At 42.1% G+C, this 56105-nt stretch carries 69 protein-coding genes (2 of these 69 running past the window's edge); 37 read left to right on the top strand and 32 right to left on the bottom strand.

Annotation, left to right across the window (positions count from 1 at the left end):
• Positions 1-350: the final stretch of a purine-nucleoside phosphorylase gene (deoD, locus tag VQ048_RS01475; protein WP_327609897.1), read on the top strand. It extends 358 nt beyond the left edge of the window; the window shows 350 of its 708 coding nt (coding positions 359-708); the start codon falls outside the window, past its left edge; the stop codon is at positions 348-350.
• 7 nt (positions 351-357) lie between these two features.
• Here deoD and ribA read toward each other — a convergent pair whose 3' ends face one another.
• The 11 genes from ribA to rimO all read right to left on the bottom strand — a co-directional run bounded on the left by ribA (position 358) and on the right by rimO (position 10725).
• Positions 358-957, bottom strand: coding sequence for a GTP cyclohydrolase II (gene ribA / locus VQ048_RS01470; protein ID WP_327609896.1), 600 nt, complete (start codon positions 955-957; stop codon positions 358-360).
• Between the two features lie 32 nt (positions 958-989).
• The gene (locus VQ048_RS01465) at positions 990-1448 is read right to left on the bottom strand and encodes a hypothetical protein (RefSeq protein WP_327609895.1); all 459 of its coding nucleotides are present in this window, start codon (positions 1446-1448) and stop codon (positions 990-992) included.
• Entirely contained in the window at positions 1448-2062 is a 615-nt protein-coding gene (locus VQ048_RS01460) for a DUF4254 domain-containing protein (RefSeq protein ID WP_327609894.1), read from the bottom strand. Before VQ048_RS01460 ends, VQ048_RS01465 begins: the two co-directional genes overlap by 1 nt.
• Positions 2063-2065: 3 nt before the next feature.
• A complete protein-coding gene (gene tatA / locus VQ048_RS01455) occupies positions 2066-2233 on the bottom strand; it encodes a twin-arginine translocase TatA/TatE family subunit (RefSeq protein WP_327609893.1) in 168 nt (55 codons plus the stop codon).
• Between the two features lie 46 nt (positions 2234-2279).
• Positions 2280-3863 (bottom strand): murein hydrolase activator EnvC family protein, encoded by a 1584-nt coding sequence (locus VQ048_RS01450; RefSeq protein ID WP_327609892.1) that lies wholly within the window; start codon positions 3861-3863, stop codon positions 2280-2282.
• Positions 3864-4655, bottom strand: coding sequence for a lipoprotein insertase outer membrane protein LolB1 (gene lolB1 / locus VQ048_RS01445; RefSeq protein WP_327609891.1), 792 nt, complete (start codon positions 4653-4655; stop codon positions 3864-3866). It abuts the gene before it with no gap.
• 94 nt (positions 4656-4749) lie between these two features.
• Positions 4750-5769, bottom strand: a complete 1020-nt coding sequence (locus tag VQ048_RS01440; protein ID WP_327609890.1) for a sugar phosphate nucleotidyltransferase — start codon at positions 5767-5769, stop codon at positions 4750-4752.
• Between the two features lie 182 nt (positions 5770-5951).
• Complete coding sequence (locus VQ048_RS01435) at positions 5952-7373, bottom strand: lipopolysaccharide biosynthesis protein (RefSeq protein ID WP_327609889.1); 1422 nt, start codon at positions 7371-7373, stop codon at positions 5952-5954.
• 102 nt (positions 7374-7475) lie between these two features.
• Positions 7476-8474, bottom strand: coding sequence for an AI-2E family transporter (locus VQ048_RS01430; RefSeq protein ID WP_327609888.1), 999 nt, complete (start codon positions 8472-8474; stop codon positions 7476-7478).
• A gap of 232 nt (positions 8475-8706) precedes the next feature.
• Positions 8707-9288: a hypothetical protein gene (locus tag VQ048_RS01425; RefSeq protein WP_327609887.1), complete on the bottom strand. Its 582-nt coding sequence runs from the start codon at positions 9286-9288 to the stop codon at positions 8707-8709.
• A 132-nt stretch (positions 9289-9420) separates the two neighbouring features.
• Complete coding sequence (gene rimO / locus VQ048_RS01420) at positions 9421-10725, bottom strand: 30S ribosomal protein S12 methylthiotransferase RimO (RefSeq protein WP_327609886.1); 1305 nt, start codon at positions 10723-10725, stop codon at positions 9421-9423.
• Positions 10726-10882: 157 nt separating this feature from the next.
• On the opposite strand from rimO, the gene VQ048_RS01415 reads away from it, so the two are divergent.
• The gene (locus VQ048_RS01415; RefSeq protein ID WP_327609885.1) at positions 10883-12049 is read left to right on the top strand and encodes an iron-containing alcohol dehydrogenase; all 1167 of its coding nucleotides are present in this window, start codon (positions 10883-10885) and stop codon (positions 12047-12049) included.
• 144 nt (positions 12050-12193) lie between these two features.
• On the top strand, positions 12194-13006 hold the full coding sequence (locus VQ048_RS01410) for a GLPGLI family protein (protein ID WP_327609884.1): 813 nt from the start codon (positions 12194-12196) through the stop codon (positions 13004-13006).
• Positions 13007-13076: 70 nt separating this feature from the next.
• Here the strand turns inward: VQ048_RS01410 and VQ048_RS01405 are convergent, their stop codons facing one another.
• The 12 genes from VQ048_RS01405 to VQ048_RS01350 form a co-directional block, all read right to left on the bottom strand.
• Positions 13077-14432, bottom strand: coding sequence for a DEAD/DEAH box helicase (locus tag VQ048_RS01405; RefSeq protein ID WP_327609924.1), 1356 nt, complete (start codon positions 14430-14432; stop codon positions 13077-13079).
• 118 nt (positions 14433-14550) lie between these two features.
• Positions 14551-16884, bottom strand: coding sequence for a COG1470 family protein (locus VQ048_RS01400; protein ID WP_327609883.1), 2334 nt, complete (start codon positions 16882-16884; stop codon positions 14551-14553).
• A gap of 210 nt (positions 16885-17094) precedes the next feature.
• The gene (locus VQ048_RS01395; protein WP_327609882.1) at positions 17095-17850 is read right to left on the bottom strand and encodes a phage tail-like protein; all 756 of its coding nucleotides are present in this window, start codon (positions 17848-17850) and stop codon (positions 17095-17097) included.
• Positions 17851-17864: 14 nt separating this feature from the next.
• On the bottom strand, positions 17865-18722 hold the full coding sequence (locus tag VQ048_RS01390; protein WP_327609881.1) for a phage tail-like protein: 858 nt from the start codon (positions 18720-18722) through the stop codon (positions 17865-17867).
• A gap of 248 nt (positions 18723-18970) precedes the next feature.
• Positions 18971-19501, bottom strand: a complete 531-nt coding sequence (locus VQ048_RS01385; protein WP_327609880.1) for a hypothetical protein — start codon at positions 19499-19501, stop codon at positions 18971-18973.
• Positions 19498-19986: a hypothetical protein gene (locus VQ048_RS01380; RefSeq protein WP_327609879.1), complete on the bottom strand. Its 489-nt coding sequence runs from the start codon at positions 19984-19986 to the stop codon at positions 19498-19500. The genes VQ048_RS01385 and VQ048_RS01380 overlap by 4 nt, the downstream gene beginning before the upstream one ends.
• Positions 19937-20740: a lysophospholipid acyltransferase family protein gene (locus tag VQ048_RS01375; RefSeq protein WP_327609878.1), complete on the bottom strand. Its 804-nt coding sequence runs from the start codon at positions 20738-20740 to the stop codon at positions 19937-19939. Before VQ048_RS01375 ends, VQ048_RS01380 begins: the two co-directional genes overlap by 50 nt.
• A 34-nt stretch (positions 20741-20774) precedes the next feature.
• Complete coding sequence (locus tag VQ048_RS01370) at positions 20775-21404, bottom strand: NUDIX hydrolase (RefSeq protein ID WP_327609877.1); 630 nt, start codon at positions 21402-21404, stop codon at positions 20775-20777.
• 113 nt (positions 21405-21517) lie between these two features.
• Positions 21518-22852 carry a trigger factor gene (locus tag VQ048_RS01365; protein WP_327609876.1) on the bottom strand — a complete coding sequence of 445 codons (1335 nt, stop codon included), beginning with the start codon at positions 22850-22852 and terminating at the stop codon, positions 21518-21520.
• 149 nt (positions 22853-23001) lie between these two features.
• A complete protein-coding gene (locus tag VQ048_RS01360; protein WP_327609875.1) occupies positions 23002-23559 on the bottom strand; it encodes a hypothetical protein in 558 nt (185 codons plus the stop codon).
• 27 nt (positions 23560-23586) lie between these two features.
• Positions 23587-25971, bottom strand: coding sequence for a TonB-dependent receptor (locus tag VQ048_RS01355; RefSeq protein ID WP_327609874.1), 2385 nt, complete (start codon positions 25969-25971; stop codon positions 23587-23589).
• Between the two features lie 89 nt (positions 25972-26060).
• Entirely contained in the window at positions 26061-26414 is a 354-nt protein-coding gene (locus VQ048_RS01350; protein ID WP_327609873.1) for a hypothetical protein, read from the bottom strand.
• A gap of 107 nt (positions 26415-26521) precedes the next feature.
• Between VQ048_RS01350 and pfkA the strand changes: the two genes are divergently transcribed.
• The 3 genes from pfkA (at position 26522) to VQ048_RS01335 (ending at position 28895) form a co-directional block, all read left to right on the top strand.
• Positions 26522-27508 (top strand): 6-phosphofructokinase, encoded by a 987-nt coding sequence (gene pfkA, locus VQ048_RS01345; protein WP_327609923.1) that lies wholly within the window; start codon positions 26522-26524, stop codon positions 27506-27508.
• A gap of 34 nt (positions 27509-27542) precedes the next feature.
• The gene (gap, locus tag VQ048_RS01340; RefSeq protein ID WP_327609872.1) at positions 27543-28547 is read left to right on the top strand and encodes a type I glyceraldehyde-3-phosphate dehydrogenase; all 1005 of its coding nucleotides are present in this window, start codon (positions 27543-27545) and stop codon (positions 28545-28547) included.
• A 120-nt stretch (positions 28548-28667) separates the two neighbouring features.
• Positions 28668-28895 carry a hypothetical protein gene (locus VQ048_RS01335; RefSeq protein ID WP_327609871.1) on the top strand — a complete coding sequence of 76 codons (228 nt, stop codon included), beginning with the start codon at positions 28668-28670 and terminating at the stop codon, positions 28893-28895.
• A gap of 567 nt (positions 28896-29462) precedes the next feature.
• Here the strand turns inward: VQ048_RS01335 and VQ048_RS01330 are convergent.
• Positions 29463-30152 (bottom strand): LexA family transcriptional regulator, encoded by a 690-nt coding sequence (locus VQ048_RS01330; protein ID WP_064970199.1) that lies wholly within the window; start codon positions 30150-30152, stop codon positions 29463-29465.
• Positions 30153-30253: 101 nt separating this feature from the next.
• On the opposite strand from VQ048_RS01330, the gene VQ048_RS01325 reads away from it, so the two are divergent.
• The 21 genes from VQ048_RS01325 (at position 30254) to VQ048_RS01225 (ending at position 40155) form a co-directional block, all read left to right on the top strand.
• Positions 30254-30457, top strand: coding sequence for a hypothetical protein (locus tag VQ048_RS01325; protein ID WP_064970200.1), 204 nt, complete (start codon positions 30254-30256; stop codon positions 30455-30457).
• A gap of 11 nt (positions 30458-30468) precedes the next feature.
• Entirely contained in the window at positions 30469-30801 is a 333-nt protein-coding gene (locus VQ048_RS01320) for a hypothetical protein (RefSeq protein WP_064970201.1), read from the top strand.
• Between the two features lie 194 nt (positions 30802-30995).
• Positions 30996-31352, top strand: a complete 357-nt coding sequence (locus VQ048_RS01315) for a hypothetical protein (RefSeq protein ID WP_327609870.1) — start codon at positions 30996-30998, stop codon at positions 31350-31352.
• A 228-nt stretch (positions 31353-31580) separates the two neighbouring features.
• Positions 31581-33521: a hypothetical protein gene (locus VQ048_RS01310; protein ID WP_327609869.1), complete on the top strand. Its 1941-nt coding sequence runs from the start codon at positions 31581-31583 to the stop codon at positions 33519-33521.
• Between the two features lie 10 nt (positions 33522-33531).
• The gene (locus tag VQ048_RS01305; protein ID WP_327609868.1) at positions 33532-34413 is read left to right on the top strand and encodes an AAA family ATPase; all 882 of its coding nucleotides are present in this window, start codon (positions 33532-33534) and stop codon (positions 34411-34413) included.
• A complete protein-coding gene (locus VQ048_RS01300) occupies positions 34406-35065 on the top strand; it encodes a P-loop NTPase family protein (protein WP_327609867.1) in 660 nt (219 codons plus the stop codon). Before VQ048_RS01305 ends, VQ048_RS01300 begins: the two co-directional genes overlap by 8 nt.
• Before the next feature lies 1 nt (position 35066).
• Entirely contained in the window at positions 35067-35375 is a 309-nt protein-coding gene (locus tag VQ048_RS01295) for a hypothetical protein (protein ID WP_327609866.1), read from the top strand.
• On the top strand, positions 35362-35493 hold the full coding sequence (locus VQ048_RS01290) for a hypothetical protein (RefSeq protein WP_327609865.1): 132 nt from the start codon (positions 35362-35364) through the stop codon (positions 35491-35493). The genes VQ048_RS01295 and VQ048_RS01290 overlap by 14 nt, the downstream gene beginning before the upstream one ends.
• Positions 35478-35663 (top strand): hypothetical protein, encoded by a 186-nt coding sequence (locus VQ048_RS01285; RefSeq protein WP_327609864.1) that lies wholly within the window; start codon positions 35478-35480, stop codon positions 35661-35663. Before VQ048_RS01290 ends, VQ048_RS01285 begins: the two co-directional genes overlap by 16 nt.
• Positions 35660-36376: a DUF3164 family protein gene (locus VQ048_RS01280; RefSeq protein ID WP_327609863.1), complete on the top strand. Its 717-nt coding sequence runs from the start codon at positions 35660-35662 to the stop codon at positions 36374-36376. The genes VQ048_RS01285 and VQ048_RS01280 overlap by 4 nt, the downstream gene beginning before the upstream one ends.
• Entirely contained in the window at positions 36351-36695 is a 345-nt protein-coding gene (locus tag VQ048_RS01275) for a hypothetical protein (protein WP_327609862.1), read from the top strand. Before VQ048_RS01280 ends, VQ048_RS01275 begins: the two co-directional genes overlap by 26 nt.
• A 74-nt stretch (positions 36696-36769) precedes the next feature.
• On the top strand, positions 36770-36949 hold the full coding sequence (locus VQ048_RS01270) for a hypothetical protein (RefSeq protein WP_064969408.1): 180 nt from the start codon (positions 36770-36772) through the stop codon (positions 36947-36949).
• 1 nt (position 36950) lies between these two features.
• Positions 36951-37148 carry a hypothetical protein gene (locus VQ048_RS01265; protein ID WP_064969409.1) on the top strand — a complete coding sequence of 66 codons (198 nt, stop codon included), beginning with the start codon at positions 36951-36953 and terminating at the stop codon, positions 37146-37148.
• Positions 37149-37156: 8 nt separating this feature from the next.
• Entirely contained in the window at positions 37157-37627 is a 471-nt protein-coding gene (locus tag VQ048_RS01260) for a hypothetical protein (protein WP_327609861.1), read from the top strand.
• Position 37628: 1 nt separating this feature from the next.
• Complete coding sequence (locus VQ048_RS01255) at positions 37629-37955, top strand: hypothetical protein (protein ID WP_327609860.1); 327 nt, start codon at positions 37629-37631, stop codon at positions 37953-37955.
• 1 nt (position 37956) lies between these two features.
• Positions 37957-38394 (top strand): LvrA C-terminal domain-related protein, encoded by a 438-nt coding sequence (locus VQ048_RS01250; RefSeq protein WP_327609859.1) that lies wholly within the window; start codon positions 37957-37959, stop codon positions 38392-38394.
• Between the two features lie 6 nt (positions 38395-38400).
• A complete protein-coding gene (locus VQ048_RS01245; RefSeq protein ID WP_327609858.1) occupies positions 38401-38688 on the top strand; it encodes a hypothetical protein in 288 nt (95 codons plus the stop codon).
• 17 nt (positions 38689-38705) lie between these two features.
• Positions 38706-38918 (top strand): putative dsRNA-binding protein, encoded by a 213-nt coding sequence (locus VQ048_RS01240; protein WP_327609857.1) that lies wholly within the window; start codon positions 38706-38708, stop codon positions 38916-38918.
• Between the two features lie 169 nt (positions 38919-39087).
• Positions 39088-39567, top strand: coding sequence for a hypothetical protein (locus VQ048_RS01235; protein ID WP_264314790.1), 480 nt, complete (start codon positions 39088-39090; stop codon positions 39565-39567).
• Positions 39568-39640: 73 nt separating this feature from the next.
• Positions 39641-39982 (top strand): hypothetical protein, encoded by a 342-nt coding sequence (locus tag VQ048_RS01230; RefSeq protein WP_264314789.1) that lies wholly within the window; start codon positions 39641-39643, stop codon positions 39980-39982.
• The gene (locus VQ048_RS01225; protein ID WP_264314788.1) at positions 39982-40155 is read left to right on the top strand and encodes a hypothetical protein; all 174 of its coding nucleotides are present in this window, start codon (positions 39982-39984) and stop codon (positions 40153-40155) included. Before VQ048_RS01230 ends, VQ048_RS01225 begins: the two co-directional genes overlap by 1 nt.
• A gap of 31 nt (positions 40156-40186) precedes the next feature.
• Here VQ048_RS01225 and VQ048_RS01220 read toward each other — a convergent pair whose 3' ends face one another.
• From VQ048_RS01220 to VQ048_RS01185, 8 genes are all read right to left on the bottom strand, one after another.
• On the bottom strand, positions 40187-40567 hold the full coding sequence (locus VQ048_RS01220) for a hypothetical protein (RefSeq protein ID WP_264314787.1): 381 nt from the start codon (positions 40565-40567) through the stop codon (positions 40187-40189).
• Positions 40568-40879: 312 nt separating this feature from the next.
• Entirely contained in the window at positions 40880-41311 is a 432-nt protein-coding gene (locus VQ048_RS01215) for a hypothetical protein (RefSeq protein WP_327609856.1), read from the bottom strand.
• Entirely contained in the window at positions 41308-41829 is a 522-nt protein-coding gene (locus tag VQ048_RS01210; protein ID WP_327609855.1) for a phage virion morphogenesis family protein, read from the bottom strand. The genes VQ048_RS01215 and VQ048_RS01210 overlap by 4 nt, the downstream gene beginning before the upstream one ends.
• 116 nt (positions 41830-41945) lie before the next feature.
• Positions 41946-43199 carry a phage minor head protein gene (locus tag VQ048_RS01205; protein ID WP_327609854.1) on the bottom strand — a complete coding sequence of 418 codons (1254 nt, stop codon included), beginning with the start codon at positions 43197-43199 and terminating at the stop codon, positions 41946-41948.
• A 62-nt stretch (positions 43200-43261) separates the two neighbouring features.
• The gene (locus tag VQ048_RS01200) at positions 43262-44551 is read right to left on the bottom strand and encodes a phage portal protein family protein (RefSeq protein WP_327609853.1); all 1290 of its coding nucleotides are present in this window, start codon (positions 44549-44551) and stop codon (positions 43262-43264) included.
• Entirely contained in the window at positions 44551-44961 is a 411-nt protein-coding gene (locus tag VQ048_RS01195; protein ID WP_327609852.1) for a phage protein Gp36 family protein, read from the bottom strand. The genes VQ048_RS01200 and VQ048_RS01195 overlap by 1 nt, the downstream gene beginning before the upstream one ends.
• 18 nt (positions 44962-44979) lie before the next feature.
• Positions 44980-46494 carry a hypothetical protein gene (locus tag VQ048_RS01190; RefSeq protein ID WP_327609851.1) on the bottom strand — a complete coding sequence of 505 codons (1515 nt, stop codon included), beginning with the start codon at positions 46492-46494 and terminating at the stop codon, positions 44980-44982.
• A 4-nt stretch (positions 46495-46498) separates the two neighbouring features.
• On the bottom strand, positions 46499-46963 hold the full coding sequence (locus tag VQ048_RS01185; protein WP_015345329.1) for a helix-turn-helix domain-containing protein: 465 nt from the start codon (positions 46961-46963) through the stop codon (positions 46499-46501).
• A gap of 176 nt (positions 46964-47139) precedes the next feature.
• Between VQ048_RS01185 and VQ048_RS01180 the strand changes: the two genes are divergently transcribed.
• The 10 genes from VQ048_RS01180 to VQ048_RS01135 form a co-directional block, all read left to right on the top strand.
• Positions 47140-48066 (top strand): HK97 family phage prohead protease, encoded by a 927-nt coding sequence (locus VQ048_RS01180; RefSeq protein WP_327609850.1) that lies wholly within the window; start codon positions 47140-47142, stop codon positions 48064-48066.
• 30 nt (positions 48067-48096) lie between these two features.
• On the top strand, positions 48097-49038 hold the full coding sequence (locus VQ048_RS01175; RefSeq protein WP_327609849.1) for a hypothetical protein: 942 nt from the start codon (positions 48097-48099) through the stop codon (positions 49036-49038).
• A 63-nt stretch (positions 49039-49101) separates the two neighbouring features.
• On the top strand, positions 49102-49551 hold the full coding sequence (locus VQ048_RS01170; protein ID WP_327609848.1) for an N-acetylmuramoyl-L-alanine amidase: 450 nt from the start codon (positions 49102-49104) through the stop codon (positions 49549-49551).
• A gap of 2 nt (positions 49552-49553) precedes the next feature.
• Positions 49554-49883: a hypothetical protein gene (locus tag VQ048_RS01165; protein WP_049589140.1), complete on the top strand. Its 330-nt coding sequence runs from the start codon at positions 49554-49556 to the stop codon at positions 49881-49883.
• Positions 49873-50562: a DUF6808 domain-containing protein gene (locus VQ048_RS01160; protein WP_327609847.1), complete on the top strand. Its 690-nt coding sequence runs from the start codon at positions 49873-49875 to the stop codon at positions 50560-50562. Before VQ048_RS01165 ends, VQ048_RS01160 begins: the two co-directional genes overlap by 11 nt.
• A gap of 12 nt (positions 50563-50574) precedes the next feature.
• Positions 50575-50958: a hypothetical protein gene (locus VQ048_RS01155; protein ID WP_327609846.1), complete on the top strand. Its 384-nt coding sequence runs from the start codon at positions 50575-50577 to the stop codon at positions 50956-50958.
• 38 nt (positions 50959-50996) lie between these two features.
• Complete coding sequence (locus VQ048_RS01150) at positions 50997-51470, top strand: hypothetical protein (RefSeq protein ID WP_327609845.1); 474 nt, start codon at positions 50997-50999, stop codon at positions 51468-51470.
• Positions 51470-51946 carry a hypothetical protein gene (locus VQ048_RS01145; RefSeq protein ID WP_262988006.1) on the top strand — a complete coding sequence of 159 codons (477 nt, stop codon included), beginning with the start codon at positions 51470-51472 and terminating at the stop codon, positions 51944-51946. Before VQ048_RS01150 ends, VQ048_RS01145 begins: the two co-directional genes overlap by 1 nt.
• A 59-nt stretch (positions 51947-52005) precedes the next feature.
• Positions 52006-52164, top strand: coding sequence for a hypothetical protein (locus VQ048_RS01140; protein ID WP_327609844.1), 159 nt, complete (start codon positions 52006-52008; stop codon positions 52162-52164).
• A gap of 2 nt (positions 52165-52166) precedes the next feature.
• Positions 52167-56105, top strand: partial view of a hypothetical protein gene (locus VQ048_RS01135; protein ID WP_327609843.1) — the 5' portion only. The gene runs 489 nt beyond the window's last position; the window shows 3939 of its 4428 coding nt (coding positions 1-3939); its start codon is at positions 52167-52169; its stop codon lies off the right edge, out of view.

Here is a 56105-nt window from a genome sequence, read left to right as displayed (position 1 = left end):
GGGAAATGGATGAAGAAATCCTAAAACACCAAGGCAAAATTTTCGACACCATCAATGAAGTTGCAGCCTCGGCCAACATCCAAACTGTAAAAACCAATGTCCATACCAGCGACATCTTTTACCGTAAAAGCCAAGAAATCCCCCCGATTGCGCTGAAACACCAATGCGCAGCCGTAGAAATGGAAGCCTTTGCTTTATTCGCCAACGCAAAATACACCGGAAAAAACGCAGCTACCCTACTCACCGTTTCCGATATTATCCCTACGGGTGAACATCTTTCTGCCGATGAAAGACAACGTGCATTAAGAAAAATGATGGAGCTGGCTTTGGACAGCGCATCGAAATTATAATCTCTTTTTACAAAGTATCTCGGTCATCCAAAAGATGACCGAAATATTTTTTCTTAACCTCCAAATACCCCCGGCTTTCCTCTGTAGCCTGAATCTGAATAGGCACACGGTTTCGCAAAACAATCCCGCTGTTCTCAACATAATGAAGTTTTTCGGGGTTATTGGTTAAAAGATTGATTTCCTTCACTTCCAACATTTTCAAAATCTCCACCGCCACTCCAAAATCCCGATCATCCGCAGGAAGTCCCAAATGCAAATTGGCCTCAACCGTATCCATTCCCTTTTCCTGCAAAGCGTAAGCCTTTATTTTATTGATAATCCCGATATTCCGCCCTTCCTGGCGAAGGTACACAATAAGCCCGCCATGTTGCTGAATGTAACGCATGGCCTGCTCTAACTGCTCTCCGCATTCGCACTTTTTGGAATGAAACACCTCTCCCGTAATGCATTCGGAATGAAAACGCACATTTACAGGTTGAGAAAAATCGGTATTTTCTGCTACGAGAACCAAATGAGGCATCCAATCGGAATCCGACTCCGAAAACGCCATCATGCGAAAAGAGCCAAATGCCGTAGGTACATTGGCCTCTGCTTGCTTTTTGAGCATCCTAAAAATTATTCGATAAAATTAAAACCTATTTATTTAAGTGAATCTTGGGCATGCGCCTCCAACTGAGAAAGATTACTCTTCATGCGCACCAAATAACGATTGACTACCTCATCGTCATTCACACTAAGGTACTTGCGGAGTTTTTGTATTTTTTTGTAGCTCTTCTCAATGTTTCGCATGGCTGTCTCCTGCCCCACCAAGTTGTAGGATTCCACAGCGTAAACATATTCTTTGACATGGTACTTCAGAGCTTTAACCTCCTTATTCAAAGCGCTATTCTCAAACTTAGGAAACGAAGATACAAGCGAAGTCAACTCACCGGCATAAAAAACCTGCCCCGTCTTTTCGGTAAAAGCCCTCGGCGTATAACCGGAAGCCGCCCCCTTCGATGAAGCCAAACTCTCATACACCGGAGAAAGCGTAACCTTCTCCGAAGAACAACAAGCCAAAGCCAATACTACAATTATTAAAATACTTATGCCCCTCATTATGCTTTTCCCTTACCGTAGAGAATCGGGTTCAGACTCTCGTCGTTGTACATCTTCATCTGTTTATACACCTTCATCTTAACCGTTCCGTTCTCTATCTCCTCCAAAAGCCGGTCTATGGCCTCGCCTAAATCCACTTTTTGCTCCTGCAACACTTTTAGCTTTTCCCCGCACTTAACACGGTGCGATTCTTCCGCCGATTCCCGACCAGCTTCCAAAGCCATATGGTAAATCTTAAGCGCCAAAATAGACAAACGATCCACCGCCCAAGCAGGCGTCTCGGTATTAATCCTCGCATCCTCCGAAGGAACCACCGCCTCATAACGCTGCAAAAACCAACTGTCAATATATTCTACCAAATCGGTACGCTTTTGGTTGCTGGAATCGATTCGTCTTTTGATAAGCAAAGCTTCCGAAGGATCAATATTTTCATCACGAATAATATCCTCCAAATGCCATTGAACGGTATCAATCCAGTTTTTGGAGTACAAAAGATATTCCAAACTTCCTGAAGGGTACGGATTACACTCTACCGCATCCACATCGTCCGTCTTGTGATAGTCCTCAATAGCCGCATTAAAAACCGACCAAGCCGATTGTGAAAAAGATTCCATTTTTTATTGCTTTGTTTCGCCTTCCCCTTCTTTTTTGTCTTCCTCCTTTACAGCATCTTTAAATTCTTTGATACCAGATCCTACACCTTTCATTAGTTCAGGAATCTTCTTCGCCCCAAACAAAACGATAATAATCAATAGAATAATCAGTATCTCTTTAAATCCTAACATGTCCTTTATTTTTATATATGATTGTACAAAGTTACTTCTTTTTTATTTATCTCACCCATCCTTGAGGATCTACCGGCGTCGTACCATTCCAAATCTGAAAATCCAAAGTATAGGAACCGTCAAAATCCGCTCCAACTGTACCAATAGGCGTCCCAGCCACCACATTCTGATTAAGCGAAACCGACGTGCTCTCCAAATTCGCATAAATGGTAAAATACCCGCCATGCCGTACAATCACCGTCTTACTTCCCCCATCCACTATAATACGGGAAACCGTCCCCGGATAAATGCATTTGGCCACCGTTCCCCGAGCCACTGCAATTTTAATCCCGTTATTTTCCTCCACGATATTTTTAAAAACCGGGTGAGGCTGTCGACCAAAACGATGGGTGATAGTCCCATAAGCCGGCATGGAAAGATTCCCCCGATTGCTGGCAAAATTACCGCTGGCTGATGCACCAACCCCATAAGCCGACATCACCTTAGCCTCCACAACTTTTTTCTCATCCTCCTTCTTCTTGGTCAGTTCGGCTTCCGCCGCCCTGGCCACCGCCGCCTTCTCAGCCGCCTTAGCGGCCTTTTCAGCCGCTTCGGCCGCTTCCTTGGCTGCCGCCAAACGTCGGGCCTCGGCTTTCTCAGCCTCCGCTGCTTTCCGCGCATCTTCTTCTCGTCTCGCCTCGGCCGCAGCCGCCATTCTCGCTTTTTCAGCTTCTTCTGCCGCTTTTCTATCGGCTATTTCTTTCAGCTTTCGCGCGTCTTCCTCTGCCTTTTTCTTAGCCGCTTCCGCCGCCGCTATACGAGCTTTATTTTCCGCTTCGATTCGAGCCTTTTCCCGCTCCGCAGCAATCCTCGCTTGTCTTTCTTTTTCTTCACGAACTTTTCGTTCCGCTTCCTCCTTCGCCTTCGCCAAACGCATTTCCTCAGCAATAATTGCCCGTATACGAGCTTCCAATGCCTTAGACTCCGCTTGCTTCTGGCTCAGCTCCGCCGTAAGCTTTTGCTCGTTCTTTTTAAATTCCGCCAAAAGAACCTCCTTCTGTTTGCGCTCCGCTTCAATGGTAACCAAATCTTTTTTCTGAGACAACAAAATCGTCTCCTTCTCCTTAACGCTCTTCTGTCTGGATTCTATATTTTTTTGAATTTTCTCGGCAACCCCCATAATCTCGGCCGCCTTTTTATCCTGATAATCCGAATAATTTTTAAGGTACTGCACTCGACGCAAAGCCTCCCCCAAATTTCGGGACGAAAGGATAAACGTCACCTTATTCTGTACCCCCTTATTCTTGTAAGCCTTAACCAAAACCTCCGCATAATTTTTCCGCAAAACCGCCAACTCTTTCTTCTGACGATTAATCTCCAACTGTTTAAGATAAATATCGTCCTCTATGAGCCTTTTTTCCTTTTGGGTATTGTTATAAACCTTCTCCCGAAGGGCGATTTTTTTGTTCACTTCATTAAGGTAAGCCACCGAAAGCTTGGCTTCGTTTTTGGTTTTCGCCAAGTTCGCATTGATGGCCGCAATCTGCTTCTTAAGCTCGTTATTCTGTTGCTGCAATTGCGTCTTGGTTTGTGAAAAAACCACTCCGAAAGAAAGCACCGCTAAAGCGACATAGACTCTTTTCTTTATCATTTAAATCTTTGCTTTTGTATAGTTACTCGGCACAGCATAAGGCGTCTGCATCCTAGAAAAGTCAAATTTCGTATTTTCAATCAAGACCTGGCCGTTTTTGTCGCCTTTTATAATTATTTTAACACTTTTTGGGAAACGCTCGCCCCCAAACAAACCCCAGTCCTCGTACCAAACCTCCAGCGACGACGACGACCGATCTTCCTTCAAAACCACCTTGCTCAAATCCAAACCCGAGGTATATTCCATCGAAACGGTATACCCCATTGTCTTCCCATCCACCGTAATTTTTTGAGGATTAACCGAGTTCAACCGATACCCCGACCCCTGCGTTGTCCACTGAAAATCAGATTCATTCACCGGAACAAACACCCGCCCCGTCAAAAGGTTCTGAAGCGAAGAATAATCAATAAAGTTAACATTCAACAAGCGGTTAAGGTACGCATAATCCGAATCCAAATAAGTTCTGTTCCATTTTTCATACCCCTGAATACCCTGAGGCGTAGCCACTCCCCGAGCCACATTAATAAAAACCGCCGCCATATTCATCCAAATCTTTTCCCCGTTCTCGATATAAACCGTCGCCTCAATAGGCGGAACAAAACGCCCCATCTGAACGTCGATCTTGCTATTAATCTTCACCTGTTCAAACGTCGCCTTCCTTGTGATTTTCTTTATAAAATCAGCCTTCTCGTTCGTCTTAGGCTTCACCAAAGGCTCCGAAATAACCGCAGTTTTGGTTTTACAAGACCACAAAAAAAACACCGAAAACAGAATAAACACTAATTTTTTCACGTCCTTTAACTTTTAAAACAACACTGCAATATCAAAGCCAAACCACACAAAATCATTTGTGTGGCTCGGCAATAGTTCTTAACAACGTTCGGAATCAGCTCTTGGAGAAAAAATCCAAAACCGAAAAATCCCCCAAAGAAATCTCCCTAGAAACCCCATAATACTGCGCATTATTCCCTATCATCGAATTACTAAGATTCCCATGGTTAATCACCGTTTTCTCCTGAATCAAAGAGTGGTCAATATTAGAATTCACCACCTTCGTCCCGTTCCCAATGGAAACAAAAGGACCGATTTTAGAATTTTTAATCTCCACATTTTCCCCAATATAACAAGGCGGAATAATCAATGAGTTTTCAATTTTGGCCGAAACCGGAAAAGCCTCAAAAGCATCTTGCTCGTACTGCAAAATCTTCCCGTTGGTTTCTACCGTAGCATTTTTGTTGCCACAATCCATCCAATCGTCCACTTTGCCCAAAGAAAACTTAGCCCCTTTGGCTCGAAGATTCTCAAGCGCCGTAGTCAACTGGTATTCGCTGCCCTCACGGATATCATTCTCCATGATATAGTTGATTTCCGCCATCAAAGTCTCTGCCGATTTGAAGTAGTAAATCCCGATAATCGCCAAATCCGAAACAAACGTTTTAGGCTTCTCCACAAAATCGGTGATAAACCCATATTCATCAAGCTTAACCACACCAAACGCCGAAGGATCTTCCACCTTCTTCACCCAAATCACCCCATCGGAGTTCTTATCCAAATGGAAGTCCGCACGGAACAAAGTATCGGCAAAAGCCACCACCACGTCCCCCTGCATCGAAGCCTCGGCACATTTAATCGCATGCGCCGTCCCCAAAGGTTCGTCCTGTTTATATATGCTCCCTTTTGCCCCCAATTTTTCGGCAATCCGAATCAATGAAGCTTCAATCTCAGCCCCAAAATCCCCGATAATAAAAGCCACCTCCTCAATCGGCTCGCCTGCCACTTTCGCAATATCTTCCACCAACCGCTGCACAATCGGCTTCCCCGCAATAGGAATAAGAGGTTTAGGAACCGTTAATGTATGAGGCCTCAACCGAGAACCTCTTCCTGCCATAGGGACAATAATCTTCATGTTGTATTTTTCTTTTGTGTTTTTAAAATTATTTTTTCTACTAAAGTCTTTTTAAACCAAAAATCTCCGTCGCTTTTCAGCCTTCTATTTAACGAAGATCAAAACCTTACGTCTCCGTAACGGTATTGGACAAATTTAATAAAAATTTCACTCCCATACCCTCCGTCCAAAGCTCATTTTTGTCATTTTTTCCTGATTTTACTCCAAATCATCGCCTTTTCGGAGTAAAAAATCCAACCTGAAAACAACAAAAACAAAAGGTTGCCCACCCAAACATTAGCCTCAAAGCAATAATAAGACAACCAACTAAACAAACAAAGCCCCAACAGCACAAGCCCCATCTTGCCCACCCGATAAGGAATAGGGTAATACCTCTGCCCCAAAACATACGACAACATCATCATCACAAAATAAGTAACCAGCGTTATCCAAGCCGACACCATAAACCCGTATTTCCCCAAAAGTAATAGATTAGCCCCAATCGTAATGAAAGCCCCCACCCAAGAGATTAACGTCCCCACAAACGTACGATCCGTAACCTTGTACCAAGTCGAAAGGTTGTAATAAATCCCAAAGCACATATTGGCCACCACAATAATAGGAACAATGTCGGTCGCTATCCAGTAACTTTTATTCGGAACAAAAATCCCCTTCAACCAAGAAACATTTGCAATAATCCCCATCGCCACGACCGCCGAAAAAAACGTAAAATATTCCGTCACCCGGGCGTACGTCTGACGAGCATTTTTTTGATTCATCTGACGGAAGAAAAAAGGTTCAATCCCCATACGGTACGCCGTAACAAAAAGCGTCATAAGCACCGCCAATTTATACACCCCGCCGTAAGCCCCCGCATCCCCCTTAGGAATAAGGTAATACTGAATAAATTTGTCAAAATTTTCATTAAACATGAACGCCAATCCCGCCACCATGACCGGCCAGGAATAACCAATCATCCGACGAAAGAGCTCCTTATCGAAAACCCACCTCACCTTACCGATTATCGGCGCCAGCAAGAGCACTCCAAAGACGCTGCCCGCTAAATTACTGCAAAACGTATAAGATACCTTTTCGTGCATTCCCAAACGAGAGGAAACCTCCGAAGGAACCCATAAAAACAAAGCCACCACCGTCACTGTTTGAAGTAAAGACTGCGCCACCCGCACCGCAGAATACCTTATCGGACGGTTATTAAACCTAAGCCAAGCAAAGGGAATCACACAAACCGCATCGAAAAACGCAATCCAAGCAAACCAACGGACATATTCCGGGGAAGCCCCATACCCCAAGAACGAAGCAATAGGACGGAGAAAAACCAAAGTCCCCAATAAAAACAAAGCCGAAAAACCAAGCAAAAACCAAAACGAAGTATAAAACGTTTTCTGCTCGTTTCCCTTCTCCGCCGAATACCTGAAAAAAGCCGTTTCAAAGCCAAAAGTCAAAATCACGTTGACAAACGACACAAAAGCGTAAAGATTGGTAAACTGGGCAAACTCGTCGTTGTCAATAAAATGAACATAAAGCGGATGAAGAATAAAAATAATGATACGAGGCATAATGGCTCCCGCACCATAAATCAGCGTTTCGTTGAGTAACTTTTTCAAACGGTTTTATTTTTGCGCAAAGGTAAAAATAGATTTAGGACTAAAAAATCTCCTCTTCATATTTCGACAAAAAAAGAAACTCCTCCTTCAAACTTTCCCATGCTAAATCTCATCTTTCGAGCGGCCAAGGTAAAGCTTCTGAACCAAAACAATAATCACCACCAGCAGCGGCGTGGCAAGCAATACCCCGATCATCCCGCAAGTCGCCCCCAAAACAAGCTGCACAAAAAGCACCAAAGCCGGAGGAAGGCTCAACATTTTCTTCCGTATGTAAGGTCCAATAAAACCCGTTTCCAATAACTGAACCCCCATGAAAGCCAAAAACACCCATAAAGCCATCATCGGCTCCTGAAGAAGCCCCACCGCCACCATAGGCACCAAAGCGATCATCGGACCAATATTGGGGATAAAACAAAACAAAGCCGTAATAAGTGCTAAAACCAACCAATAATCCAAACCAACCAACAACAAAGCTACTGCGGTAAGACCAAACATAATAAGCATCTCCAACAACTGGGACTTCAACCATGTCTTCAGGTTGATATAAAGCGCCATAAGCACTTGTTCTCCTTTTTTCTTTGCTTCTTCCGGAAGCAAAATAACCGCTCCTTTAAAATATTCTTTCGGCGAAACCGCAAAAAACAACCCGATAAAAATAACCGCATACAAATCCCCAAAAACACCAAATGTAGACGAAAAAAACTTAGTAAAATAACGAGTTCCCGCCTGCGAATCCGAAGCTCCCTCTTCCACCTGATCCTTTACCCAACCATAAACCGTCGTTCCCTCCAATCGGGATTCCACATTCGCTTTGATTTCCGGAATCTTTTTCACAAAGTCATCTACCTCGGAATGCAACGTATCCCCCACAAGATAAAACAATCCGCCAATAAACGAAAAATAAGCCAAAACTGAAATCGTAAGCGCCAAGAGATAAGGCATCCGCACCAAACGCTGTATTTTTTTAGCCAAAGCAATAAAGAGAACCCCAACCAAAAGCCCAGCAAAAACCATCAACAAAAGATTAAACACTTCCACAAAAAGATAAGCCAACAACGAAACCGACACAAAAACTACACTAAATACCAACGACTTTTGCATCTGAGAAGAAGGTTTTCGACCCCCACTAATAAATCGACCCAACATAACTGTTCTAAAATTTTAAATCAAAATTATACAATTAACACTTATAAATCATTATTATTGAATAATTTACAAATATATTAAAAAAACAGTTTTCTTATCAACCTCTCGATTCTACCACAACGCACTCACTTTTTTTCACCTCTCTGATAAAAGCAAAATATTTCTTAAAAAAATAATCCTTCAAAAACTAATCTTTCCACCCCCAAGGTTTTTGCTCTATCCCTTCCAAAGGCACAGACAAATCGAAACTAACCGTAAAAACCCTATCGCTCCCCACCCTCCTAAGGTTATAGGTAAAAACGTTATCATCCAAAGTCATCCACCAAATATTGGTTGATGCATAAGGAATGCGTTGGGCTGTTTCGCCATCCGCCGGAAACATCTGAAGGTTTTCAAATCCCGGATTAGGATTCTCCCCGCCATACCAAGTTACTTTATCTTCTTTACCGTCTTCATGGCGATGGTCGTGCTTCAATTGGATTTGTTGTTCCTTATTTTTGGTCAATACCCAAGTTCTCGAACGGTCTTCCCCTACATAAAAAGGAATTCTTATACGATCCGTTTCGCAAGACAGCACCTGCATCACCAACCGCTTCCCCGTAAAACCATCCCCCGGCTTTCCTCCCGCCGTCAGCTTCCCCTCATAGGCCTTTCCGCAATGCTTTTCCAATTTCGACCAAAATTTTTGACTCCCCAAAAGTTCACTTTGCGCCCACACTCCAGAAGTTAAAAAGAACGCTACTAAACCAAAAAACCGATTGCTTTTCATTTTTTTGTTTTTTTCGTTTTCTCCAAAGATAACGATTTTAACCCAACCATTGCCCGCCAAAAACACTTCTGCCGTTCCCTCAATAAACAAGAAAACGGCAGAAGAACCACTCGATCAATAATCTAAAAATTTCTAAACGAGCTCTCCGTACAAATCGAATTCTTCAGCCGAAGTAATTCGAACATCTGCAAATTCGCCCACGGATAAATACGTATTTTCAGCCGAAACCAAAACCGTGTTGTCCACGTCCGGAGAATCGAACTCGGTACGCCCTACAAAGTAATTCCCTTCCTTCCGATCGAAAATACAGCGGAAAACCCTACCTATCTTCGCTTGGTTCTTCTCCCAAGAAATCTGAGACTGCAACGCCATGATTTCTTCCACACGGGCTTCCTTCACCTCCTGCGGTACATCATCCTGCAAAGCATAAGCCGTCGTATTCTCTTCGTGCGAGTACGTAAAACACCCCAAACGGTCAAAACGCTGCTCAGCCACCCAGTCTTTCAATTCCTCGAAACGCTCCTGCGTTTCACCAGGATACCCGACAATCAAGGTCGTACGCACCGCCATTTCCGGAACCTTAGCTCTGAATTTAGCCAACAAAGCATCCGTTTTTTCATGCGTTGTCCCCCGCTTCATAGACTTAAGCAACTCGGTGTTGATGTGTTGGAGCGGAATATCAATATAATTACACAACTTAGGTTCCCTCTTAATTAAATCCAAAACCTCCTCCGGAAACCCCGTAGGAAAAGCATAATGCAATCGGATCCATTCGATTCCCTCCACCTTCACCAACGCCTCCAGCAAATCTCCCAAAGCCCGTTTCTTATAAAGATCCAAACCATAGTAAGTGAGATCTTGGGCGATTAATATCAACTCTTTTGTTCCTTTTTTAGCCAATTTTTGAGCCTCCTCCACAAGTTTTTCAATCGGAGTGGACACATGCCCCCCGCGCATCAAAGGAATCGCACAAAACGAACAAGGCCGGTCGCAACCTTCCGAAATTTTAAGGTACGCATAATGCTTCGGTGTTGTTGTCAGGCGTTCGCCTACCAGCTCGTGTTTATAATCAGCGCCCAAATGCTTGAGCAACACCGGCAAATCCCTTGTTCCGAAATACTGATCCACATCAGGGATTTCTTTCAACAAATCAGGCTTATACCGCTCCGACAAACACCCCGTTACAAACACTTTCTCTACTTCGCCACGGTTTTTGGCCTCCACATAATCCAAAATGGTATTAATCGACTCCTCTTTGGCATTATCGATAAACCCACAGGTGTTAATCACCACAATATCGCCACGCTCTTGCTCGTGCACCACGTCTTTCCCGTTGGCCTTAAGCTGCCCCATCAGCACTTCGGAGTCGTAAAGATTCTTGGAACAGCCGAGCGTAACCACATTGATTTTTTTCTTTCCCGTCGATTTTGTTCTCATAACGCTAAATTTAAAAAAGAAGATTAAAAACCCGCAAATTTAGCGATAAAATCCTTGCCTCCCTTTCTTTCTTGCATTAAAAAGCATTACCCTCCGCAAATAAAACCCCTGTTTTTCAAAACCGTTTCTTTACCTTTGAATAAAAATATAAAACATCATGTTAAATTTTGAATTTAAAAATCCTACTAAAATCCTTTTTGGTAAAGGGGAAATAGAAAAAATATCAAAAGAAATTCCTCAAAATGCTAAAGTGTTGATGCTCTACGGAGGCGGAAGTATCAAGTCTAATGGAGTGTATGAGCAAGTTAAAAATGCGTTGAAAGGCTTTAATGTTTTGGAATTTGGAGGAATACCAGCCAATCCAGAATATGAGGTTTTAATGGAGGCGTTGAAAGTCATCAAATCAGAAAATATTGATTTTCTATTGGCTGTAGGTGGAGGTTCTGTTATTGATGGAACTAAATTCTTAGCTGTCGCAGCTAAATATGCAGGTGAGCCTTGGGATATTTTAACTAAAGCCATTCGTCCTGAGGAAGGCGAAGCTTTAAGTTTTGGTTCAGTGCTTACTCTACCAGCTACAGGCTCCGAAATGAACTCGGGCTATGTAATTTCTAGAAGAGAAACCGAACAAAAACTCGGTGGTGGTGGCAACGGTCTGTTCCCAAAGTTTTCGGTATTAGACCCAGAAGTGATAAGAAGTATTCCTAAAAATCAAATCGCTAATGGTATAGCAGATGCTTACACGCATGTTTTGGAGCAATATATGACTTTTCCTACCGTTGCAACGCTTCAAGAACGAATGGCAGAAAGTATCTTGGTAACGCTTCAGGAGATGGCTCCTAAGGTGCTTCAAGAGGATTTTGATTATGATTCTGCGGCTAACTATATGTGGTGTTGCACAATGGCTCTTAATGGACTGTTGCGTTTAGGTGTGGCTACCGATTGGGCGGTACACGCTATGGGACACGAGCTTACGGCTTATTTCGGTATCGACCATGCGAGAACTTTAGCGATTATAGCACCGTCTCATTACCGTTATAATTTTGAAACTAAGAAGCAAAAATTGGCTCAATATGCAGAACGGGTTTGGGGTATTTCTTCTGAAATGAACTTGGAAGAAAAAGCCCAAAAAGGGATTGAAAAAATGGAGCATTTCTTCCATTCTATAGGGATTAAAACCAAGTTGTCAGAATATACTTCGCAGTTTGAAGGCACCGCCGAGAAAGTGGAAAAAGCATTTACAGATAGAAATTGGTTAGGTTTAGGAGAACACCGCAAACTCACGCCCGAAGATGCTAAAAATATCGTAAAGATGAGTTATTGAGATAAATATGATTTTGATAAAGTATGTTATAAGGAGTAGATAATATTGCTAAGGTAGTTATGATAATAACGAAAAATCTTTATTAAACAACAAAATGGATATGTAAGATATAGTTTACTATCTTTTTCTTATAAAGAATATTGTATGAAAATAATATTTAGATTTATCGGTTTATTTTGTTTTATAATTTACGGTTTTGGACAGAATTATAAGATGGTCTATTCTTTTGAGATGAAATATAATAGTAAGCACGAGGGAATTAGGGAGTATATGGTATTATTACAGAAAGGTCAGGAATCGGAGTTTTTAAATCAGAAATACTATGTTATTGATTCTATCAACCGTCAAAATCCAAAACAAAAGCAGTATATCACCCCGCGTTATTCGGATATTGTGAAAAATTCTTCAGAGCTAAGGAAGTCTTTATTTTATAAGCATCTTGACGGTTTTATTTATGAATATCCGAAGTTTGTTCAGTTGAAATGGAATATTCGTAAAGAAAAGAAGGACATTTTGGGCTACCATTGCCAAAGAGCAACCGTAGATTATGGAGGTAGGCATTGGGAGGCTTGGTTTTCTAATGAAATTCCAATCCAGTCTGGACCTTATGTATTTCGAGGGTTGCCTGGACTTATTTTAGAAATAAAGGATACTGAGGAGTATTTTAAATATCAAATGATTTCAATAGAGAAACAACACGAAATTAAGTGGGTAGAGCCTTCTGCAGTAATGGATGGGAAGCTAGAAAGGCTTAAGGAAGATCGTTGGTTAGCCATTGTCCAAAGCTATTATAATAACCCAATCGCTAATTATAAACTTCATAATTGGAAAATGTATAAACAGGACGGCTCGGAGTTTACGGAGCAAGACTACAAAGAGATGGGTCGGCAAATACAAAATGAATTGAAAAGAAAAAATAATCCAATAGAAAAAGAATATCAACTTATCGTAGAGTAAGCTATTAGGAGGTGATTTATTAAAAAAGCAAAACGCCCTTGAGAACACTAATCTCAAGGGCGTTTTTATATTATTTCTTTCGCTTAGCTTTGGATTTGGCTTTCGCTTGCGCGCGATTACCGCCGGGCTTTGATTTGGGTTTGTACCTCGCTTTTGGGCCGCCTAAATTGACTTTTTTGTTTTTGGCTTTTTTTTCGTGGAAAGCACCGCCACCTTCTGCCAGCTTCACCTGAACGGGATTTTTCATCTTTACCTCGTCTTTTTCCGAAGCAATTTTCTGAGGGTTAATTTTCACTTCTTCAGGAAACGGCAGCTCCTGGATTTCGCGGTTCATAAGGAGTTCGATTTCCAAAAGCGGCACTTCTTCTTTCTTGGTGGCAAACGTTACCGCCTTACCGTCCTTATCCGCCCGTCCGGTACGACCGATACGGTGAATGTACTGTTCCGGCACTTCCGGCACCTCAAAATTAACCACGTGCGTAATGTCCGAAATATCCAACCCCCGAGCCATTACATCCGTCGTAATCAACCCCCGAAGGTTTTCGTCCTCGAAACGTCGCATCGCCCTCAAACGGTAATTTTGGGATTTATTGGAATGAATGACGTCGAACGCGCCAGGAAACCACTCGTCGATTTTGGTAAAGAGCAAATCCGCATGGCGTTTGTTATTGGTAAAAATCAAAACCTTAGCCATAGCCTCTTCGGTTTCCAACAGGTGCTTAAGCAAATTCATTTTGGTATTAAAATTCTCCACCTTATAAACCGTCTGTTCTATTTTTTCCAGCGGTGTCCCTGATTTAGCCAACGAAATTTCCACAGGCGCGGCAAAATACTCCTCCAACATTTCGTCCACCGCTTCGGTCATGGTCGCCGAAAACAAAATATTCTGACGCCTTTCGCGCATCATCTCAAAAATATGCGTTAACTGAGGGCGAAAGCCCAAATTAAGCATCTCGTCAAACTCGTCGATAACAAGCTTCTGCACCTCCTTGAGCGATATTGCATTGTCTATAGCCAAATCCATTACCCTTCCCGGCGTTCCCACCAAGATGTCGCATCCGTCGTCAAACAAAAGCTTCTGCGTATTGATGTTTTTCCCACCATAAACCCCTACGATTCTCGTCGTCATTTCGCGGGTCAGCGTCTGCAAAATTTCCGTCACCTGAACCACCAGTTCGCGGGTCGGTACCAAAACCAGTACCGTAGGATTTCCGCTCTTATTATACTTCCACGTCTTAAGCACGGGAAGAAGATAGGCCAAGGTTTTTCCCGTTCCCGTCTGCGCTATCCCCATAATGTCCCGCCCCGAGAGCACCGGCTTAAAACTCTTCTCCTGAATAGGCGTCGGTTCGAAGAGTTCCAAATCGGCCAAAACATCCAGCAGTTTTACGGGTAAATCAAAGTCGGCAAAAGTGGTCTTGCTCATCATATTTTGCTATTTCCTGCAAAGATAGCCTTTTTGAAATTTGTCAAAAAACAGCTCCTCCTAAAAAACGATAGTGCTACCTCTAGAGGTAGCACTATTGTCTAAAAAAAGAAATACATTACTGTCTCCATCCGGCATCGCCCGATAAATCCGGCGTATCCTCATCATAACCGTCGGCACAGATGATAGGAGTAGCAGCTATAGATCCTGCAAAAGGATTTTCAGAAGACTCACGCAAACTTCTATCAGCTTGGTAAGACAATATAACCGTCGAGAAAGAATTCTCTTTTCTATTTACAAAAGCAGATTTATAATAGGTATTATGTCTATCAGTATCAGAACCTTGAGAAGAAGAATAAATAGAAGAAAAAGATAATTCTGTTTGAGTATAAGATGCCATTGTCGTATAAAAAAACAAAAGGCTTTGAGTGGACGTTTTAACAATCCGAGGATAGACAGTAGGATTCATATTTGACCCTCCAAGCATGAGACTCCAGCTACCAGGTAAAAATGTATAATCGGTAAAATCATCCTCACCCGGTCGAACATCCACTTGCTTTTGGAATAACCCCTTTTCGAAACTTTGAGTACTATTCCATATTTTGTACCCGTTATCCGCATGCAGCGGTGGCGTTGCCGGACATTTATAAGCCTTTGGATTTTGCATGATAGTAATCGGAGACGATACATACCCTTCTCCGTAAGCAAAACGAAGGGTTCCTAAAAGAACTAACCCAGGCTCCGTCCTTTCCTTAGGCGTAATCACAATTTCATTGCCTTTAAACTCTATGCTTTTGATAAAACTTGGCAATTCTCCATGGACTTTTAGATTGGACTGGTTAACCTTCAATGTAGAAGTATTATTTTCGTGAATCGATAAATAATATTTATATCTATCATATTCATAAGCCGGCTCAATTTTTTTTGCCGTGCTGGAAAAACCCGTTATTTGAAAATAATCTGTAGGCTCCTGATTAATTGCAAGTATCAATTCGGCACCGTCACTCGGGCGACTAACTTTAATATAGCCTATTTGCGAATAATCAGACGTCTTAGATCTGGTCGAAATAGACAACGTCCCGTTCCCGGAAGTTCCTGTTGTACCGGTTACCGTAATCCATCCCGAGGCATTCCCCTGCAATTCGTACACCCAAGGTTCTGCCGAGTGAATTTCAAACGTATACTGACCGCCCGATTGACCAATCGTTGTCACATTCGGCGTCGCATAAAAACTGATATCTCCCTGAACTTTTTTGGTTGCAGAAAGGCTAGGAAATGGAATCCTAGTAAACGTAGCCTCTAAATCTCCTCCAGAAGCCTCCATCGAAACTCCCGATAACGTATAAGAGAGCGTTTTACTCTGTCCTGCAGGAAGATCCACGGTGTTGTTTTGCCCCGCCAACAGGATTAAATTACTCCTAGCTCCCGCCAAAGCAACAGCATTATTAAAATCAACCTGAAGCAAATCGTAACTATTATTATTCGTAACCACAACTTCCACATTATTCTCTCCCGTCAGGTATTGGTTATACGCATAAATTCCATTTATCTGAAGCGAGCTAGCCGATACGTTAGTAAACAAACTTACCTCTTGTGTTGCTAATACCCCTCCCGATACGGTAGAAGTAGGAATCACCCTTGCTACAAGCGTTACAGGTTGCAAAGCAATCCCCTGAAGACTATAATACAACGTGATTTCACTATTAGGATCAATACTAACCGAAGTATTCTGCCCCTGAAGCAAGCTCACACCAGAATCGCCCGACAGACTAACCAAACCGCTCAAATCCGCATTGGTTAAACTAGCCGTAGAACTATTATTCTTCAAAACTACCTTTAGGCGGTATTGTGCCGCATCATAAGTTTTGTTTGAAACATATTCTCCTTCGAAAGCAATTGACATCGCTCTCACATCACCTTCCCTTTCTACCATGACGTCCGCTGATGTACTAAACCCTGGCATTACATTAAGGGTAACATCAATTGTTCCTACATTAGCCGGTGTCCCCAAAATCTTATAAGTAAGAATTTTACTTTCTCCAGCAGCCAACGTAACATTAGAATAATCTTCTGCCCCATAATAAGAAAGCCCCTGTGCCACGCCGCCCAAAACCAAAGCCTGGGCAAGATTAAGTGACGAAAACGTTACCGATGATTGGTTAGTGACTTTAAAACGTAAAGTATTTTCTTCTGCAGAAATATTCTGCATCCACACTCCCGTCGCTCCTAAATACTCCACTTTTAGGTATTTGTTCTGATCCCCTTGAAGACAGGTCCACACGTTTTGGGTATATATCTGAATGCAGTCCATGGTTTTATTATACACCATAAGCCCTTTTTGGGCTTCCGACAAGGGCATATTTTTGATTTGATCGTCCGTCAGGGAAGGCATAAGCAATCCTTCAGCCTGAGAACTCCCATCCGTAAGAGCCTTCACGTGAAGTGTGGCCATGGGTGCATCGGGTATTAATCCCTGTTTTTTGTGCGTATAGAACGCTCCAAAACATCCCTAAGGTCATTAAAATAGTCAAAAATCGATTCATTATCTATATTATTTATAAGTCAAAGATTTTTTTCATTAAAAAAAAATGCTCTTAGTGATGCAAACATCAAAAAGAACATTTTTAATTTCGTGCGATACTTTTAGTACCGCTCTATTCGATCATTTTGTATAGTACTCTACGATAAGATTGTAAGTCCCGTTAAGCGTAGTATAGATATTACCATACGCCGCGAAAATGTAATTCCCCAAAACGCCGTTAACCGTCTCGTTAGGGCGATACTCCGTAGAGTTAAGTACCACTTTTCCGGTTGCAGGGTCTACCAAAGTAGTCTTAATGAATACCGTATTAGCCGTAAACTCCGATGCATTCAGTTTTGCATACGTGGCACTATTGAACGTTACCGGCACCATTTGGCGGTATACCGGCTTAGCCGTACTGGCATCTGTATAAAAATTCTCGCCTGTAAGCACCGCAGTACTTGTATAGTCGGCGGCTTTTAGGGTAGAAGCTGCAGCCTCTCCAATACGAACCCACTTACCTGCAGTAACATTTCTAGTAGTAGCACCAGTTGGATTATAAAAATAGTAAAATCCCGGTGATACAGTTGTTTGAATTCCCGCAGTAGCAGGAGTATCAAGAGTAGACCCCGTGCCTGTGTTATAAACCACCATACCATCATACGCTGTCCTGAATTTAGCTGGTGTAGTAGTGGTAGTGACAAACGTAAAAGTAGTTAAATCCACTCTCGGAAAAACAAGCCCCTTACCCACATTATTTGGAAAACTCACATATCCCGAGGCATCCAAAAATGCACTTTCTCCTGGAATTGTTTGATTCGGAGTTGTCTGAATATTAATTTGGGAAAATAACACCACAGATACAACTGATGACAGAACACATAATATTTTTTTCATATACATATCTTTTTTTAATATCCTCCTATAACATACCAACTCCAAACGTCAGTATTATTCTGTTCATCCCCACTTACTTGAACACTAACAACAATAAATCCCTTACCAATCTCTATTGTTGAATTATTCACAGGTGGATTTGATATAATATTTACAGTTGATGTGGTCGACTGATTGCTAAATGCTATAACCCTTCTTTTATTAACTTTCGGATCAGGCAAAGCTAAAGTTGCCGCTCCGCCACCAGCAAGCACAACAGCATAGTCCGAACTGGTCCAATCTGAAGAGGCCATCGGCAAATTTGCCAACCTTGCATTAGCATAAACAGCTCCTTTCGTTTGGAATGTCCCGTTAACTATAGTTCGTCCCGTTCCTGTGGTAAAAGTCATGTCATTGTTATTCTGGGTAACTGTTGTTGCCTTGGTCAGCGTTCCGCCAAGTTCCACGGTTCCGCCGTTTGCAGTCAAACCGTTAGCCGCCGATACCGACGCACTGCTCGCCACATCCGCGCCTAACTTAACCCACTTGGAGTCGCTTCCATTCCAATAGTAAAATCCTTTTCCTGTACCGATAAAGGCAGTATCTCCCGCACCTACATCTTCCTTAACGTAAACCAAAGTTCCGTCCACTTTATTGGAAATTCTCATAGCCCTGGCCTTTGTAAGCTGAGGAATCAAAACCCCCTCATTGGTTCTTTCATTATCGCCTAAACCACTTGTTTCGTAATCAACACCGGCAGTGCTCGGTCTAATTTCCAAAGTCGCCCGGGGTCCCGTTGTATTAATCCCCATTTTTCCGTTGGTCGTCTCTTGCCCGTAAGCAAAAACTCCCAAACCTAAAAAAGCCAACAGACCTAACTTAGTAGTCTTCATAACCATATTTGTATTTTTAATTTTTTAACCTTTATAAAAACGCGAAAAATCGCCTAACTCACCTCAAACGCCTTCCCGCTCCGCCAACAACCGTATCGTTATTCCATACACGTCATCAGTCTACAAAAAGAAGTTTGACAAGGCAAATGTATAAACCTTTTCCGAAGTACGCAAGGTTTTTCTTTCTTATCATCGAAAAAAATCACTTCACAAAAGCCATTGTTTTTCAAAAACTTATCACCAAGTCGCTAAGCCAGCACCGCTTCGTAAAATTCGTCCGGCATCACCCCCAAATGACGACATAACTCTACCACTCCCCAAAACGATTCCATCGCCGCACGATGCCCCGAAGGGAGTGCCAAATGCCCCCAATCCGTCTCGACCGCTAATCCTCCGTCCTGCAAAGCCACCCGAGGGTAAGCCTCCCTACGAAAAAACCGCATCCCCTCAGCTTCCTCCAAAAGCTCCGTCTCCCCCTCAGGGTAAACCACAATCCCCCCATCCGCCACCGCACGAAGCAAAGCCTCCGCCAAAGCCCCCTCGGGCACTTCCCGCAAAAAAACCACATTCGGCTCCAAAGCCAACCCCCGATCCCAATCCGAAGAAGAAAGAATAAAAAAATCGCCATCCCCTTCCTGCATCCTCTCCCCCAAAGCCCCTTCATAAGAAGCCCCACGGCCAAAATAACGCAGCACCTCCTGCACCACTCCCACCACACGAGCCTCATCCTCCACAATCCAAACCCGGGTCGCCCGCCCCACCAAATTCTCTTTTATCATGGTTTTCTAATGTTTTTCGATTCAATAAGCCCCTCAAAAGCCGCCACCACATTTTCCCAACGCGCCGCATCCTCCACACGGATGCCGCTGCCATTATCCCGAAACACCGTCCGATCTGCCATCCTAACCTTTATCGAAGTCGTCAAATGATTGTAAAATTTCTTATGATCTTCCCGAACGCCCGCCAAACGATTGCGCTCCACCGCCTCGTACAAAGCCCGCTTTTCCTCCGCAGATACCGTCGCTTTACGCCGATAGCGTTCTTTCCCTTTCTGATAAAAATAATAAAGCGTCTCGCCCTTAACAAATACATTTTCGTAAAAAGGCGATTCGCCACCGCTACGGCTATAACTCAACTCGTAATCCCTAAAAACCTTATGCTGCCCTCCACAAGCCCCCAAAACCAACCCAAGCAGCAGCAAAAGCCCCGACGCCCTAAGCCTCGGAAGAAGAATCCAACGTTTTGTTTTTTCTCTGTTCGTCATAATCATGCAAAAGGTTAAAATCCTGCGTTTGTTCTATCGCTATCATAATTTTTTCGAGTATCGCCTGCGCACTTTCGTCGTCATAATCAATCTCCAAAGGTTTCTTAAACTCCATGGTCGGCCTCACTCCCGTTACCTTTATCTTCAGCCCCTTTTTGTCAAAAGCACGCCGAAATCCGTTAATCTTAATGGGAACCACCACCGGACGCTGCTGCTTCACCAACTTCGCCGTCCCCTTGCGCCCCTGCGCAAAAGCCGAAGTCGTCCCCTGAGGAAACGTAATCACCCAACCGTTATCCAAAGCCTTCATTATATTATCCACCTCGCTCATGTCCACCATGCGGTTCACATTTTTGCCCTCCGCACGCCAAGTCCTTTTCACCGTAACCGCCCCCGCAATCTTAAAAATCTTAGGCAAAAGCCCCTTGTTCATGGTCTCTTCCGCCGCCACATAATAAAAATCCACCTTAGGATTAAGCAAGTAAACCGGATTCTTTATCGTATTATGATAACCGTTATTAATGGCGCAAAACGCATGGTACATCGCCGCCACATCCGCAAAATAAGTCTGATGGTTCGACACAAAAAGCACATTGGTATCCGGCAAGTCCACCAAATGCTCCGTCCCGGAAATTTCCAACTTATTAAACCCATTGAAACGACGGTAAGACACCATCCCCAAAATGAAAATAACCAAACGCTTCAACACATAAGGTGTCCCAAACGCATCCCTAAAGATATTCTTCTTCGCCATGATTCTATTACGCAAACACTAACAAGCCGCGAATTTACAATTTTTTCAGCAAGTGGCTGAATTCACTCAAAATCATGGCGGTCGCCCCCCAAATCACATGCCCCTCCAAAACAATCACCGGTACCGCCTGCCCACGGGACGAAGGCAAAACCCGCCGCTCCGGCGTCAAAGGCATCGAAAGCAACAGCCGCACAGGAAACTCAATAAGCTCCACCGCCTCCGAAGCCTGCAACCGAAACAAAGGCTCCCGCCCCGTATAAGAAACAAAAGGATAAACGTAAAAATTACTCGGCGGAATATACAAAGGCGTCAGCCCCCGAACCATCCGCATACGCCAAACAGGCACCCCAATCTCTTCCGAAGTCTCCCGAAGCGCCGTGCAAGAAAAATCATCGTCCCAGGCTTCCCGACGCCCTCCCGGCAGCGAAATCTGCCCGCTATGACGATCGTTCTCATTATGCGAGCGCACCATCAAAGGAAAATACCACTCGCCCCCCTTACGGTACAAAAGAATATTAACCGCCGCCAGCCCCGGGTTTTTAGCCAAAATCGCCTCACGAGTATACCCCTCACGGTACGGCGGAGCATAAAAAGCATGCGCCCGCTCCCCCTCCAAAGAAGCCCGCCGAAGCCGATCCAATAAATCCCAACCCAACTGTTTCATCCCACAAATGTAGCCATAAGAACCGAAGACACAGTTTAAAAAAAAGTTAAAAAATAAAAATCCCCCGCCAAAAGCAAGGGATTTTTTAATCTTATCAAAAAAAATATCAACGCTTATTTTTTCAATTCTTCCAAAAATTCGTCGTGGGAAATTTTCGTTTCCTTCTTTTTGGATTTTTCCAAAATAACGTCTTTAAGCTTGCCCATGGCTACTTCAGAAGAAATCTGTCTCACTTGCTCCTGATCCTTAAGCATCTCCACCGCATACTTCTGAATCTCCTCATCCGACAAATGGTGAATGCCGTACATCGCCAACTGATTGCGAACCATCTGCTCCGCCTGAGCCAAAACATCCGCATAGTCAATCTTCACCTCGTTGTCGTTAAGAAGTTTTCCTTCAATAATCTGACCTTTCACCTGGTTCTTTTCCGCCTCCAAAATTTCTTTCGCCTGCGCCTCGGTTTGGATATTCGGATTACTGAACATCAACCACTTAACAAGGAATGTCTCCGGAAGTTTTACCTCCTCCTTCTCGTTCACCTGCTCCAAAATCTTGTTCACAAAGTGAACGTCCGCATTTTGTTGGAAATATTCATCCAATTCGGATTTTACTCTTTCCTTCAACTCCTCCTCGGATTTAATGTTGCCTTCGCCGTAAACCTTATCGAAAAGCTCTTGGTTCAACTCGTGAAGGTTCAATTTATAGATGTCTTTCACCGCCACCTCAAGTTCGTCGTGGTGCAAATGCTCCACTTCCTCCTTACGGAAGCCCAGCTGCTTAGCCAACTCTTCATTACCCGACAACTCCTCTTTGGTAACTTTCAGTGTTTCGTCTTTTTTCAACTTCTTCACCAATTCGTAAGCCTCTTTGGTGTCTTTGTTTACCGTCGCAAATTTCGGCTGGTGGTTATGCTCGCCTTCGGCTCCTTCTTCCACCACTTGGCTGATCTGAAGCGCCACGTAAGAATCCTTAGTAATCTTATCCTGCTCTTCTCTCTCCGCAAAACGCTTCTGCATGTTTTCTATGCTCTGACCAATTTCTTTATCGGAAGCCTCCACCACAAAATGAGGCGCCTCGTATTTAGCCAAATCAATCGTGAAGCTAGGCTCGTATCCTACCTCAAACGCTACGGAAAGCTGCTCTGCACGGAAATCCAAATCATCCACAGGTACCGGCACCGGCTGCCCCACCAAACGAAGATTATTCTCCGTTACATACTGGTTAAGCGCTTCCGATACTTTCTTGTTGATTTCCTCAAAAGACACGGATGCCTCAAACTGTCTTCTCACCATCCCCATAGGCACTTTCCCTTTTCTAAAACCAGGAACCTGCGCATTTTTGGCATAGTTATGAAGTTGTTTTTCCACATTGTCCTTGTAGTCTGCACGATCGACTGTTACCGTAAGTAAGGCACTGACCTCATCGTGATTTTGTGCTGTAACCTTCATTATCTTAAAATATTGATTTTTTGAGTTTAAAAAATTTTAGTTCGCAAAAATAGGAAATTTTATTAAAACATCTTTTATATCCCCCAAAGTAATTCAAACAAAAAAACCGGGCAGAAAATCCACCCGGTTACGCTTCAAACAGAAGCCTTCTATTTTACCGTGATTTTGGCATCCACATCCGCTTCACCTCCCGTTACACGTCCCAACTGATTCCCCTGAGAAGGGTAATTTTGGTCAACCGAAGTGGGCCCGTGATACAGCTTCACATCCACCCGGGCATTGGACGGCGCCGAAGTTATCGTCCAACGGGTTCTAAGCCCCAAACGATGCCCATCCGTCCTTACCACATCATCCTCGGCCCTAACGACCTGAGCCGTAAATCCAGCCACTTCAAAGGTTACAAAATGTTCATCCTTTTCTGCTATGATTTCATCCAGCATGCTGTGGTAATGGTCATCATGACGATGGTAAAAATCCACCGAAACATCATAAACCTTACCGCTTTCCAAAACCAAATCCCGATCCGCCACACCACCAACATAACTAATGGTCTGAACCTCCGAGCTTCCCTGCAACGAAACGGTAAGCGTCATTTTTTCAATTTCCTCATGGTCATGCACATCCTCAGGAACTTCCGCCGTATTATGGCAAGACAAAATCAAAAGAGAAAAAGAAAAAAGCGTAAAAATTTTAATTAAGTTTTTCATTGTAATCAAAAATTAAAGGTTAAAAAGTTAAAACGTATATTTGAGTGTAAGAACGCTATTGCGCCCCAACTCCGGAGCGAAATACCTCATCCGATTGAGGTAATCGCGGTATTCGGTATTAAAAATATTACTCACCCTAAACTGAAAAGAAAACCCTCGAAACAGCTCCGCCCCAAGCGACGCATGAAACAGAACATACCCCGCAGGCGGCGTACTCACATCCAACACACGGTTAACCAACTGGCCCTGCTCAATTCGGGAGAGCGAAACGTTATAAACAGGATAGCGTCCCTGTCTGAAAACACTCTCGTTTTCCAAACGGAAAAACCAAGACCGAAGCCTCTGCGGTTTCCATTCCAAAGCGTTTCTGAGATTGGAAGGCATCATCATAATCAACGGCTCGCCCAAGGAAACATCCTCTCCGCGAAGTCCGCTAAACTGCCCCGTCCACACCAATCCCGGACGCAACACCCATCGAAAATCCGCATCCAAACCGTAAAGTCGCGCCTTGGTCTGACGGTAATCCCAAATCATAAACACCCCTCTATTGGAATTCTGAATCCCCGTAGGCACCTGATTAATGAAATTATCCGAAAGCATCAGGTAAGGACTAAGCTCTACAGACAAACCGCCCAATACCTCCCATTGCCCCTTTACGGAAGCATTAGCTTGGTATATTTCCTCGTTTTTGATTTTCAAACTCCCGATTTCGACAATCGCCGCCGAATGATGCAAGCCGTCCGCAAAAAGTTCCGCCGCATTAGGCACCCTTCCGCTGCGAGACAAATTGAACTTCACCGTCCAAACCCGTCCCGAAGAATACCCCAGCCCGACATTAGCCGAGAAATTGTGAAAATCCAACACAGGACGAGCCAGCACCCGACTGCCACTGGACGCCACCTCAAACGAAGAATACAACGATGCAAATCGCTGATCCCAATCGCTACGGTTATAATACTTATAAGCATCATAACGGCTGAAATCATACCTCACCCCCGATTCCATCCGCCAGCGCGCTCCCAACGAATGCTGCCAAACGGAGAAAAAACCAAAATCATAGCGGTAATAATCGGGAATGATGCGCTTCGCCTGTGTGGCAGGATTAGGGTAATTATCCTGTAAGCTGCCATACACTCCGCTTTCCAACTGCCAACGCTCTCGTTCCAGCAAATGTTCCAATTTCAAATGATGAGTCACCAAACGCAAATCCATGGAGGGCACTCCGCTAAGCGTCCCCCGACGAATATCGTATTCTTTCCGAGCATTAGACTGGAAGTCATACTGAAACGTTAGTTTCCCCAAAGTCAAAAACCGTTTATAGGCTTCCAACTTTGCCAAATGATGACTCACCTCCTGCCGAGGATGGCCCACCCGATAGGAAAAACCTCCATAATAATCGTAAGCGCCTCCAGCCGAAAGGACTTTGTAAAAATCATCCGGGCCACCCAAATGCGACCCTCTGAAAATGCCAAAATCCTGATAAATTCCGCTGTAGCTTACCTCAAAACCTTGTTCAAAACGACGTTGCCCAAAAGCCAAATGATAAGATTGCTCCTGAGCTCCCGTATTCTGAAGCGTGGTTGTCGGAAGCGAAAGGTCGCCCAATTTTTTAGAGGTTCCTCCCGTGCGCACAAACCAACGGTTAGCCCAAGAGCGGATTAAATTAGCCGTCAGTTTGCCTCCGCGCCCGTTACTGATGCCCGAAAGCGACACCTCACCAAAAAGACTGTCTTTGGCAGGCACCTGAAGCGGCTGTAAAACCACAACTCCACCCGAAGCATCTCCTCCATACTTCAAAACACCGGCTCCCTTAATCACATTAATTTTTTGGAATGCCGTTGTTTCTACACTCGGAGCGTGTTCCACTCCCCATTCCTGCTCCGCCATGCGGACGCCACCATTAATGACCGCTATCCGACTACCGTAAAGCCCATGAATCACGGGTTTCACGATATTATTTCCCGTTTTCAAAGCCGAAACTCCCGAGAGCCCCGAAAGCAGGTTCCCCAAATTTTCGGAAGACTTACTGCCTATGACTTCCCGACCGACCGCAGCGACCATCGCCGTGCGCCCCTCCGATTTGAATCCGGAAACCTGAACCGCCTCAAGAACTTCGGCATGATGCTCCATAGGAACAACCATCTGTCTATCGCTCTCCAAACGGAACGCCAAGCTATAATTTTCACAATCGTGGTGTTCGGCCGCTAAAACATAATCGCCCGCCTCCAACTGATTGATACGAAAACGCCCCTGACGGTCCGAATACGCCACTTTACCGCCAACGGTAATTTTGGCACCTGCCAACGGAGCCCGGTTATGAAAATCCGTAACCGTCCCGTAAATGCTGAACCGTTGTTGAGCAGACACCAAAACCGCCGCCAACAAAAGCACAAGCTGAAAAAGTAATTTCATTTTTAGATTAAAATGGATTGTAATAGTGTAATACCAAAAGCTTCCTCTTCCCAAGCTCGTAACCCGAAAAGAAAAGCAAAAAAGACAAACTATATCAAATCCACGGGAGGCCCACGAAGAGGCTGGGTATAGAAGTCGGAAGTCTCCCATCGGCAAACGTCCTCGTAAAATTCCGATCCCAACCATTTTGTTTCAGCAAAATCGAACTCGAAAACCAAAGGCTGCATCCACTTGGTTTTGGTCATAAAATGGCAGGCAATACAATCCTTTGCCTCGCCTCCCTTGAGGAAAACCGCCGGGTTATCGCCCGCTTTACCAAAACCCAATGCGCCCTCGCCCAAATGAGAGTGCTGGTGAGTCTGAACAGAAACCAAAACCACAAAAGCGTAAAGCACCGCCATAAGCGAAGCCACCCCTTGTTTTATGATTCGATTTCTGAACATCCGACAAATTTAATGATTTTTTAAAAAACGATATGCCATAAATCAGTAAAAAACTTACCCGATTTTTTGTAAATTTGCTACTCACATTAGATATACACAAAACTATGATGGTGAATTCAAGAGTAAAGAAGATTGGCGTTTTGACGTCGGGAGGCGACGCCCCCGGAATGAACGCGGCAATACGTGCCGTTGTGAGAACCTGCATCTACCACGGACTCGAAGTTGTAGGCATAAGGGAAGGGTATAACGGATTGATCGAAGGTCATTTTACCAAAATGGGGCCACGATCGGTAAGCAATATCATCAATCTGGGAGGAACAATTCTAAAATCGGCACGATCGGAAGCCTTCCGCACACCCGAAGGAAGAAAAAAAGCCTTTGAAAATTGTCAGGCCCAAGGCGTTGATGCCTTAGTATGCATCGGTGGAGACGGAACCTTTACCGGAGCTCAAATTTTCAGCGAAGAACACGGCGTAAAAGTCATCGGCGTCCCAGGAACCATTGACAATGATATTTTCGGAACCGACTTTACCATCGGGTACGACACCGCACTGAATACCGCCATGGAAGCCATCGACAAAATACGCGACACCGCTACCTCGCACAGCCGCGTATTCTTTGTGGAAGTAATGGGACGCGACGCGGGATTCATCGCCCTCAATTCCGGAATTGCCACCGGAGCCGTGGACATCCTCATCCCCGAGCAGCACGACAGCTTGGAAGAAATGTTCGACACTTTCAAAAAAGCTCAAAAAAGAGGTAAAAATTCCAGTATTGTTGTCGTAGCCGAAGGCGAAAAACTAGGCAACATCTACGATTTGGCCCAAAGCACTAAAAAAGAATTCCCCAGCTACGATATAAGAATTACCGTTTTGGGGCACATCCAAAGAGGAGGATCCCCAAGCTGCGCCGACCGCGTATTAGCTTCCCGTTTGGGCTATGGCGCCGTAATTGGACTAATGAAAGGCTTAACCAATGTAATGGCCGGTATAAGATCCAACCAATTGGTCTACACCCCAATCGAGGACGCCATTAAAAAACACAACGAAATCAACCAAGATCTTCTCCAAATTTCGGAAATCTTGGCCCTTTAAGAAATATAGAAAAAACAATTAAATTTTAAACATTATGTCAACAATCAAAGTAGGTATCAACGGGTTCGGAAGAATCGGAGGTTTAGTATTCAACGCGATGCTCGAGAGAGACAACATCGAGATCGTGGGGATCAACGACCTTATCAACGCAGAATACATGGCGTACATGATGAAGTACGATTCCGTACACGGAAGATTTAACGGAGAAATCCAAGTTGAAGGTAACGACCTTATCGTAAACGGTAAAAAAATAAGAGTTACTTCCGAAAAAGACCCTAACAACCTAAAATGGAACGAAGTTGGCGCAGAATACATCGTGGAATCCACAGGGCTTTTCCTTACCAAAGAAACCGCACAAGCCCACCTGAATGCCGGAGCTAAAAAAGTGGTTCTTTCCGCTCCTTCCAAAGACGACACCCCAATGTACGTTATGGGCGTAAACCACAAAGATCTTGCGGCCGATACCGCTATTTTCTCCAACGCTTCTTGCACCACCAACTGTCTTGCGCCTTTGGCTAAAGTGCTTCACGACAACTTCGGTATCGTTGAAGGTCTTATGACCACCGTTCACGCAACCACCGCAACCCAAAGAACCGTGGACGGTCCGTCCATGAAAGACTGGAGAGGCGGTCGTTCAGCGCTTCTGAACATCATCCCTTCATCCACTGGTGCAGCAAAAGCCGTAGGAAAAGTAATCCCTTCCCTTAACGGAAAACTTACGGGGATGTCCTTCCGGGTGCCAACTGCCGATGTTTCTGTAGTAGACCTTACCGCAAGATTGGAAAAAGAAACCTCTTACGAAGAAATTGCCAAAGCAATGAAAGCCGCTTCCGAAGGCGAATTGAAAGGCATCCTAGGGTACACCGAAGACGCGGTTGTTTCTCAGGACTTCATCGGAGACAAGCGAACTTCCATCTTCGACAAAGATGCCGGTATCATGCTTTCGCCAACTTTCGTGAAAGTAGTATCTTGGTACGATAACGAAACCGGTTATTCCAACAAACTAACCGATCTTTTGGTTTACTCTGCTTCTTTGTAACCCCAATCGGTTTTTAACCCTAAAAAACTTCCGAAAAAATTCGGAAGTTTTTTTTATTTAAGCCCGCGCTTCAAATCCATAAAAAAGTTTAATCCTTATTTTTGCCCAAATTTCAAACCAATGAACAGTCGTTTTCTCCTTGCTTTGCTAATCGTATTTCTTTCTTGTTCGGGAATCCTTTCCTGCCAAACCGAAACCAAAGACGATAAAAAAGTAGAACGTAATGCGGCAGTAGATTCTGCAATCACGGCCTTTCAAAAAAACCTTCTGAAAAATCAACTGGACGCATTGATTAGCGAAAAAAAATTCAATGGAATCCTCTCAATAAAAATATCCCCCTTAAAATAAAATATACAAATTAGAATAGAATAAAAAAGCCCGAAAAAGCCCAAAAATAAAGGCGTTAAGGCGAAAAAAGCCCCTGAAAAGCAAACTAAACGAAATATACACTTAATTGAAGATAATTGAGTTTTAATTGAGTTTTTGAGGCCCTGAAAAATGCATTAAAATGAAACATTTTAAGATTAATATAAGGATTACCTGAAAAACCCCCAAAATACCGCAAAAACGCCCCTTTTGGGGCTTTTTTTACGCCCTATAATGAGTAAACGATGATCCTTTTAGATGGCATTAACAGAAGAGGGCACTATACCCCGCAAAAGATGTATTTTTTATGTTAGGGAGACATTTAGGGAGATACTTAGGGAGACAAAAATATTGTTTTTTTTTAACTTTATAAGAGGGTGTTTATACATTTTTACTGCAACTTAACGCCTTTTTTTTAGTTATAATGTGGGTGTTTAACACTTTTAATGCAAGTTTAAATAAATGTAAAATATTGTTTATCAGTTATTTAAAACGAAAAACCTATCTTTTATACCTATTTTCGCTATTGTTTCTTACAGCTTTACCGTACTACCCTACAAATACAGGGTCAGAGCTGTACTCTTTTACCACCCTACCCAAGACTAAGAAAATTCTTCTGATATTTTCTTTTCTTATTTTAAATGGCTCGTGGACTAGCTGTCCGTCGGGATAAGTTTCTGTATTGGTGCTGTACGCCATAATGCACTCATCATCCATTTTACAGGTTTGCATTCGCTTGGTTACTCTTATTTCGTCTGTTTCTATAACATAATTTCTACCCCAAACAATGCTATTAGTGTCGTAGATACGCTTTAAGGCTAGTATGCAGCCGTTAGGATATTCCACCATACTGGTGCCGTAGTGTCTAATAGCAGCTGTGGCACTCGGGAACCAATCTCCTGCGTCTATATAGTCTGTGGCCACGGATACTGCGTTGTAGGTATCTGCGACCAAATCTGTTCCTCCAATGGTTGCTACATCGTCATAGAAAGGGATTAAATTTTTAGATTTTTCTACTTCGCCACCTTGTTTACTTTTTAGCATCTCTCCCTTACCTGTCAATAGCCATTCTGGATTCAATTCGGTGCATTTTGTATATAATAACTCTATATCATATGTGTTTCTTGCCCTCCATTTTGATATATTTTGAGCAGGTATGCCTAAAAAACGAGCGAATTCAGCATCAGAGGAAAATTTTTTATACTCTTTTATTTTATTTAAAATCAATGATTTATCCATTTTTTAAACTATTTTATGTAAAAAATGTACTCAAATATTTGTTATTAAGTACAAAATGTATTTATATTTGCCCTGTAAAACAATTGTAAACAATTTGAACAATGGACAAAAGTACGAAAAAAACAAAGCACTATAATATCTACAATAAAGATATTATCCGAAAATTAAGGAAGAAATACGGCACTTCGCCACACTTCATCTACGCCAGCCTGCGCGGCGACCGCACCAGCGAAACCTCCATCAAAATATGCGAGGATTACAGAAAAGCCGAAGTAGAAATTAATAAAACATTAGCTAAGATATAAACCAAAAAATTATGAAATCACAAAAAATTACAAAAAAAGGAGACTTAGAAATAGGTAAATGCTACAGGGACGGCGATAGCTTTTATTATGTAACAGGTCGCGTGGAATGTTATGAACGCTCTTTTCTAGAGGCTATAAGTTTTGATTTTGATGAAATGGAAGTAGACCTATCCACTCCATATATAGAAGATATAGTAGAAGAAGGAGATTTTGAGGAGATTTCTCTCAAAATGTTTTTAGACTCATTTAAAACCTTTAAAAAAGAGAAAGAAGAATACCTACTACTAGAAACGGATACACTAGCCTTAGCAGATTTAGAATTAAGAAAAATACCAAATCAATGAAAAACCCTATCCACCGCATTTTTTGCACACGCACGAAAGTTATTCGCAATTACGAAGACCTTTCAAAATCTACAAAGCAGGAAAAATACCTTCTATTTGGTAAGCCACTAAAAACGATTACTCGCAGGGCAACCCGAGCGGAAATATTAAAGTCTTTCAACTCTTTATAAAACGGATACTTAAAAATAATAATTATGAAAGGTACAAATCTTAACAAAATGTTGAATAAAAACATCACTTCTCGGAAAATTTCCATTGAGACATCTCGCAAGATATGTGAAAGTCTGGCAACTCGTACTCCAGAAGCCTTAAAAGACCTTGGTACACTAACCACAATTGCTCAATTTTCTTCTTCCCCAAACAGAGGGAAGAGACCAAGCGGAGCGACCAGAGTTCAGATTCAGGTTTATTATGTTGAAAAGTTGGAGGATAATAGACTACGCTGCATTCTGACCGACCGTATCCTACCGCAAACGAACGAAGGTAGATTAGATGTGACTCAATTACATCGCGAAGTTCCTCCTCAGAGTTTATGTACTTGGGAGCAATAATATCAACATTAATTATATACAAAGGCACCATCACTATAATTTTTGATTAGACACCACAAATATAGTGATTTATCCCGAGCCAATGCGATTGGTTAAGCGGAGCGAAACCGCCTCGGGAGCAACTTATAAACCTAAAAATAAGTGTACGACTATCAAAAAAACATATTATCCATACCTGCAAAACTTCTCTACGAAGACTGGGCATTGATTAGTTATGATTACTATAAGATGCTTTGTCGCAGAGGTAAGTTGGTTCGCACCAATGAAGGTAAAGGACTTGGAAATCAAGCGTGGGTGTCGTTTCACGATTTGCCTGTAGTAAAAGGAGTGGATATTAAAGAGTTTTGTTTGCGTACGCTCGGAAAACCCGAAGATGTTTTAGTAAAAAATTTGCTAGAGGGCGAAATTGTTCCAGACCCAAAGGCGATTGACTTTTATGCACAACACAGAAAGCCAAACGGCAAACCACTTACTTTCGATAAGCAACGCGAGAAGGCAACCAATGCGATGATTTTAAATGCCATTGAAACCATAATGAAAGACCGTGTAAAAAGCAATAAAATATTCGGCAAGAAGAAAACCCAAATATGGCAAAACATCAGCGATGCGGTTAATGCAATTAACACAGATAAATGGCTTTACAATCTACCGAGCAATCCAAGAAGTCTGCAAAGAAAATACAACGAATATTTAAAGGATAGATATATGGCATTCATCCATAAGGGCGAAGGCTCAGACAATGCAAGAAAGGTAAATGAGGATATAGAAATGCTCATCATTAGCCTGTATTGTTTGCCTAATAAGCCTTATATGAAAAGCACTCACGATATGTATTTGCAGTTTATGGGTGGAGCTTTGGAAGTGTACGACCTGCAAACAGGTGAGCTTTACGAGCGTGAAAACTTTTTTGATGAAAAAGGTAAAATGGTAGAAATATCCGAAAGCACTATCAATAACTATATCAATAAGCCCGAAAACCAAATCATTATAGCGAAGTTCAGAAATGGCGACTATGATTATAGCCACAAAGTGCGTCCGCATGTACACCGCCACGCACCAATGTTCTCGATGAGTAAAATATCACTTGATGACCGTGATATTATGCACCATAAGTTGCTCGATGGCTCTAAAGTGATGGCCTACTATGCCTTTGACGATTTGAGCGGTGCGATGATAGGGATTGCCCACAGCAAGAGCAAAAACCACGAGTTATTTTTGGACTGTCTCCGCAATATGTTTCAGTTTACTGCCTCTCACGGCTTAGGTATTCCGATGCAAATGGAGGTAGAAAAACACTTGGTAAGCGATTTTTCGGAGGGACTAATGAAGGCGGGTAATGTATTTCCTTTCGTTCGTTGGTGTAATCCTACTAACTCGCAAGAGAAGTATGCAGAAAACCGCATTAGAGCCAAGAAATATGGAACCGAAAAAGATAGACACCAGAATGTTGGTCGCCACTATGCAAGGCTGGAAAGTAACCGAGTAACAAGGCAAAAGATATTTGACGAGCAAAACGACAACTACAAGTTTGCCAAAGCTAATTACGAGCAAATAGTGGCGTGGGAACTGGAAGAGCAACGCCTATTTAATAATGAGCTACACCACGACCAAGAGCGTTTCCCTGGGAAAACTCGCTTAGAGGTGTTTTTGGAAAATGTGAATCCAAACCTGCCAAAGCTCAACAAAGCACTCTTGTCTCAGTTCATTGGCGAACATACGGAAACAAGCATTCTAAGAAATCAGTATGTAAAGGTGCAGTACGGCAAGTACCAATTACCAAATCCGCAAGTGATTACTATGCTGGCACCAAACAATTACAAGGTAGATGCTTACTATATGCCTGTGGAAGGAGAAGTAACAGAAGTTTACCTCTACCAAAATGGCGAATATATCTGTAAGTGTGAACCTGTACCAACCTTCAACCGTTCAAACGCAGAGTGGACAGATACAGACGCCGAAAAGTACAAACAAGCAATGGATTATATCCGCAAGTTTGATGCTTTTGAAAAAGAAATAAGAGCCAAAAAGCTCAGCAAATTAGGAACAATGCAAAGCACCAATAGTTTTATAGATGTAGAGTGCGAAGTGGTGGAAACGAAAGAGAAAGAAGAATATGTCCATATAGAAAATCATCAAGACCAAAGAAGCAGAGCTATTAACGATTTGTAAAAAATAATTTATGATAACCAAAGAATTTAAACAACGGATTGCAGAAGCAGTAATTATGAATCTTCATAATTACAAGAATGCAGAAAAACACGCTCAATCTTTAGGAGTAAGTTCCAGCCAATATTCTAAAATCTTCACGGGCGGAGACTTGGATTATTCGCTGGCGGATGCCAAGTGGATAAACATTGCTAGGAGATTGGGGGTGCAATTAAAAGAGGATATTCCTTGGGTAACGGTAAAGACGGAAACCTATGAGTATGTGTATAGCCAATTAAAGGCTTGCCAAACAAGAAGTATCTCCGCCATTCTTTGTGATATTGCAGGCATTGGAAAAACACACACGGCAAAACAATATGTAAAAGAGAACCGAAATGCGGTCTATATTGATTGTTCGCAGGTAAAATCTAGGCAAAAATTGATTAGAAAAATCGCCCAAGAATTTGGGATAACCCACACAGGGCGTTATGCAGATGTGTATGAGGATTTGGTATTTTATCTTAAACAGCTAGACTGTCCTATTATAATTTTAGACGAAGCAGGAGACTTAGATTACACCGCATTTTTAGAACTAAAAGCTCTATGGAATGCCACCGAATATGCTTGCGGTTGGTATATGATGGGAGCTGATGGATTGCGAGAGAAAATCAATCGCCAAAAGAACCTTAACAAAGTGGGTTATACCGAGATATTCGACCGCTATGGAAACGATTTTAAAAAGGTAAGTCCAGAGGGTAAAGAAGCATTGGAAGATTTTTACCTAAAACAAATTGCACAGGTATCCCAAGCTAATCAATCAAGCCTTACCCCCAAACAAATGTACGCCAAAACAAAGGGCAGTTTGAGAAAAGTCAGAATTGAAATTGAAAAACAAAGATTATTAAGCAATGGCTAAGAGTGAATTAGAAATACCAAGATATTATACTCACAACGATATTGAGAATGCAAAATTCAATGAGTTAGAGTTTACAGGCGAATGGTTACGGCATTTAGGAACTCCCGAGCGTGCAAGTAGTATTTTGATATACGGAGCTTCGGGACACGGAAAGACTTCCTATGCACTGCAATTTATGAAGTATTTATGTGGCTTTGGAAAAGTATTTTACAACACCGTTGAAGAAGGCATGAGGGCAAGTTTTAGACGCTCTCTGCGTCTAAATAACCTAAAAATGGTGAGCAGTAAATATGTTTTTCAAAGTGAGCGATATGACGATTTGGTAAAACGATTAGACCGAAAGCGACAGCCTAAGATAGTGTTTGTGGATAGCGTGCAGTACTGCTTTCGTGGTAAAAAGGACAGGGACTATTTCAACCTAGTAGAAAAGTTTCCGACTACACTTTTTGTTTTCATTTCACAAATGAGTAAAGGAATGCCAAAAGGAGCCGTTGCCGATGCCATTATGTGGGATTCACAAGCGGTAATAAAGGTAGAGGATTTTAAGGCGTATGTAGAAAAAAGCCGATGCGGTGGCGATGAGTTGACGCCCTATATCATTAACCAACAACAAGCAGAAAAACGCGAAATAAAACTATTAAAAAAAGGATGACATGAAAAACGAAACCGCACAAATTGCACACGAAATACTCGCCTTTGACACGCTGTACGGAGTACTGACATGGGGAGACAGGTTGATACTTCATGGCTACATATCGGGCCGCGGAATGGAAGTCGAGCCAACGGCTCGAATAAATAAAATATCCGAATTCATCCGGATCAACCGCTGGGAGGCGCCGGAAATGAAATACATGAAAGACGAGGTTCTTCTTTATGTGGAGTGTCCTGTGAAACTCCGATACATGCCTATTTCTCAGTATGTTAAAAAAAATCCCAACCCATTAGAAAATGAAGACATTTAACAACTATCAGTTTGAATTCAGGGCTTACGATCGGAAAAAAGCCGCTAAAGAAGCCTTGAAAAAAGCCAAAGAGTTAGAAAACCAACGAAAAAAACAACAGCAATGCAAGAAAGTATAGGAAATGTGTTTTTTCCTCCAACGGAGGAGGAACTCAACGAAATCATCGCCGAACTTAAACGAAGGATTGAAGATGAAAGCTACGAGGAGGAGTGGGTAAAAATCCACGAAGAACTCCTGTTTCGCGAAAAACAATTAAAAGAATTAATCATAAAAAATAATACGATATGAACCTATCAAAACTGCCAGCGGAGGAACTCCAAGCGGAGCTAGACCGCAGAAACCAAGAAAAAGCGGAAGACAGAAAGGCTTACAAAGAGTTAGTAAACAATGAACTAACACAAATAATTGAACCTTTGAAAGTAGTAGAAATGCATCTTAGTGAATCGAAACTATATGTGTTTGAAAGCCTAAACACCCTATTAGACCTCAAATCTAAGGTCTATGGTGTGAAAGACACACAGCAGTCGCACACATTTACCGACGATAAGGGGAACACCATTACTTATGGCTTCAGGATAATTGACGGTTGGGACGATACTGTTACCGCCGGAATAGAAAAAGTAAGGGAGTTTCTGCAATCTTTAGCAAAAGATGAAGATTCTTCAAAATTAGTACAAGGAATTAACCGCCTCCTTAAAAAAGATGCAAAAGGCAACCTAAAAGCAAGCCGCGTAATAGAATTAACGAAGTGGGCAGAGGAGATTAACAACCCCACTTTTACTGATGCCGTAAACATCATCAGACAATCCTACAAGCCGCAACGCTCGGCGTTCTTTATTGACGCCAGCTATACCGATGCCCAAGGTAAAAAGGTTAATATTCCGCTGTCCATATCGGCGGTGGACTTCCCCGAGGGGACGGATATAGAGGCATTGTTTCCAGTACATGAGGACTATAACCAAAAAACAAATAAACATGAGATATCAACCGATAAAAAATAATTACACGCCTAAAAGTATATCCTTTTTAGACGGTTTTAATTGTACAAAACAAAGTGTAGGTTTTTTCATGGAGGTGGACGAGGCGAAAGCTACCAAAATAATCGTACACCTAATAGATAATGGGAGAGAAATAAAAATGGCTAAACTCGGATTAGACGGCGATTTCAGAGAAAACAATACCGTGATATTTGACGGAAAAACCTTCTTTAGTTATGATGCTTATAGGATTTCTGATTGGGCGAAACCTATCCTCATGGTTTATTATGAAGACGGGACAAACGAGTGTTACGAGTGTTGGTATAGAGAAATAGAGGTTTAGCCTTAATAGACACTTCACCTTCCGCACTGGCAGGCTTCGGGGTTCAAGCCCCCGAGCGGAACAAAAAAGAAAGTATGGCGAAAAAAATAACAAAAAAAGCTATCAACATCATGAAGATTGATGTTATAAGCCAAAAATTAGAAATTTTGGAGCACAGACTGACTATGAGAATGACGAAAGGAAACAAAGCCTCTATGTTTTTGCATATAAAAAGCTTAAAGGAAAATTTAGAAGAGCTAAAAAATAGGTTATAATATGCTAAACATTTTACTTGGAATAATATCCACCGTGTTTATTTTCAGAGCAATGGCTAATAGAGAAAAATTAGACCGCTGTTATAGAATGGATATAAATATTGAACAAGAGGAATTTTTAGAAATTTTAAACACGATAGTGGCAATTATTTTTGGATTAGCCGCCTTCATAGATTGGAATTATTATTTGAACCAATAAAAAATACTATGGCAACAATAAAGAAACTCCAAACTCTCTTCTCTAAAAAGGGCTTCACGATAGATGAAAGACACGAGGTCATCTACACCTTTACAGGCGGACGAACCCAAAGCAGTAAAGAGCTATCTCCGCAGGAAATAGAAGACCTCTGCAATGCCTTAGAGGGTATCAAAAAGAGTAAAACCAAGCTGATAAGCACCTGCCTCTCCATTTTGGAAACAGAGGGCATACACCGCCCCAACGAGCCTATTTTAGAGTTTACAGAAAAAGGAGCAAAGCCCAATCCTTTCGGGCATCTGAACCGCTGGATGTTGGAACGGAGTGTTTACAAAAAACCTTTGGCTTTTCATTCAGCCGAGGAGCTGGAGGTGCTTCTCCGCCAGCTTCACAAGTTGGCAGAAAACAACCGAAAAGCCTCCAAAAAATTTGGCAATAAGGCTTATTGGCATAAGGCTAACAAACTTAAAAATTTGAATTAAGATGAAAATCCAAATAAAAATAGATCAGGAAACGCTCCTACTACTCAATAAACTAATGGGAGATTATGGTTTGTTGGCTAAATCTCTGCCGAAAAGTAAAACGGGACAATCTATAATGATAGAACTTCGAGATATTCTGTTCAAAAAAGGTATTTCTTCTTTCGCCAATGACACAAAAAAAGCATCTAAAATAACAATGAGATACCACACCGTTGAGTGCCTTTATTTGTGGATAAAATATATACAGGAGAGTACCCAACTGGGAGCCTATGAAAATAACAAGTTGGAAATTTTAAAAAATCAAATCCACCCCTCAATAATTCAATAATATGAGAGAATATATCGCTTTACACAAGAAAAGCTCCCGAAAAATTTATTTCAAGTACAGCTTTTTAGGTGTTTTAGAAGAACTAAAACTGTACGGCGAAAAATACACAGAGGAACAAGTGAAATGGGTATTACAAAGTACAAGAATGCCATTTACAGAATCTCAAATGTTGTTTTTATGCTCTAATAAAAAGTTAGATTTCGACTATATGCCAATGCCTACAGATTTGAGTTTTGAGTTTTTCTGGAACCTCTACGGCTACAAAAAGGGCAAAATAGCTACCACCCAAAAAGCGTGGAATGCATTGTCCGATGCAGAGAAAATAGAAGTGTTGCTTTATATTCCAAAATTTAAGACAACAAAGCAAATGGATAAAACGGCAATGCCGTATCCTTCAACCTTCCTCAACCAAAAATACTGGTTGGCGGATAAAATATAAATAGTTATGGTAAAAATATATAAGCGTTCATATACAGATCCATGGTTTGTGGAAATAGGAATTTCTATAAATGTACCACAAACAAAAATAATAGATTTTTTAGAAAAACGAGGCTATGAAATTAAGCCTTATATCTACAGAGAGCCTGCGGAGCAAGGCTTTTTAATAGATGAACCACCCTTTGAGGAGCAAACCTTAACCGCTACCAAAAAGGGCGAAAAGCAAAGCAAAGACAATTTATATTTAAAAGTCTTTGAAAAAGAGTTTAAAAAGCATTTAAAAGAATTTTATTAACTAAATATTAAATTATTATGACAAATCCAATTGTGAAATTGGCAGAAAAATGCCAAAAAATTTTCAGAGAAAACATCGAAACTCGAGTTGTATCGAAAAGAGGGCCGGATCATTGCCCGACCATTACAGTGGAGATAGAACTCCCCGACGGGAGGGTATATACAGCCTCCGCAGAAAACCAAAAGGTAGCAAAACAAAAAGCTGCTAAAAAAGCCCTCTTGGAAATATAAAAAAACACCCGCAAAATTGCGGGTGTTTTTTTTGTATTGATTACCAGTTTTTTAAGTCAAAAAATAAGGTATTTGCATAAAAAAAATGAAAAAAAATTTGGATAATATAAGGCATATACCTATATTCGCATAAGAAAATTAAAGGTAACAACAATTAAAAATTAAAGTTATGAACAACACAGTAGAAATTTCAGGCAGAGAGGTAATTTTAGAATCAGCAATCGCTAAATTCAAAAATCACGGTTGCTATCAAATAAAGATAGAACTCCTTTATAATGAAGAAAAAAAGAGTTTTTCAGAAATTACAACTAGTATGTCTGACCTTGATGAAATCAGAGAAATTGAAGACTTAAAAGAGAGAGAATTAGCTCTATACGAGTTAATTCAGTACAAATTAGAAAGCAAATTAGAAGAATGGATTAGAGAAGCGGATTCTTTCTTTTATATAGAAGGCTGGAGAAATGGAAACGTTGTGGGTGTCATCAATACCGATGGAAAACTTAATTCCTTAGAAAATATGGATTTATCAAATTATATGAGTTTTGAATCAGAAGAAGATGCTGAGTGGTACATCACTAATGTGTTAAAAAGAGATGTTGATGTTGAAGATGAAAATGGTTTCTGCTATTCGATAGCAGAATCTTACTAAAAAAGCCCCTTTTCAGGGGCTTAATAGAAAATTAAAGTGTGCAGCAGTTGCACAACAATTAAAGCACAAAGATATGAGTTATTTATTTGACTACAAAACGCCAGAATTTCTACTGGCGGAGCTGCCAATAAAAGATGGCTCGCCAAATGACGATAGACTTTGGGTCTATTGCGTGAAAGCTATATCGCTGATTGAGGTTATAAACCTCAATCAAATTAAAGCCCACAGCTTGAGATTAGCTGATGAGAAAACATATAAGAATGAAAGATGGGGCATTGCTTTTGTTCAGAATAATTGCGAATATCTAGGGCTTGACGAATCAGAAGTAATTAAGAATGCTTGGAAATTTCTAACCGATTACTTTGATTGGGAGGATAAAAATATAGCCGAAAGTTCAACATCGACACTCAACTAATGAAAAACATCAAACAAATCAAAAAAGAACTCGGTCTAAAAGATGCCGACATATCTGAAATTTTTGGATATAAAACACCGGCAGCCTATTCGACTTCTTCGGCTAAGCCGAGAATAGAAAAAGGGATAGAGGCTATCTATCGCCTCATAAAAAAGGCCGAGGAGAAAAAATAAAAAACCGCTGGGAACTTCCGAGCGTTTTTTTTTATTCTTTCATCAGAATATTGTAATTAAAAATCTTGCCATTTTCAATTAAATACTCTATGTCCACAATATAATCACCGCTATTTTTTTCTTCTAAAAAATTAGAAAGTATTTCCCTTACATATTGACAACTATGATAATTATTTTTTTTATTGGGGAACAAAAGAATTAGACCGCTGTATTTTTTAACTTTATATGTAATAATATCAGTCTTTAGGTCAAATTTTTGTTTAATTCTAAAGTTTTTTAAAAACTCATCAGCCAAAAATGATACGAGCCCATCTGTATCAACTTCTTCATGATTTTTAAAATTAAATTTGGTTTTGGCTTTATTTAGCATTTTTTTTGCCAATTTATCAGCCCAATCATTATTATTTTCCATTTGCCAAATATAGTAAAAACCCCGGCTTGCAATAAGGCCGGGGTTTTTGTATTTTTGCGAGTATGAGAGGTTTAGCAAATAAGGGTAGAAATACGGAACTTATCCGCTATCGCAACGAGAAGTTGGCGGCACGGTTCTACTATTATTCCTATTTGTTAGGGTTGAAATTCTCTCGTTGCCTAGAAAACTTAATCCCCGAGTTTGACCTTTCGGAAAGCCGTATTTGCGATCTTATTTCGGAATACTCCGCGTATATTAACCGCTTAGAATTGCAAGGCGTGGGCATTGCGGAATTAAAGCAAGCTTACCCATTTATGACTTGGTCGCCTCTTGTTTCCACCCACAAGAGTAACGCAAAGCAACTGTCTTTAGACCTTTTCTCAAATTTTGCTCCGTAGCACTTTGAAAAGTAAACGCATCAAAATGGTTATCTTCATAGCCTTGCAGTTTGTTGTAAATTTTCTCCGACAAATCCAAATAAGCCATTGCTTGCTCTCTCCTGTTCTCTTCGGTAAGCGAGCTGGTATCACCTGCTTTGACTACCAGTGTGAGCGTGAATTCGGCGTTGATTTGTTGGAATATATCTTGGAAAGTATCTGTACTAACTATGTTAATACCAATAAGCACGGCAGGGTATGCCAAAGGCGGTTTTTCTTCCATTATTTGCCCGAAGTTCAAGTCTATATATTTGATTTCGGGAATTTCTTTAAGAAGCTCCAGGAGCTTGTTGTAAAGTCGTTTCATTTTTTAAATATTTTTTTAAGTTCAATGATTACCGTGTTTTGTATTCTCTGCCTTAGCTCGGCAGAGCTTTCCTCATCGCCTATAAATTGGCGTTTGGGTATGTTTTGATAAATGGTTCGGGTATGCCCTTTTACAGCGATAGGTTCGCCTTTCTTACCTCGTCTTAGAAAGGGATTAACTTTTTGTTCTACTACTCCCGAAAATCCATCGTTATGAGCCTTAGCATAAGGAACATCAGCCCCACCTGCGACTACCCTTACTTTATCTTCCCACACTTGTCCAATCCGAATACTCCGCCTTAGTTTTGCGGTTTTGACGAGCAATGCTCGTCCCTCTTCGTCTCGTTTTCCCCATTTGGTGGGATTTTTTCGTTTTTGCCACGCCTCGCCATTGTAGCTTTGTCGGTCGAAATTATCCTGTGCAAAATGCACCACCTCCTCGCCGATAATCGGTGGAAGTTCTCGCATAAACTGGGATGTTTTTTGTTCAATATTTTTAAATAATTCTTCAGCGGTCATCTTTTAAAATGGTTTTAAAGTTGTTTTTAATAAAACTTTTCGTATATTTGCATTGTCGGGGCGTAAAACCTCTGACACGCCTTTTATAAGGTCACCGGCCATAGTTCGTTTTAGAATTATGGCCGGTCTTTTTTATATCGGTAAATAACCCTGCCCTCTTTAGAAACAATTACAATTTGTTCGGCTAAAAAATTAAAATCTTCATTGAGATCTAATTCGTTGAGCTGTTTTATTACTCTTTCTAAATGGACTTTGTGGTTCAATTTGATGACAACATTCTTGGCTTGCTCTTGCCCGTGTTTGATCATGGATCCAATTTTTCCAATTTTGAATTTACCCTCGTAGCTTTCCATTTCCCAGAAATCATTATCAATATTGAAATCGGGTACTTTTCCATAGTAAGGGGTGGCTTCGAAATGAAAATCGTAAGACCAATGCTCAGCTTTTATTTCGGGCAATACCTTTACTCTTGCTTCAAAATATTCTTTCAGGGCTTTGGCGGTTGTGATTCTATTCTCATACTCACGCTCCACCCTTGTCCGTTCTGTTTCGGAGGTTGTGTGTTTTTTTGCCAAAGTAGAAACTTCCACTCCGTCTATTTCTATGTATCTCAAAGCATCAGTTGTCAATTGGGGCGTATTCGCAATGTATCTATTATCTTCTGTGAAAATTTCGCCCGTAGCCCCCACATTATTCAAAAAGGCTTTTGGAATATCAATGTAAGGCAATAAACGCTGTGGCGTTGGCTCGGCATTTCTTAGCTTAATTACATCGGTTCGGCAGTTGAAATGATTCGGCGGAAAATAGTGCTGTAAAAAAGGGTCGTCCACAGAAACCACAATGCCATGTAACGGGGAGCATATTTCGGAAGTGCGGTCGTCCATAGTTACCATAAATTTCACGAACGGAAAAATGTATTTATCCCGTTGGATTTCCTGCCATTTACGGCTCATCATCGCCCCTGCAACAATCGTGTCGTATTCTGTTTTTAGATAGCGATTAGACATTCCGACTATCCTCATCGCCTCTCGCTTGAATTCATGCCATGGGCGTATGCTTCCGTCGGGACGAAGCAATAAATTATTAAGACGAATGCAGTCGTTATAATTTTTCGCAACGGAGAATTTCCAAACATTTCGTTTTAGCACCTCTCGGGCGATAAAATCGGGCGTGCCATAGTCTATACCGTCCAAGATGTAGCCTTTATCTACTGCTTTGGATAGTTCTTTTCCTGTCTTCTTCACTATCGCCGTAGAAAAGCCGCCTTTTGGAGGTGTTTTTTCTTTGTAAATACCTCTAATGGTGTCCAGCCAATCCTTAGCCAACAAATCCGCCCAGTCGGGCTGGTCGTTGTTGTGCGACAAATGCACGCAGCAGTTTTGATACTCCAGTTCTAATGCTTCCCAATCCAGCTCCTCGTATAGATAGAAAACTACCGAGGAGCGTGGGCGAAAAAATCCTTTAGCTTTTCAAAAAGGCTTAACTCTTTGGCTTGTACTTTTTTCTTTTTAGGTGTTTTTTCTTTTGGATTTTGGTCTTTGTTTTTCTCTTTGGTTTCTTCTGTTTCCTTGCTTTCTTCGTCCTCTTCGGTGTTGGGTTCTTGGGCTTCGGCTTGTATTTTCTTGCCTCTTGGCAAACCAAATTCTTCGTAAAAGTAGTCATCGTCCACGCCGTCGGTAGTCAGATTGTGTACTTTCTCGGCAATTTCCATTTTTTCCTTTGCCGTCATTTCCCTTTTTTCCTCTATGAAATTGAAGAAACCGCCCGCCACGGGATAACCTCGTTTTTCAAGTCTTGGCTTTAACTCTTGATTGAGAAATCTGCGAACAAATATTTTATCCGCTCTCTGTAAATCGTCTTCGGTGTCGCCGTGTACTTTGGCTTGGGCTAACGAAGTACCGTCGGTTGTGGTCATTGTTTGCCCTTGGGTACTTATGAGTATCTGTTTATCCCAATGGTCTAGAAATTCTTTGTGTACGGCTCCGTTGGATTGGCTGGTGTTAATCGTATCAACTTCGGAATTTTTGGACATGGTCATACTTCCTGCGGAGCCTCTTTTTTGGAAGGCTTCCTCCATTTCTCTTTGTCCGTTCTCATCATCGGGGTCGTATTTTCCGATGAGTTGAGGAATGCCAAACAGCTCACAAAATTGGGCGTAATCTGCTCCGCCGTTTCGTTTGAAAATAGCGTAAGGAGCGGTGCGAGCGAAAATCCCCAAATCTCTATCGTTCCCAACATTCAAAAGGAAGTCGTCGTTTTCGTATGGAAAGCCCTCATCGCTCGAAGTATCTTTTAGAATCTTTTTATTTAAAGTGTCTAAATGCCTGCGGTCTATACTGTTTATTTTGAAGCCGTTGGAAAAATCCAACTCAATTACAGACTTTCCGTAAAATTTAGACAATAGAATCTCACGCAAAAGGTTTTCAAATTCGGGCGTGTCCATAAAGTCCCACATTTCCTCTACTTCCTTTCCGTCTTTTTGGAAAGTGAGGTTGGCATTGGTAATGGCTCGTAATCGTTTGTCCATCGCCTCATAAAGCACGCCGTCCAGCAATAAGTTATTGTATAGCTCAACAAGGCGTTGTCGCTTTCCTCTATATGCCTGTGAAAGTGCAGATGTCCAATTTTGAATGTCAAGCGGACTGTGTCGTTCGGGTTTTACGACCAGTACTTGGCTAATTTTTAGCCCTTGATTTTGGTTATTCGTTTTTTCGTTTTTCATTAGTAGTGGTTTTGTCTTGGTGGATTAGAATGATAGCTGAATGCTTTTACTTTGTCTTCGGTTTCTTCCAGTTTTGGGAGATTGGCAGGCATACCTTTATAGACGGCATTCAGCCAATTAACCGCTTGTTCGTAGCGGAATTTTTTATCCGAATATTCTATGTTTGGGTTGGAAAGTCCCATGATTTCCCAAACAGCAATGTCCTTGATTATCTTCACTAACAGCGGATTGCGTTCTGTCCCTGTTTTAGCGAAAATTTCACTGACATTATAGTCTTTCATTAGCTTAGTAGTGGCAAACTCAATCGCCATATCTATACACGCTAAGGCGATAGTTTCGTCGTCGTGGATAATCGCTCGGAGTTCTGTCTCGTGGCAATGCGTTTTTAATTCTTCTATTTCTATGTACATAGTCTTTGCGTTTAGGGGTTAGTATCGTTTTTTATTGGTCGGCTTCTCGTGCGCTTTCGGGCGGTGGTCGCCGTCTATATTTTTATGGTTAATTATCCAAATCGCACCCTCGCAGGCATCGGGAGCGTCGTCGTGAGCTCTACTCTTTGGCGATAGTGCCAAAAATTGAAACTCGGCTTCTTTCATGTCCTCTCGCCCTTTTAACTCTTCGTTAAAAATGAATTTTCCGTTTCGGTTGAGAGGTTCGAGATTGCTCTCTATTCGGTAGAACTTCTCGGGCTTTTTGCGTTCGTCCGCTTTGAGTGGTAGCGTAATGTTATAGCGTTTATTCGCCTTTTTTATCTCCCTTTTCAGAGTGTCATCTATCCACGGATATTCTATGTAATAATAGACTGAAACGCCCGAATTTGCCGTTTTTTTGTCCGTTTCGTATAGATGCTCCAGCATCTTTGCGGTGGAAGTTTTTTGGCAAAACATATCTATTATATGATATTCGTCTTTGTATTTTCCAACCAAAGCCGTCGCCTTGTAGTCGCCGTTTTTCTTATAGGAAGGGTCGGTGTAGGAAACAAGAAATTTATACTTTTTAAGCGGTTGAATTTTGCCATATTTCAGCTCCTTGAATACTTTTCCAAGATTGATAGGATTGTTAAAATATTCGCCTTGCACCGCTTGGGCTGAAATCTTAGACAACACACGGTCGATATGTTCCTCGCTGTTTTTCGCTGGCCAGGTAGATTTTCCGTTTTCATCTCTAATATTGATAATATCGGCATGGTCTGCCATTTCGATGGCTTTTTTGATACAACAGTAGTCGGCGATGATGTTTCCGTTGAACAAGACCGTCAAAGGCTCGGAAACCGAGCGTGTCGCATACAATGCTTTTTCAAACCAAGCCCATTTTTTATCTACGGTATCGGGGTTTCGGCAGTCTTCGTCCGTGTCGAAGTCGTCCACGATAATTGCATCGGGGCGTATATCCTCGTTTCTCGCTCCACGGGGTGCGTTACCCGCCCCAACGGCGATGAACATCGCCCCCTTTTTGATTGTGAACTGGTCTTCTCGCCAGTGTCCGTGGTTCTGCTGTACGCCATAATCGTGGATAATTCTGCTGTTGTTTTCAAAAGCACTTTTAAAAGGTTTTAAAAGACGAACGGCAGATTCATTGGTAGCTGATGCGATGATGATAAACTTCTTTTTCCCCGTGAGGGCTAAATAGGTAAACTCCATCATGGCTCTTGCCGACTTGGCAAGTTCCCGCGACCACGCACGCACTTCGTACCACTCCATGTTTTCTGTGATACGCTTGGTACTGGCTTTGTGAAATTCCGCAGGTTCGCATTTGTAATACTTATGGAAATAGTATTTGAACCACTCTTCGGGATTGGCTTCTAAACGTTTTTTTCGCCTCTCGATGTCGCTGGCGGTTTCGGATAAGTCCACGCTGGCTTTTTGGCGAAGATTGGTATAGTACTGTTGCCAAAATTCTAACGCTTTTCTATCCTCTGGAGTTAATCTTTTGGTTGTTAGCATAGCGTTAGAGTTTTGATTTTATAAATGTATCGGTGTAATCTGCTAACAACTGGGCATCTTCGAGGTTCTCGGCTCTCACAAAGTCTAGAAATTGGGTTAAGGCATTGATTATTTCGGGCAAAAGTGCCTTAGTCTCTAAATCCTTAATATTTTTAATGAGTTGGTTTCGGATTTGAGCCGTTTTGAAGTCGGCGAAACGAAATCCCTCGTCTTGCTTTTTTATAAAAGCGTTGAGTTCTGCCAGCTCATCTTGCATTTGTACGAGTTGCTCTTGTCGGGTAAGCAAAATATTTCTTCTCAGCCCTTCCCATTTCTCGGCTTTTATCCATTCGGAGAGCGTATTGACGGACACTCCTACACGCTCGGCGAGGTCTTTTATGGTGATGTTCTTTTCTTGTAGAAACAAGATTTTAGCGTATTCCTTTTTTTGCTCTCTTTCCTTATTAGAGAGCCTCCCTTTCTTTGCCATAGCGATTAGTTTTATGGCAAAATTCCTCCATTAAAGGTAGTTTCTAAAGCTGTTAATTTATGATACCCTAATTTTTAGGGTATGATACCCCGAATTTAACAGTACCATAAAACGCCAGCTTTTCAGAGCCTTTTTCTTACTCCAATTTTGCCCCGAAAACTAAAAGAAACAGGCAGATGAAATTCATACTAAATGACGAAACGAAAATCAACTCCAAAGGTTTTAGAGTGCTTAATAGTGGTATCAGCCTATCGAGGTTCTTGGATAACCCTGTGTGCCTAAATAACCACTCGAATAATACCAAAGATGTTCTAGGAACTTGGGGAAATGTAAGCATAGACGGTAATTTTCTAACCGCCTCGCCTGAATTTGACACCGAAGACCCCGACGGAAAAGAGGTTGTGAGGAAAGTAAATGCTGGAAAAATAAAAGCCTGCTCCATAGGCATTTTTATTGAGCCTAACGGTATGGAATTGATTAACGACGAATTAGTCGTTACGAAGTGTGAACTTTTTGAGGCATCTATTGTGGCTGTGCCTTCCAATGCCAACGCTATCGCCTTGTATAATGAAAAAGGCGAAATCTTATCGGACAAAGAAGTTACCAGTCTTTGTTTATCCGCAAAAAATAATCATTCAAAACTAAATACAATGAAACAAGTAATAGCCTATCTGCAATTAGATGCAAATGCAGATGAAACGGCAATCATTGGTGCCGTGAAAGCAATTGAGGCAAAACTCACCGCCTCAGAAAACGAAAAAGCAGCGCTAAAAGCCGAAAATGAAACGCTAAAAACGGCAGAGCAAAACCGGCTAAAAGCCCTACTTACCGCAGAGGTAGAGCAAGCGGTAAAGGACGGAAGATTGGACGAGGCGGGCAAAGCCCCGATTTTGGAAATGGCTCACGACTCTGCTATAACATTACTTAAAGCCTTACCAAAACGAAAATCGGTTTCAGAACAACTACAAGGCGATGAGGAAAAACTCGCTGCATTTGATAAGATGACTTGGGACGAGCTGGACAAAGGCAACCATTTAGCTTCACTAAAAGCCGATTATCCTGACTATTTCGCTGAACGCAAAAAGAGGCAATTCGGCAAGTAACTAAAACAATAACCATTAAAACAAATAACCATGGGACTAGAAAAAGAAATTTGGAAATCAACCATTGAGGAGAAGTTAAAGCAGGATAATAGCTTCCTCAATCATATATCCGATGTTTCGGATAGTAATATTATTAACGGAAAGATAGTACACATACCACAAGCGGGAGCTCCATCTAAGGTAGTTAAAAACAGGACCACTCTCCCAGCAGAAGTGAAAAAAAGAACGGACGGAGAAGTTCTTTATAAAATAGACGAATATACTACCGACCCAATTTACATTCCACACGCGGAGACGGTGGAGCTATCTTACGATAAGAGACGCTCAATATTAGACCAAGATATTGCGAACTTATCGGAAGAAGTCGCAGAGGGTATGCTGACGAATATGGTAGTGTCTCCTGTTGGAGATAATAAAACGCTACCGACAAAAAATATTTTAGAAACCACAGGTACGGCAACCACTGTACTTTTAGAAGGAGCAACGGGTAATCGTAAAAAGTGGACATTATCGGATTTGCAAAGAATGCAAAATCTTATCCGCTTTCAAAAAGCGTGGCAAGAGGGACAAATGTACGCTCTATTACCAGCAAATGCCATTTTGGATTTATTCCCTGCGGATAGCCAACTTACCGCAACCTATATGCAATCTGTAACGGAAGAAGAACGCAGGTTAGGTGTAATGTTTAAGGTACAAGGGTTTAATATTATGCTTCGCTCTTCTGTATTTACAATGACTGCCAGCAAAGAGTTTAAAGCCTTTGGTGCCGTGGTAGATAATACAGACTCCGAGGCTGGAATCTTCTGGAACAAATTTATGGTAGAGAAAGCCTTTGGAGATTTGGAGACTTTTGAGAGAGAGAAAGACCCACAATACTACGGGGATATTTACTCTTTCTTAGTTCGTATGGGAGGAAGAGCCAAGAGAAAGGATTTTGAAGGCATTGCGGTACTAAAACAAGCTAACGCATAAAACTAACCAAAACCAATTGCAGGGATTATTCCCTTAGTCCCTGCATTTAAAAACTAATAACCTATGAGAACTATTAAGTATATCGTTTTGCATTGTACGGCAACGCCTCAAAACACCACCATTGAAAGCATTAAACGCTTTTGGAGAGAAAAACTTGGATGGAAAAATGTCGGGTACCACTACATTATTAAGCCCGACGGGGAAATCGTCCAGCTTGCGGATTTAAACACCATTACTAATGGGGTAAAAGGGCGTAACAAAAATGCTATTAATGCTGCTTACATTGGAGGAGTAGAAAAAGGCAAGGCGGTTGATAACAGAACCGTTCAGCAAAAAGCCTCACAAGTAAAACTTTTGAGAGAGCTACAAGCGAAATATCCAACCGCAGAAATTCTCGGACATCGGGATTTATCGCCCGATTTGAATGGCGACGGGATTATCTCCCCTCACGAGTGGACGAAAGAATGCCCCAGTTTTGACACAAGAAAGTGGCTTAAAGAAATCAATTTTTAATTATGAAAACGCACCTACCACAACCTTTTGAACAAGAAGACATAAGGAAAGATCCTAAAGCGGTTGTGATAGGACTTTTAATAGGCTTGCTTCTAATGTTCGGTAGTGTGATAGGTGTATTATTCAATCGGCGAGAAGAGGTAGATGAAAATTGTAAAGACAGGATATTCAAACTATACGACACTATTCTAGTTGAAAGAAATAAACGAATATACTTCTATGAACGGATGATTTTCTACCAAAAAGAAAACAAACGACTGCAAAAACAGGACAGCCTAATAAAAAGCAATACAGAACCGCTAATCAACAAAATTTATAAATATGAAAAGTAAAATTTTTATCATCATTTTATCTCTACTGCTTGGTTTTAGTGTGTTTTTACACATAAAGAGAGAATGGGAGCTTGGCAAAAAAGAGCAACAAATTTCGGAGCTTATAGAGCATTCGGGGAAAAATGAAATTATAAATCATTATTACCGAGACAGCATCAAGCACACGGTCTTCAAAGAGAAAGTAGTGGAGACCACGAATGAGAAGCAACTCGCTATCGGCAAAACCTACGCAGATAGCCTAGAGCAAGCACTTAAAATGTCCATCAAAAAGATAGACCAAGTAAGTAAGATAAATGCCGAGCTAATAGCTCGCCTCCAATTACGCGAGTTTACTCAGCCTAATGGAGATAAGGTATTATCCCACAAAGATAAATACCTAAATCTAAACTATTATCCGCAGACGGATAGCGTGGAATTTAGATACAATATTAGGTTAAACGAAGCTCGCTATAAGGATAAAAAGTGGCTTTTCGGAAAGACAAACCATTACATAGATGTATGGTCTGACGACCCAAGGGTGCAAATTAACGGGCTGAAAAGCTACCGCATTAGGGGACAGCCCCTGCCTCGCTGGGGGCTAGGCGTACACGCAGGATATGGTATATCCCTTAACAACGGAATACTACAAACCACCCCCGTCATAGGGCTAGGTATCAATTATAATTTAATCAACTTTTAAAAAATAAACATCGTGAGCAATTTAGAGAATACGACAACTGCATTAAGCCTTTTAGAACTAGCAACAGCAGAGGCTAAAAAGATTTTTGAAAACTACCCCGAACTGGAAGAGGTTTACATCACTTCCGACATGCAAGGGTTTAAGGAATTGGAAAAAGCGGAAAATCAAGCCGCTTATCTGAAAAATAAAAAAGTGCATCACTTTAAGAGAAAAGATTTCAGACAGAAAATCTTTGTTTCAGAAGCGGACATACAAACCGAAGACCAAGCGGGCGAAGAAACTAAAGCCGAAGATGATGAGAGAGCCGAGCTAATGGCTAAATATGAAGCCAAGCACGGAAAGAAAGCCCCGCATAATATCGGGCTTGGAAAATTAAGAGCTTCGGTTGAAGACTAATTTAAAAATCATTTAAAAAACCATTAAAAACTAATAACATGGCAGAAAAAGCATTATACAGTCTTAAAACTATCAAAATTGGGGAGGTCGTAAACAAAACAACAATGCCACAGGACAATGCCCTTACGGCGTTTAAAACTTACAGGGATAGTTTTGAGATGACAGAAGAAGAAGGTTCTTTGTCTGAAGAATTTTGCGACCAAAGCGATGAGCCTATCGTTGTATTTCAAGAAAAAGGAAAGCGAGATATAAAAGTAAGTACCTACGATTATACGGCTGAATTTATCAAATCTGTAAAGGGCGGTACTGTATTATCAGGCGAGTGGAAAGAGGGCGACAATACGCCAATATTTAAGGCTTTACAGATAGAAGCGGACACTGGACATTTAATTAAATGCCCTAAAGTGCAAGTATTTGCAAGGCTTAATATTAAACTTAAGAAAAAAGAGCTGGCTTTATTGGAAATTACCTTTAGACCGCTTGCAAAAATAAGTATAAAAGAGCCTGCATAATGGAGCAACTAACAGAAATAAAAGCAGCTAAACTATTATTAAAAAGGGGCGTGGAGTTAATGCTCCCCGCTCCTTTTTTTCTTAGGCTGTTTGGCAAAAAGCAAATCAAACTAACGCTAAAAACGCCCACTTTGCAAAGTCAGTTGGCTATATCAGAAGCGTTTTTGCAAACAGGTATTTTCCTCAAAGAAGACGAAATTTCTATGCAAAAAGCGTTGGAAATTCTATCCAATCACGGCGTACGCATCACGGAAATCGTGGCAATGGCTATCCGAAACGAAACCAAAATAAACTGGAAAGTTCGCTGGCTGGCTAAGCGATTAAGAAAAAACATAAACACAGAGGAAATGTCCTATTTATTTAGTCTTTTGGTGGCATTTAGCGGTGTGCAGGATTTTACAAATACTATCAGGTTGATACAGGAGACGAGGATAACGAAACCCATGAACCTGAGTCCGACGGAGAAAACGAGTTAAAAAGCGATAGCTTTCATAGCGTTTTTGGGTTTGTAGGCTATTGTTGCCACAAACTACACATGAGTAAAAAGGAAGTCCTGCAAAGCACTTTTGCCGAATTAAATATGATGCTGACTGATGCTCCAAAAGTCCAATACAAAAAGAAAGAGCCTAAGAAATTGAATAACATTAACGAACTCGCCGAGTGGCTGGGAGCGGAAGAAATAGAAACAGAATAACTATGAGCGATTTAGAACCTATCAAGTTAGATTTTACCGTGAATAATAGTACCGTCTTTGAAGAATTTGCAAAGATGGTTAAGGCGGCTCAGGAGCAAACGAAAAGTGTGGACAATGCTCAAGCTAAATTCAAGGAGTATATCAATACTCAACTATCCGCTTCTGGGGCATTATCAAAAAATGCAGAGCTCACAGATGCTCAAACGAAAGCCCTCCAACGCCACGCTGAAACGATAGTCTATTTGAGAGGTGAAGTCGCTAATACTTTTGACCCTACGCGGTTAGGTATTTATTATTATGAACTGCAACAAGCCCAGCAGGCGATTAAAGGCATTTTAGAATCGGCAAATAATAAAGCGGCGTTGATAGACACTGCCGAAATGGAAAAAGCTAACCAAAAACTCCAAGAAGCAGGTCGATTATTAGACCAAATTTCGGATAAAACATTCACGCCCTCATTTGCTTCTCCCGAAGAGTTGGAAGTGCTTAGTACGGAAATCAACAACGCTAACGACGAGTTGGAAAAATTGGGCGTGGTCATTGACTTTATTTCAGCGAAAATGGGAACCATGGACAGCGGTTCTCAGGCGTTCAAAGATTTAGAGAAAGACATCCAAACAGCAAACCAAATGCTGGGTAGACTGCCACCGTTTTACGACACAGCAGGCAACAGCATCGACCAAATGACCGATTCTCTCAAAGAGTTTCAAAATCAACTCAACGGCGAAACTGACCCCGAAAAAATAAAAATTCTCAATCAAAATATTGAAAATTTAGAAACCAGCATCAAAAAACTGAAAAATGCAGGAAAAGAGGGCTTTGATGACTTCGGTAACAAGTTAGAGGAAAACAAAGAAAAGACGGTCAATCTCCAAACGGAGCTGGCAAACTTGGTGCAGTCTATGGCTCGCCTCCGCATGGCCGGACAGCAGAATTCGGCGGAATATGCGACCTTAAGAAACAGAGCTGTAGAAGTCCGAGCTGCCATTGCCTCGACAAACCAAGAAATCAATGCCTCAGCCTCTTCGACAAGTGGTTTAGACACTTTGATAAGGGCAACCTCCGCCGTGGCATCGGGATACTCCTTAGCCCAAAGCGCCTCCGCATTGTTCGGCGCCGAAAACGATGCCGTGGAACAAAGCATCATGAAAATCACGGCCGCCATGTCTGCTTTGCAGGCGTTGCAGCAGATCCAGTCGGAAATGAAAAAAGCCGACAGCATTGCGACCATGGCGCAAACGAAAGCCCAAGGGCTTTATGCCGCCGTTGTAGGGACAAGCTCCGGCGCGCTCAAATTATTCCGAATAGCCCTTGCTTCTACCGGCATCGGCCTTATCGTCATTCTTTTGGCCTCTTTGATCGCCAACTGGGACAAAGTGACGGCGAGCATCAAAAATTCTTTTCCGGCGTTGGATGGCTTTGGCGATAAAATAGACAAGATGAAATCCTACCTATTTGGCTTTCTGCGGGCTTATTTGTCGCTTTACGAAACGGTATTCAACACCTTAATGAAGCTCTTAAACGCAGACTTCAAAGGCGCGTTCAAAGAAGCGACGAATGTGGGTAATAATTTCATCAATGCCGGGAAAAAGGGCTTCGATGAATCCGAAAGAGCTAATGCCGAAAACAAAAGAAACGAACAACTGGAAAAAGAAAATGCCAAACTGGAAAAACGCATCGAAATTTTAGAGGCGGCCGGAAACAAAAAAGCAGCGAACAAGCTGCAAGAAAAAATTTTCGCTAATAAGGCGGAAATGTACAAAAAAGACACCGAAAAATTCAAAGAAAACGAACACCAAAAAAAGGTCTTTCAGGCACGCGTCCAAAAAGAACAGGCGGACGAATCGAAAAGAATAGCCGAAAAACGCCAACGCGAAGCGGAAGCGGCAGCAAAAAAAGCGAAGCAACAAGCCGAAAAACGCCAACGCGAAGCGGAAGCGGCAGCAAAAAAAGCGAAGCAACAAGCCGAAAAAGAGGCCGCCGCGAGAAAGTCAGCCATCGAAGCGATTGATAAAGCGGAGCGGGAATATCAAAAAGGTCGAATGAATGAAGCGGAGAAGGCTCTTGCGGACATCGAGGACAAGTATGCCAAGTTAAGGGAGGATGGGAAAAAAGCGAAAATTTCACCCAAAGAAATGATGCGCATCGACCTACTGGAAGTGGCTGAAAAAGCCTCCGCCACCGAAAAACAAAAGAACGATAAGTTCTTCAAAGAACTGGAAGAAAAAAAAGAAATGTTCGCCGCTTATGAAGCGTTCAAAACAGCCGTCGGAAAAGAAGAGGCCGAGCATCGTTACCGAGCCCAAATGGACGAGTTTGAGAATTACGGCGCTCTCATTGAAGCGGAAATTGAAAAATTAAAAGCCCTCGGCGATGGTCTTTCTCCGGAGCAAAAGCAAAAGTTGGAGAAGCTCAACACCGAAAAAAGCAACTACGAAAAAGACCAAAACAAAGAAGCGGAGAAAAAATACATCGACACGTACAACGCGCTTATTACTTTGGACGAAAAAAGAAAGGCGATTGAAACCCGTTATCAGCAAGATCGAGCGCAGCTCCATCTCATCGCGGATGAAAAAATAAGAGCGGCCAAGCTGGCCGAGCTCGAATTTCAAAAAAAGGCCGCCTTGGATGCGGTGAATAGTGAGGCCTATGAGAGGGAGACAGTGATGGAAAGGCTTTCGCAAAGTCTGATAGGCATCACGAGGCGGGAGTTGAAATCCCGAATCGAATCGCTCGAAGAATACCGCGCCGCGGCCGGGGACAATATGGATGAGCAACAAAAGGCTTTTATTGACGGCGAAATAGCCAAAGCAAAGGCCGTCATGGCCTCCACGGATGTCGGCGTTGAGGAAAAAGTGCTTTTGAAAGAAAAGGAGGAACTCCTAAAAAGAATCACCGAAAAGCAAGCCAAGGGCGTGAGTAATGTTTCGGAAGAAATGGAAGCCCTCGATGCGGTCAATATGAGATTACGGGATATTCTCGCGAAAAAATTCGCAAGGGTGTCGGAAGTAGCCGGGCAATTGGGTGGGGCTTTTTCGGAGCTTGGAGGGGCGTTGAAAGAATACGACGAAGGGCTTGGCGACACGGTGGAAACCATGGGCGAGCTTCTCAATGTCGCGAGTGAGGTGGCCGGCGCCGCAGCGTCGTTTGCCTCGGGCGATATTGTGGGGGGAATCACCAAGACCATCAAGGCCGTTGTTTCGGTATTTTCCATCGGTGCCAAAGCACGAGAGAGTGAAAGAAAAGCCCAGGAGGAAATTAAAAAATATCACGATGAGATTTTCCAGGCGCAGATCAATTACAATGCCGAGCTCCGAAAGCGAATCATCGAAGAGGCCCGTCTGAATGACTTGTACAAGTCGAGGGTTACGAATATTCGCGAAGAAATGGAAGCCCACCGAAAAAACATGGCGCAGGTGAAAAAGGATCAGGAGGACGTTTTCCGGCGGTTGATGAACGCCGACACCGTGATAGGAATGAAGACCGAAAGATACGGCGGCTTCTTAGGTATTGGCCGAAAAACGCGAGCCGTGGAACAAAAGGCGTCCGTTGCCGAAGCCCTCGGCATGGGTAAGTGGATAGAAAAGGAAATTGCCAATTTCCGAGGCATTCCCCTAAAAGTGAGGGTGTTTGAGCCCGACGAGGTTGAAATGACCGACGAGGTATTCAAACGCCTCGAAGAACTCAATGCCGAAAAGCCACTAACCGGTGATGCCAAAGCGGCCTACGAGCAATTGAAAAAATTGCGGGAAGAATATGGCTCCATTGAGCAAGCCCAAAGGGAGCTGGACAATCAACTTCGGGAGGCCATTTCGGGAACGACGGCCAACAGCCTTGCGGATAGCATAAAAAAAGGCATAGCCGAAGGAAAAAAGAGCTTTGCAGACTTCGCCGACGACATCGAAGGTTTCCTTCGTAATGCGGTGTTGGCAGGCTTGGAA

Source organism: Bergeyella anatis (assembly GCF_036016955.1).
GTDB lineage: Bacteria > Bacteroidota > Bacteroidia > Flavobacteriales > Weeksellaceae > JAYWXI01.
The sequence above is the reverse complement of the archived record's forward strand: the minus strand, read 5'-3'. Positions and strand labels throughout refer to the sequence as shown.

Coding starts and splice junctions, on each gene's coding strand:
- VQ048_RS01395 (WP_327609882.1), bottom strand. CDS start 17,850: ATGAAAAAAATATTATGTGTTCTGTCATCAGTTGTATCTGTGGTGTTA.
- VQ048_RS01295 (WP_327609866.1), top strand. CDS start 35,067: ATGAAAAACGAAACCGCACAAATTGCACACGAAATACTCGCCTTTGAC.
- VQ048_RS01195 (WP_327609852.1), bottom strand. CDS start 44,961: ATGTACATAGAAATAGAAGAATTAAAAACGCATTGCCACGAGACAGAA.
- VQ048_RS01325 (WP_064970200.1), top strand. CDS start 30,254: ATGGACAAAAGTACGAAAAAAACAAAGCACTATAATATCTACAATAAA.
- VQ048_RS01160 (WP_327609847.1), top strand. CDS start 49,873: ATGAAAAGTAAAATTTTTATCATCATTTTATCTCTACTGCTTGGTTTT.
- VQ048_RS01385 (WP_327609880.1), bottom strand. CDS start 19,501: ATGATAAAAGAGAATTTGGTGGGGCGGGCGACCCGGGTTTGGATTGTG.
- VQ048_RS01230 (WP_264314789.1), top strand. CDS start 39,641: ATGAGTTATTTATTTGACTACAAAACGCCAGAATTTCTACTGGCGGAG.
- VQ048_RS01415 (WP_327609885.1), top strand. CDS start 10,883: ATGTTAAATTTTGAATTTAAAAATCCTACTAAAATCCTTTTTGGTAAA.
- VQ048_RS01400 (WP_327609883.1), bottom strand. CDS start 16,884: ATGGCCACACTTCACGTGAAGGCTCTTACGGATGGGAGTTCTCAGGCT.
- VQ048_RS01350 (WP_327609873.1), bottom strand. CDS start 26,414: ATGTTCAGAAATCGAATCATAAAACAAGGGGTGGCTTCGCTTATGGCG.
- VQ048_RS01165 (WP_049589140.1), top strand. CDS start 49,554: ATGAAAACGCACCTACCACAACCTTTTGAACAAGAAGACATAAGGAAA.
- VQ048_RS01430 (WP_327609888.1), bottom strand. CDS start 8,474: ATGCAAAAGTCGTTGGTATTTAGTGTAGTTTTTGTGTCGGTTTCGTTG.
- tatA (WP_327609893.1), bottom strand. CDS start 2,233: ATGTTAGGATTTAAAGAGATACTGATTATTCTATTGATTATTATCGTT.
- VQ048_RS01260 (WP_327609861.1), top strand. CDS start 37,157: ATGGCAACAATAAAGAAACTCCAAACTCTCTTCTCTAAAAAGGGCTTC.
- VQ048_RS01235 (WP_264314790.1), top strand. CDS start 39,088: ATGAACAACACAGTAGAAATTTCAGGCAGAGAGGTAATTTTAGAATCA.
- VQ048_RS01210 (WP_327609855.1), bottom strand. CDS start 41,829: ATGACCGCTGAAGAATTATTTAAAAATATTGAACAAAAAACATCCCAG.
- VQ048_RS01370 (WP_327609877.1), bottom strand. CDS start 21,404: ATGAAACAGTTGGGTTGGGATTTATTGGATCGGCTTCGGCGGGCTTCT.
- VQ048_RS01245 (WP_327609858.1), top strand. CDS start 38,401: ATGGTAAAAATATATAAGCGTTCATATACAGATCCATGGTTTGTGGAA.
- VQ048_RS01390 (WP_327609881.1), bottom strand. CDS start 18,722: ATGAAGACTACTAAGTTAGGTCTGTTGGCTTTTTTAGGTTTGGGAGTT.
- VQ048_RS01140 (WP_327609844.1), top strand. CDS start 52,006: ATGAGTAAAAAGGAAGTCCTGCAAAGCACTTTTGCCGAATTAAATATG.
- VQ048_RS01375 (WP_327609878.1), bottom strand. CDS start 20,740: ATGGCGAAGAAGAATATCTTTAGGGATGCGTTTGGGACACCTTATGTG.
- VQ048_RS01180 (WP_327609850.1), top strand. CDS start 47,140: ATGAAATTCATACTAAATGACGAAACGAAAATCAACTCCAAAGGTTTT.
- ribA (WP_327609896.1), bottom strand. CDS start 957: ATGCTCAAAAAGCAAGCAGAGGCCAATGTACCTACGGCATTTGGCTCT.
- VQ048_RS01440 (WP_327609890.1), bottom strand. CDS start 5,769: ATGAAGATTATTGTCCCTATGGCAGGAAGAGGTTCTCGGTTGAGGCCT.
- VQ048_RS01360 (WP_327609875.1), bottom strand. CDS start 23,559: ATGAAAAACTTAATTAAAATTTTTACGCTTTTTTCTTTTTCTCTTTTG.
- VQ048_RS01250 (WP_327609859.1), top strand. CDS start 37,957: ATGAGAGAATATATCGCTTTACACAAGAAAAGCTCCCGAAAAATTTAT.
- rimO (WP_327609886.1), bottom strand. CDS start 10,725: ATGAGAACAAAATCGACGGGAAAGAAAAAAATCAATGTGGTTACGCTC.
- VQ048_RS01200 (WP_327609853.1), bottom strand. CDS start 44,551: ATGAAAAACGAAAAAACGAATAACCAAAATCAAGGGCTAAAAATTAGC.
- VQ048_RS01335 (WP_327609871.1), top strand. CDS start 28,668: ATGAACAGTCGTTTTCTCCTTGCTTTGCTAATCGTATTTCTTTCTTGT.
- VQ048_RS01330 (WP_064970199.1), bottom strand. CDS start 30,152: ATGGATAAATCATTGATTTTAAATAAAATAAAAGAGTATAAAAAATTT.
- VQ048_RS01320 (WP_064970201.1), top strand. CDS start 30,469: ATGAAATCACAAAAAATTACAAAAAAAGGAGACTTAGAAATAGGTAAA.
- VQ048_RS01240 (WP_327609857.1), top strand. CDS start 38,706: ATGACAAATCCAATTGTGAAATTGGCAGAAAAATGCCAAAAAATTTTC.
- VQ048_RS01380 (WP_327609879.1), bottom strand. CDS start 19,986: ATGACGAACAGAGAAAAAACAAAACGTTGGATTCTTCTTCCGAGGCTT.
- VQ048_RS01355 (WP_327609874.1), bottom strand. CDS start 25,971: ATGAAATTACTTTTTCAGCTTGTGCTTTTGTTGGCGGCGGTTTTGGTG.
- VQ048_RS01310 (WP_327609869.1), top strand. CDS start 31,581: ATGCTTTGTCGCAGAGGTAAGTTGGTTCGCACCAATGAAGGTAAAGGA.
- VQ048_RS01265 (WP_064969409.1), top strand. CDS start 36,951: ATGCTAAACATTTTACTTGGAATAATATCCACCGTGTTTATTTTCAGA.
- VQ048_RS01225 (WP_264314788.1), top strand. CDS start 39,982: ATGAAAAACATCAAACAAATCAAAAAAGAACTCGGTCTAAAAGATGCC.
- VQ048_RS01315 (WP_327609870.1), top strand. CDS start 30,996: ATGAAAGGTACAAATCTTAACAAAATGTTGAATAAAAACATCACTTCT.
- VQ048_RS01285 (WP_327609864.1), top strand. CDS start 35,478: ATGCAAGAAAGTATAGGAAATGTGTTTTTTCCTCCAACGGAGGAGGAA.
- VQ048_RS01365 (WP_327609876.1), bottom strand. CDS start 22,852: ATGAAGGTTACAGCACAAAATCACGATGAGGTCAGTGCCTTACTTACG.
- VQ048_RS01170 (WP_327609848.1), top strand. CDS start 49,102: ATGAGAACTATTAAGTATATCGTTTTGCATTGTACGGCAACGCCTCAA.
- VQ048_RS01175 (WP_327609849.1), top strand. CDS start 48,097: ATGGGACTAGAAAAAGAAATTTGGAAATCAACCATTGAGGAGAAGTTA.
- VQ048_RS01255 (WP_327609860.1), top strand. CDS start 37,629: ATGAAAATCCAAATAAAAATAGATCAGGAAACGCTCCTACTACTCAAT.
- VQ048_RS01290 (WP_327609865.1), top strand. CDS start 35,362: ATGAAGACATTTAACAACTATCAGTTTGAATTCAGGGCTTACGATCGG.
- VQ048_RS01275 (WP_327609862.1), top strand. CDS start 36,351: ATGAGATATCAACCGATAAAAAATAATTACACGCCTAAAAGTATATCC.
- VQ048_RS01150 (WP_327609845.1), top strand. CDS start 50,997: ATGGCAGAAAAAGCATTATACAGTCTTAAAACTATCAAAATTGGGGAG.
- VQ048_RS01215 (WP_327609856.1), bottom strand. CDS start 41,311: ATGAAACGACTTTACAACAAGCTCCTGGAGCTTCTTAAAGAAATTCCC.
- VQ048_RS01425 (WP_327609887.1), bottom strand. CDS start 9,288: ATGAAAAGCAATCGGTTTTTTGGTTTAGTAGCGTTCTTTTTAACTTCT.
- VQ048_RS01145 (WP_262988006.1), top strand. CDS start 51,470: ATGGAGCAACTAACAGAAATAAAAGCAGCTAAACTATTATTAAAAAGG.
- VQ048_RS01270 (WP_064969408.1), top strand. CDS start 36,770: ATGGCGAAAAAAATAACAAAAAAAGCTATCAACATCATGAAGATTGAT.
- VQ048_RS01280 (WP_327609863.1), top strand. CDS start 35,660: ATGAACCTATCAAAACTGCCAGCGGAGGAACTCCAAGCGGAGCTAGAC.
- VQ048_RS01405 (WP_327609924.1), bottom strand. CDS start 14,432: ATGAGCAAGACCACTTTTGCCGACTTTGATTTACCCGTAAAACTGCTG.
- gap (WP_327609872.1), top strand. CDS start 27,543: ATGTCAACAATCAAAGTAGGTATCAACGGGTTCGGAAGAATCGGAGGT.
- VQ048_RS01410 (WP_327609884.1), top strand. CDS start 12,194: ATGAAAATAATATTTAGATTTATCGGTTTATTTTGTTTTATAATTTAC.
- VQ048_RS01185 (WP_015345329.1), bottom strand. CDS start 46,963: ATGGCAAAGAAAGGGAGGCTCTCTAATAAGGAAAGAGAGCAAAAAAAG.
- VQ048_RS01220 (WP_264314787.1), bottom strand. CDS start 40,567: ATGGAAAATAATAATGATTGGGCTGATAAATTGGCAAAAAAAATGCTA.
- VQ048_RS01450 (WP_327609892.1), bottom strand. CDS start 3,863: ATGATAAAGAAAAGAGTCTATGTCGCTTTAGCGGTGCTTTCTTTCGGA.
- VQ048_RS01465 (WP_327609895.1), bottom strand. CDS start 1,448: ATGAGGGGCATAAGTATTTTAATAATTGTAGTATTGGCTTTGGCTTGT.
- VQ048_RS01305 (WP_327609868.1), top strand. CDS start 33,532: ATGATAACCAAAGAATTTAAACAACGGATTGCAGAAGCAGTAATTATG.
- VQ048_RS01190 (WP_327609851.1), bottom strand. CDS start 46,494: ATGCTAACAACCAAAAGATTAACTCCAGAGGATAGAAAAGCGTTAGAA.
- VQ048_RS01460 (WP_327609894.1), bottom strand. CDS start 2,062: ATGGAATCTTTTTCACAATCGGCTTGGTCGGTTTTTAATGCGGCTATT.
- VQ048_RS01300 (WP_327609867.1), top strand. CDS start 34,406: ATGGCTAAGAGTGAATTAGAAATACCAAGATATTATACTCACAACGAT.
- pfkA (WP_327609923.1), top strand. CDS start 26,522: ATGGTGAATTCAAGAGTAAAGAAGATTGGCGTTTTGACGTCGGGAGGC.